Origin of the sequence: Nocardia sp. NPDC004168, from assembly GCF_040610355.1 — a bacterium.
In the GTDB taxonomy this organism is placed as follows: domain Bacteria; phylum Actinomycetota; class Actinomycetes; order Mycobacteriales; family Mycobacteriaceae; genus Nocardia; species Nocardia sichangensis.
This window is the reverse complement of the sequence record NZ_JBEXME010000022.1, coordinates 1-41,605: the sequence shown is the minus strand read 5'-3', so window position 1 is coordinate 41,605 and position 41,605 is coordinate 1. Positions and strand designations below refer to the sequence as shown.

At 68.5% G+C, this 41,605-nt stretch carries 29 protein-coding genes; 18 read left to right on the top strand and 11 right to left on the bottom strand.

Annotated features, from left to right (window positions below):
• Nucleotides 1-103: 103 nt before the first annotated feature.
• The gene (gene serB / locus ABZW96_RS28825) at nt 104-1,321 is read right to left on the bottom strand and encodes a phosphoserine phosphatase SerB (RefSeq protein ID WP_039795339.1); all 1,218 of its coding nucleotides are present in this window, start codon (nt 1,319-1,321) and stop codon (nt 104-106) included.
• 182 nt (nt 1,322-1,503) lie between these two features.
• Complete coding sequence (ctaD, locus tag ABZW96_RS28820; RefSeq protein ID WP_355078763.1) at nt 1,504-3,246, bottom strand: cytochrome c oxidase subunit I; 1,743 nt, start codon at nt 3,244-3,246, stop codon at nt 1,504-1,506.
• A gap of 240 nt (nt 3,247-3,486) precedes the next feature.
• On the opposite strand from ctaD, the gene ABZW96_RS28815 reads away from it, so the two are divergent.
• Entirely contained in the window at nt 3,487-4,293 is an 807-nt protein-coding gene (locus ABZW96_RS28815) for a VOC family protein (protein ID WP_355078762.1), read from the top strand.
• Between the two features lie 81 nt (nt 4,294-4,374).
• On the opposite strand, the gene ABZW96_RS28810 is transcribed toward ABZW96_RS28815, so the two are convergent.
• Together ABZW96_RS28810 and ABZW96_RS28805 are read right to left on the bottom strand one after the other, a co-directional pair.
• Nucleotides 4,375-4,983, bottom strand: a complete 609-nt coding sequence (locus tag ABZW96_RS28810) for a hypothetical protein (protein WP_355078761.1) — start codon at nt 4,981-4,983, stop codon at nt 4,375-4,377.
• Between the two features lie 28 nt (nt 4,984-5,011).
• Entirely contained in the window at nt 5,012-5,335 is a 324-nt protein-coding gene (locus ABZW96_RS28805; protein ID WP_355078760.1) for a hypothetical protein, read from the bottom strand.
• Nucleotides 5,336-5,681: 346 nt separating this feature from the next.
• Between ABZW96_RS28805 and ABZW96_RS28800 the strand changes: the two genes are divergently transcribed.
• The 10 genes from ABZW96_RS28800 (at nt 5,682) to ABZW96_RS28755 (ending at nt 26,809) form a co-directional block, all read left to right on the top strand.
• On the top strand, nt 5,682-6,776 hold the full coding sequence (locus tag ABZW96_RS28800; RefSeq protein WP_355078759.1) for an ABC transporter substrate-binding protein: 1,095 nt from the start codon (nt 5,682-5,684) through the stop codon (nt 6,774-6,776).
• Between the two features lie 136 nt (nt 6,777-6,912).
• A complete protein-coding gene (locus ABZW96_RS28795; protein ID WP_355078758.1) occupies nt 6,913-7,374 on the top strand; it encodes an AMP-binding protein in 462 nt (153 codons plus the stop codon).
• Between the two features lie 198 nt (nt 7,375-7,572).
• A complete protein-coding gene (locus tag ABZW96_RS28790) occupies nt 7,573-20,874 on the top strand; it encodes an amino acid adenylation domain-containing protein (RefSeq protein WP_355078757.1) in 13,302 nt (4,433 codons plus the stop codon).
• Entirely contained in the window at nt 20,871-21,857 is a 987-nt protein-coding gene (locus ABZW96_RS28785) for an ATP-binding cassette domain-containing protein (protein WP_355078756.1), read from the top strand. Before ABZW96_RS28790 ends, ABZW96_RS28785 begins: the two co-directional genes overlap by 4 nt.
• On the top strand, nt 21,854-22,675 hold the full coding sequence (locus ABZW96_RS28780) for an ABC transporter permease (RefSeq protein ID WP_355078755.1): 822 nt from the start codon (nt 21,854-21,856) through the stop codon (nt 22,673-22,675). Before ABZW96_RS28785 ends, ABZW96_RS28780 begins: the two co-directional genes overlap by 4 nt.
• On the top strand, nt 22,675-23,493 hold the full coding sequence (locus tag ABZW96_RS28775) for an ABC transporter permease (RefSeq protein WP_355078754.1): 819 nt from the start codon (nt 22,675-22,677) through the stop codon (nt 23,491-23,493). Before ABZW96_RS28780 ends, ABZW96_RS28775 begins: the two co-directional genes overlap by 1 nt.
• A 157-nt stretch (nt 23,494-23,650) precedes the next feature.
• Complete coding sequence (locus tag ABZW96_RS28770; RefSeq protein ID WP_355078831.1) at nt 23,651-24,526, top strand: dioxygenase; 876 nt, start codon at nt 23,651-23,653, stop codon at nt 24,524-24,526.
• A gap of 231 nt (nt 24,527-24,757) precedes the next feature.
• A complete protein-coding gene (gene nrdF / locus ABZW96_RS28765) occupies nt 24,758-25,720 on the top strand; it encodes a class 1b ribonucleoside-diphosphate reductase subunit beta (protein WP_355078753.1) in 963 nt (320 codons plus the stop codon).
• Nucleotides 25,721-25,850: 130 nt separating this feature from the next.
• Nucleotides 25,851-26,456, top strand: coding sequence for a hypothetical protein (locus tag ABZW96_RS28760; RefSeq protein ID WP_355078752.1), 606 nt, complete (start codon nt 25,851-25,853; stop codon nt 26,454-26,456).
• Entirely contained in the window at nt 26,450-26,809 is a 360-nt protein-coding gene (locus ABZW96_RS28755; RefSeq protein WP_355078751.1) for a hypothetical protein, read from the top strand. Before ABZW96_RS28760 ends, ABZW96_RS28755 begins: the two co-directional genes overlap by 7 nt.
• 25 nt (nt 26,810-26,834) lie before the next feature.
• On the opposite strand, the gene mgtE is transcribed toward ABZW96_RS28755, so the two are convergent.
• Nucleotides 26,835-28,199, bottom strand: coding sequence for a magnesium transporter (gene mgtE, locus ABZW96_RS28750; protein WP_355078750.1), 1,365 nt, complete (start codon nt 28,197-28,199; stop codon nt 26,835-26,837).
• Nucleotides 28,200-28,980: 781 nt separating this feature from the next.
• On the opposite strand from mgtE, the gene ABZW96_RS28745 reads away from it, so the two are divergent.
• The 4 genes from ABZW96_RS28745 to ABZW96_RS28730 all read left to right on the top strand — a co-directional run bounded on the left by ABZW96_RS28745 (nt 28,981) and on the right by ABZW96_RS28730 (nt 32,921).
• Entirely contained in the window at nt 28,981-30,063 is a 1,083-nt protein-coding gene (locus ABZW96_RS28745) for an ABC transporter substrate-binding protein (RefSeq protein ID WP_355078749.1), read from the top strand.
• Complete coding sequence (locus ABZW96_RS28740) at nt 30,060-30,920, top strand: ABC transporter ATP-binding protein (RefSeq protein WP_355078748.1); 861 nt, start codon at nt 30,060-30,062, stop codon at nt 30,918-30,920. The genes ABZW96_RS28745 and ABZW96_RS28740 overlap by 4 nt, the downstream gene beginning before the upstream one ends.
• On the top strand, nt 30,913-31,803 hold the full coding sequence (locus ABZW96_RS28735; RefSeq protein WP_355078747.1) for an ABC transporter permease: 891 nt from the start codon (nt 30,913-30,915) through the stop codon (nt 31,801-31,803). The genes ABZW96_RS28740 and ABZW96_RS28735 overlap by 8 nt, the downstream gene beginning before the upstream one ends.
• Before the next feature lie 170 nt (nt 31,804-31,973).
• Nucleotides 31,974-32,921: a TauD/TfdA family dioxygenase gene (locus ABZW96_RS28730; RefSeq protein ID WP_355078746.1), complete on the top strand. Its 948-nt coding sequence runs from the start codon at nt 31,974-31,976 to the stop codon at nt 32,919-32,921.
• Nucleotides 32,922-33,035: 114 nt separating this feature from the next.
• Here the strand turns inward: ABZW96_RS28730 and ABZW96_RS28725 are convergent, their stop codons facing one another.
• Nucleotides 33,036-33,584, bottom strand: a complete 549-nt coding sequence (locus ABZW96_RS28725; RefSeq protein WP_355078745.1) for a hypothetical protein — start codon at nt 33,582-33,584, stop codon at nt 33,036-33,038.
• Between the two features lie 209 nt (nt 33,585-33,793).
• On the opposite strand from ABZW96_RS28725, the gene ABZW96_RS28720 reads away from it, so the two are divergent.
• Nucleotides 33,794-34,786 carry an LLM class F420-dependent oxidoreductase gene (locus ABZW96_RS28720; RefSeq protein ID WP_355078744.1) on the top strand — a complete coding sequence of 331 codons (993 nt, stop codon included), beginning with the start codon at nt 33,794-33,796 and terminating at the stop codon, nt 34,784-34,786.
• Between the two features lie 61 nt (nt 34,787-34,847).
• On the opposite strand, the gene ABZW96_RS28715 is transcribed toward ABZW96_RS28720, so the two are convergent.
• From ABZW96_RS28715 to ABZW96_RS28695, 5 genes are all read right to left on the bottom strand, one after another.
• Nucleotides 34,848-35,672 carry an SAM-dependent methyltransferase gene (locus ABZW96_RS28715; protein ID WP_355078743.1) on the bottom strand — a complete coding sequence of 275 codons (825 nt, stop codon included), beginning with the start codon at nt 35,670-35,672 and terminating at the stop codon, nt 34,848-34,850.
• Between the two features lie 184 nt (nt 35,673-35,856).
• Complete coding sequence (gene nrdE, locus ABZW96_RS28710) at nt 35,857-37,938, bottom strand: class 1b ribonucleoside-diphosphate reductase subunit alpha (protein WP_355078830.1); 2,082 nt, start codon at nt 37,936-37,938, stop codon at nt 35,857-35,859.
• A gap of 62 nt (nt 37,939-38,000) precedes the next feature.
• The gene (gene nrdI, locus ABZW96_RS28705) at nt 38,001-38,462 is read right to left on the bottom strand and encodes a class Ib ribonucleoside-diphosphate reductase assembly flavoprotein NrdI (RefSeq protein WP_355078742.1); all 462 of its coding nucleotides are present in this window, start codon (nt 38,460-38,462) and stop codon (nt 38,001-38,003) included.
• A gap of 67 nt (nt 38,463-38,529) precedes the next feature.
• Nucleotides 38,530-38,763 carry a redoxin NrdH gene (locus ABZW96_RS28700; protein WP_039799742.1) on the bottom strand — a complete coding sequence of 78 codons (234 nt, stop codon included), beginning with the start codon at nt 38,761-38,763 and terminating at the stop codon, nt 38,530-38,532.
• Nucleotides 38,764-39,155: 392 nt separating this feature from the next.
• Nucleotides 39,156-39,725 (bottom strand): NAD(P)H-dependent oxidoreductase, encoded by a 570-nt coding sequence (locus ABZW96_RS28695; protein WP_355078741.1) that lies wholly within the window; start codon nt 39,723-39,725, stop codon nt 39,156-39,158.
• 143 nt (nt 39,726-39,868) lie between these two features.
• Here ABZW96_RS28695 and ABZW96_RS28690 point away from each other — a divergent pair, with 143 nt between their 5' ends.
• A complete protein-coding gene (locus tag ABZW96_RS28690) occupies nt 39,869-40,474 on the top strand; it encodes a helix-turn-helix domain-containing protein (RefSeq protein ID WP_355078829.1) in 606 nt (201 codons plus the stop codon).
• 22 nt (nt 40,475-40,496) lie between these two features.
• On the top strand, nt 40,497-41,321 hold the full coding sequence (gene nadE / locus ABZW96_RS28685; protein ID WP_355078740.1) for an ammonia-dependent NAD(+) synthetase: 825 nt from the start codon (nt 40,497-40,499) through the stop codon (nt 41,319-41,321).
• Nucleotides 41,322-41,605 lie beyond the last annotated feature (284 nt).

The following is a 41,605-nucleotide window of genomic DNA, read 5'->3' as shown; positions in this document are numbered from 1 at the left end:
AGCACCCATCCAGGCGTACCTGCGCCCTTCACTCCCGCCCTGCGCGAAGCTATCGACCGACTACGTCCGACAGCGTTTATCGAGGCGGAACCGGGCCGGATGTTCAGCCCAGCGGGACGCGGCGCAGCAGGCCGTCCCTGGCGTCGGCGGCCTCCACCTCGTGCCGGGTGACCCCGAGGATGAACAGGACCGCGTCCAGATACGGGTGGGAGAGCGCGGCGTCGGCGACCTCGCGCAGCGCCGGTTTGGCGTTGAAGGCGACGCCGAGCCCGGCGGCGTTGAGCATGTCGATGTCGTTGGCGCCGTCACCCACCGCGACGGTCTGTTCCATCGGCACCCCGGCGTCGGCGGCGAACTTGCGCAAAGCGGTCGCCTTGGCCGCGCGGTCGACGATCTCGCCGACGACGCGGCCGGTCAACTTGCCGTCCACGACTTCCAGGGTGTTCGCCTGCACGAAGTCCAGTTCCAGCTCGTGTGCCAGCGGTTCGATCACCTGCCGGAAACCGCCCGACACCACGCCGCAGCGGAAACCGATCCGGCGCAGCGTGCGGATGGTCGTGCGGGCGCCGGGGGTCAGCTCGATCCGGTCGGCGACCTCCTCGATCACCGACTCGTCCAGCCCGGCCAGCGTCGCTACCCGCTGCCGCAGGGATTCGGCGAAATCGATCTCGCCGCGCATGGCGGCCTCGGTCACCTTGCGGACCTCGTCCTCCACGCCCGCGTGCGCGGCGAGCATCTCGATGACCTCACCCTGGATCAAGGTGGAATCGACGTCGAACACGATCAGCCGCTTGCCCCGGCGCGCCAGCCCGGCACGTTCCACGGCGACGTCCACCTGCTCGGCCACCGCGACCTCGGCCAGCGCCGTGCGCAGCCGCGAATCGGTGTCCGGGCCGGAGTCGGTCGCGGTGACCATCAACTCCATGCCGGTCACCGGGTAGTCGGCGATACCGCGGATGGTGTCGATGTTGGCTCCCAGCGCGGCCAGTTGCCGCGACACCGCGCTGAACGCGCGCGCGGTGACCGGGCTGCCGAGAATGACCACCGCGTGGGTGGACATCGGCTGCCTGCCGATCGCCGCGTCCACCTCCACGTCGACGTTCATGCCGACGGTGTTCATGGCCTCTTCGAGCTCGTCCTGCAACGCCTCGGCGTCGGTCGGGCAGGTCACCAGGACACCGAGGGTCAGCCTGCCCCGGATCACGACCTGCTCCACGTCCAGCAGGCTCACTCGGTGCCGGGACATGGCCGCGAGCAGCACGGACGTCACACCGGGGCGGTCCGGCCCGGTGACGGTGACGAGGACGGTGGTGTCGGCCAACTGATGCGCTCCATGTTCGATGTTCGCCGTCGCTGTGCTGGACGTCGTTGTCGCAACGCACGGTGCGTACTGATCTCCACAAACGAGTGTGCACCCGCTGGTGACCAGCGGGTGCACACTCGTCGCGATGAATCCTACGGCGCGGCCGGACATCGCCCGTCCGGCCCCGCCGGGCAAGCGCCCTACTGCGCGAGGACGTTCGGCTCGTGCAGGTCGGTGGCGTGCTTGCCCGCGCCCCAGCCGACGTGCGCCTCGGCGCGCATGCGCTCGACCATGTGCGGGTAGTGCAGCTCGAACGCGGGACGCTCCGAGCGGATGCGCGGCAGCTCGTAGAAGTTGTGCCGCGGCGGCGGGCAGGTGGTGGCCCACTCCAGCGAGTTGCCGTAGCCCCACGGGTCGTCCACGGTGACCACCTCGCCGTAGCGGTAGCTCTTGAAGACGTTCCACAGGAACGGCAGCATCGACGCGCCGAGCACGAAGGCGCCGATCGTGGAGATCGTGTTCAGCGTGGTGAAGCCGTCGCTGGGCAGGTAGTCGGCGTAGCGGCGCGGCATGCCCTCGGCGCCCAGCCAGTGCTGGACCAGGAAGGTGGTGTGGAAGCCGATGAACGTCGTCCAGAAGTGCCACTTGCCCAGGCGCTCGTCCAGCATCCGGCCGGTCATCTTCGGGAACCAGAAGTAGATGCCCGCGTAGGTGGCGAACACGATGGTGCCGAAGAGCACGTAGTGGAAGTGCGCCACGACGAAGTACGAGTCGGTGACGTGGAAGTCCAGCGGCGGGCTGGCCAGGATGACGCCGGACAGACCACCGAAGAGGAAGGTGACGATGAAGCCGATGGAGAACAGCATCGGCGACTCGAAGGTCAGCTGACCGCGCCACATGGTGCCGATCCAGTTGAAGAACTTCACACCGGTCGGGACCGCGATGAGGAAGGTCATGAACGAGAAGTACGGCAGCAGCACGGCGCCGGTGGCGTACATGTGGTGCGCCCACACCGCGATCGACAGCGCGGCGATGCCCAGGGTGGCGTAGACCAGCGTGGTGTAACCGAAGATCGGCTTACGCGAGAAGACCGGGAAGATCTCCGAGACGATGCCGAAGAACGGCAGCGCGATGATGTACACCTCGGGGTGGCCGAAGAACCAGAACAGGTGCTGGTAGAGCAGGATGCCGCCGGTCGCGGGGTCGTAGATGTGGCCGCCCAGGTGACGGTCGTAGGCCAGGCCGAACAGCGCGGCGGTCAGCAGCGGGAAGGCGAGCAGCACCAGGACGCTGGTCACGGCGATGTTCCAGGTGAAGATCGGCATCCGGAACATGGTCATACCGGGAGCACGCAGGCAGACCACCGTGGTCAGCATGTTCACGCCACCGAGGATGGTGCCCAGACCGGACACCGCCAGGCCCAGGATCCACAGGTCGGTGCCGACGCCCGGGGAGTGCAGGATGTCGGTCAGCGGCACGTACGCCGTCCAGCCGAAGTCCGCGGCGCCGCCCGGGGTGATGAAGCCCGCGGTCGCCATGCTGGCGCCGAACGCGTACAGCCAGTAGCTGAAGGCGTTCAGGCGCGGGAAGGCGACGTCGGGGGCGCCGATCTGCAGCGGGAGGATGATGTTCGCGAAGCCGAACACGATCGCGGTCGCGTAGAACAGCAGCATGATCGTGCCGTGCATGGTGAACAGCTGGTTGAACTGCTCGGTCGAGAGGAACTGCAGGCCCGGCCGGGCCAGCTCACCGCGCATCAGCAGGGCCATCAGGCCACCGATGAGGAAGAAGCCCATCGACGTGGTCAGGTACATGACACCCAGGACCTTCGGGTCCGTGGTGGTGACCATCTTGTAGATGAACGAGCCCTTCGGCCCGGTCCGAGCCGGATAAGGCCGAGTCGCTTCCAACTGAGGGACTGGCTGGGGCTCTACGGCAGTCACTGATCCTCCTGAAAGGTGCCTTTAGGTCGCTCCGCAGGCTCCGCTGATCGCATCCATCCCGATGTCGGAACAGACGACAGTTCGCTTGCGCTCTCCGAATCGTAAACCCGTGAAGATGCGCCCGACCGAACGGGTCCTACTCTCTGTCGTAGCTGTGTTGTTTTCCGGGACCGATGAGTTCTGTCGGTGGCGGGCGTCTGTAGAGGTGACACGAGTTCACCTCAGGCCAGGAGAGCAGCGATGACCGGAACCAACCGCACGAAGATCGGCGATCCCTGTTGGGTCGATTTGTACAGCTCCGACCTCGATCGGAGTATCTCGTTCTACCGCGAACTGTTCGACTGGACCGCCGAGAGCGCGGGCGAGGAGTTCGGCGGGTACGTCACCTTCCGCAAGGACGGGCGCGCGGTGGCGGGCGCGATGGCCAGGATGCCCGGCGACACCGACAGCCCGGAACAGTGGACGGTGTATCTGGCCAGTTCCGGCGCACAGGCCACCGCCGACGCGGCGACGGCGGCGGGGGCGTCGCTGGTCGTGCCGCCCATGGCGGTGGGCGAGCTGGGCACGATGGCCGTGCTCGGCGACGTCGGGGGTGCGGGCGTCGGCATCTGGCAGGCCGGGACGTTCCCCGGCTTCGAGACCATGGGTCTGGTCTCCGGCGGGCAGTGGCGTGAGCACGCGGGCGCGCCGTCCTGGTTCGAGCTGCACACCCGCGCCTACGACGCCTCGTTGACCTTCTACCGGGAGGTCTTCGGCTGGTCGGACGTCTTCACCGTCTCCGACGCCCCGGAGTTCCGCTACTCCACCATCCACGCCGAGAGCCCGATGCTCGGCGGCGTCATGGACGCGTCGGCCTTCCTGCCCGAGGGCGCACCCGCGGGCTGGATCGTCTACTTCGGCGCCGACGACGTGGACAAGACCGTCGAGCGGCTCACCGAACTGGGCGGGACGGTGCTCTTGCCGCCCCAGGACACGCCCTACGGCCGGATGGCCGCGGTTACCGACGCCACCGGCGCCCGCTTCAGCATCGGGGGCAATCGGCTTTGAGCCCGGCGGGCCCGCACGAAGAGTTCCTGGACCGGCGAACATTTTCGGACGGGCCGCTTGTCGCCTCGGCGTACGGCACGCTCACACCGGATTCGCGCGCGTGTACGCCGCCATGACGTCCTCGATCCGCGCGACCACTTCCGGGTTGTCGCCGGCGGATTCTTCGAATCGGGCCGCCAATTCGTCGCACGACGCGACGAACGGCTCGTCTTCGGAATCGGTGAACAACCTCATCTCGGCGATGTTCCTCGCCCCGAGATAGGGATCCCGATATCCTCCGGCGACAGCGTACGCCTCGTTCAGACAGATCAGGAAAATCCCTGTCATCGCGCGTTCCGTCACTTTTTTCTGCCGGAAGAACCGCGTGACCCCGTCTGCCAACCGGTCCGCGTTCGCCAAGTCGACAGTATCGGCGTCCAAACCTTCGATCTCACCGGAAACGCTTTCCAACGCCGCCAGCCGCAGGCGATCGAACTCGGTCAATGCCTCCATCGAATCGACAAACCCTATGGCGTCGCGTGCACGAATGGCATGGACCGCTAGAGCGTGGCTGGAGGATTCGCCGCAGTATACCCGCCCACAGAAACGGACCATCTCCGTGAGGTGTATCCGCAAACGCGCCAGCGGTTCCTCGATCTCGTCCTCAGCACGCCTGGCAGCGGCGACCAGCTCACGTCGGCGTATGCCCATCTGCGTTCAGCACCCCCGTTCGAGTGAATTACATGGTCGCGCAGGCGAGCCACTCGTTGTCCCGCGGCTCAGTATAGACAGTCAGGATGTCGTTGCCGCGGTTCGTGTCGTAGGCGAGCTTCGCTCGACTGCTGGTGCCGTTGTACTGCAAAATATGCTGTTTATGACCCGGCTTGTTCCCATCCCGGGGAAATCCGAAGCTCACCAAACGATCCATGCAGTCCAGAAAGGCCTTCGGGTTGACGAACGGATCGTGCCCACCGTCGACCATGTGGCGCAACGCGTAGCATCGGAACTGCATTTTGGATCCGTTCGGATGAACGGCGCCGTACAGGATCTGGTTCTCGTTCATGTGCTGCCGTCCGCATCACAAGCCGCCATATCGGCCGCGAATTTCTGATAGTCGAAATTCGACCCCGGCGGAGGCGTCGCGGATGCCGTCGCGCCCGCAGCGAATGTACAGACGACCATGAACAAGAACAGCGCGAACCGACCGAAATACAATCTCATGATTCCCCCTTGCGATGTCGCGCAACTCCCCGTTCGCGACCTTGCCGAGACAGTAACATAACGGTCGGCATCCGGAAAGCACGATCGAAGCCGCCGAAACAGCGGATCCCGTTGCACCAGCACGCCTGCCGCCAACCGCCGCGACCTCTGCCAGGGACCCGCCACCGCCGACATGTACCCTCACTCGCATGCCGGTGAGCGACGTGATGCAGGTACGCACCCGAATTCGCGCGATTCGTCATCGGAACGGCGCGGCCGGTCATCGGTTCCGGGCGGTCGTGGCCGGGTGTGCCGCGCTCGTGCTCGCGGGCTGCGGCGGCGCCACCGACGACTCCGCCTCCATCGTGCGCACCACCACCAACATCGCGGGCGCGGGTGTGGTGGGGCTGGAGCGCGACACCACCAAGGCGTGCGCGCTGCCGAGCGCGCCCGACCCGGCGGGCGGGGACACCCGCAGCGTCACCCATGCGGCGGGCGTGTCCGAGGTCCCCGCCGACCCGCAGCGCATCGTCGTGCTCAGCACCTCCGCGTTGGACGCCGTCTGCGCGGTCGGCCTGTGGGAGCGGGTCGTGGGGACGGTGACCCTCGACGGCCCGAGCCCGCAACCGGCCTATCTGGGCACCGGCGTGCTGAAGATCCCCGGCGTAGGCACCGCCGCGCAGCCGGACCCGGCCCGGATCGCAGCCCTGCATCCCGATCTGATTCTGGGCGAGAACCCCACCGGCACAGCGAGTTTCAGCGCGTTGCAAGCCATCGCACCGACCGTGCTGGTCGGTTCGAACAACAGCTGGCAAGCCGAGTTCGCTGCGTTCGCGGCAGGCATGGGACGGCGCGACGCGGCGGAGACCGCACTGCAGAACTACCGCACCGAGGCGCGCGACACCGGCACCACGCTGGCGGCGGGCCAGACCCAGGCATCGATCCTCCGGTTCACCGCCGACGCCCAGCGAGTACAGGGCGGTGACAGCTTCTCCGGCCAGGTGCTCGCCGACGCGGGCGTGCAGCGTCCTGCCGCGCAGCGCGGCGCCTCGTTCGACGTACGCGAGAGCGAGTTCGCCACCAAGGCGGAGGGCGACCTGATCTACGTGATCCTCGCGGGCCAGGAGGGCAAGAAACACGGTGAAGCGGTGCTGCGCACCGACGAGTGGAAGGAACTCGGCGCCGCCACCGATCGCCGGGTGTTCGCCGTGGAGGACAGCGTCTGGCACGGCGACGGCCTCACCGCCGCCCGCGCCCTGCTCACCGATCTGCGCAACACGCTCAACGGTTACGTGACCGACTGACCGCCCACCCCTTGGGTGAGGTTTCCCGCACCCTTGGAGTGCGCGGACCAGCGCTGGGGTTGCTGTCGAAAAGTCCGCTCGAGGACGAGATTCAGAGGTACGCCGAGAACCTCTCAATCGACCCCGAGGACACGACATGCACACGCTGACCGATTCGCTCGCCGACAACCTGTACTCCCTGCCGGTGGCACAGCCCGTCGCCGAGGTCGATCCGCACGCGGTCGTGGCATCCACCGCCGGTTGCGACCTGACCTACGCCGAGCTGGACCGCTGGTCCAATCGCCTGGCCCGGCTGCTGCTGCGCCTCGGCGCCGGACCCGGCACCCGGATCGCCGTCGCGATCGACCAGGCGATCGAGTCCGTCGTGGCCGAGCGGGCCGCCACCAAGATCGGCGCCATCGCCGTGCCGGTGACCGACGACGGCTCCTACGCGCTCGGCACCTCGGTGGGCGTCACCACCAAGGACCAGCAGCCCGAGTCCGCGGAAGCGATCACCTGGCTGGTGCTGGACGAGCGCTCCACTCTGCAGCGCTACCTGACCAGCTCCGCCGCCCCGCTGGGCGCGGCCGACCTGGATCTTCTCCCGAAAGCCGCCTGACCGGACACAACCCCTCCCCCGCGACCCGAACAGCGATGTTCGGGTCGCGCAGTGTGCCCAATACCCCCGCAGCGTCGACCGCGCCGGTTCAGAATTGAGTTGCCGCGTGCTGTGCGGCGGCAGGTACTACCGCTACCGCGGTGGCTACGGGCGGTCACTGCCGATCGGCCGGATCGCGGTCAGAACGTAGGACACGTCATGCAACAGCCTTCCCTTTCGGCGAAAGATTCCGACACAGTTCTTCCCGATGGGGCTTTCGCCCTATCGGCGGCACAGCGCGGCATCTGGTTCGCCCAGCACGTCGCCGGTGATACTCCGATCTCGATCGCCCAGTACGTCGAACTGAACGGTCCGATCGACCTCGACCTGCTCGCGCGGTCGGCGCGGCAGGCCGGGCGCGAGTTCGGCACCGGCTACCTGCGCCTGGTCGAGGTGGAGGGACATCCGTTCCAATTCGTCGACCCCACGCTCGACGACAGTCTGGAAACGCTGGACTTCCGTTCCGAACCCGATCCCGAGGCGGCCGCGCACGCGTGGATGCGCGCGGAGTACGAGGCCCCGCTGGAGCTGACCCGCGACCGGCTGGTGCGCATCGCCATGCTGCGCGTCGGCGCGGACCGCTGGTTCTGGTACTCGCGCATCCACCACATCGTGCTCGACGGCATGGGCGCGCTGACCATGGTGCAGCGCACCGGAGAGCTGTACAACGCCGCCGTCGAGGGCCGCGAAGCGTCGCCCGCGAAGGCCGAGGACCTGCGCAAGATCGTCGAGGCCGATCTGGCCTACCGCAGTTCCGAGCGGTTCGGCGCGGACCGGGAGCACTGGCAGGCGCATCTGGACGGCATGGCCGATCCGGTGAGCCTGGCCGGCCGCACCGCGGGCGTGGACGGGCATCCGCGGCGGGTCACCGGCGCGCTGCCCGCCGACACCGGCACCCTGCTGGACGCCGTCGCCGAGCAGGTGTCCTCCGGTGTCGCGCCGACCGTGGTCGCCGCCTTCGGCGCGTATCTGTCCGCGATGACCGGCGCGCCGGAAGTCGTGCTGAGCCTGCCGGTGTCCGCGCGCACCACCGCGACGCTGCGGCGTTCCGGCGGCATGATCGCCAACGTGGTCCCGCTGCGGCTGCGGCTGACGCCCGCCACGACCGTCGGAGAGGTGATCCGGGCGGCCCAGGGCGAGCTGACCGGGGCGCTGCGGCGCCAGCGCTACCGGCAGGAGGACATCTTCCGCGATCTGGGCTGGCCGATGGACGAGGCCGGGTCGTTCGGCCCGTCGGTGAACCTGATGATGGTCGACACCAGAATCCAGCTCGGCCCGGTGACCGGGCGGCTGCACGTGCTGACCTCCGGGTTGATCGACGACCTGTTCGTCAACCTGTATCCGGGCGTCGGCGGCGAGAGCACGCACATCGACTTCCAGGCCAACGGCAACCTCTACACCGAGGCCGAGCTGACCGGGCAGCACCGCCGCTTCCTGTCATTCCTGCACCGTTTCCTGGCCGCCGGGCCGGACGCGCCGCTGGCGAGTGTGCCGGTGCTGTCGGACGACGAGCGCACCGCCTTCGCACCCGCCCGGGGGCCCGCTGGCGTCGCGGCGCGGACGCTGCCCGCCCTCCTCGCCGAAGGCGCGGCCCGCGATCCGCTGGCGACCGCGCTGGTGGAGGGCGAGACCGCGCTGACCTACCGTCAGGTCGACGACTACACCAACCGGCTGGCCCGGGTGCTGATCGCCGCGGGCGCCGGGCCCGAGCGCACCGTGGCGATCTCCGTCCCGCGGTCCATCGGGTCGGTGCTGGCGACGATCGCGGTGGCCAAGACCGGCGCGGCGTTCGTGCCGATCGATCCGACCTACCCGGCCGACCGGATCGAGCACATGGTCGGCGACAGCGGCGTCGTCGCGGGCATCACGACGGCGGCCGCGCGAAAGTCGTTGCCGCGCCGGGTGTCCTGGCTGTCACTCGACGACGAGGGCACCGAACGGGCGATGGCCGAGCAGGATGCCGCGCCGCTGACCGACGCCGACCGCACCGCGGCGACGCACCCTGACCAGGCCGCGTACATCATCTACACCTCCGGTTCCACCGGGCTCCCGAAAGGCGTGCTCGTCCCGCACCGAGGGCTGGCCAACCTGGTGGCGAGCTCCGGCGCCGGATTCGGCATCGACGCCGAGTCCGTCGTCGCCCACGCCGTGTCGCCGAGTTTCGACATCTCGGTCGAGGAGATCCTGGTCACCCTGGCCACGGGCGCGACGCTGGCCGTGGTGCCGCCGTCGGCGTACGCGGGCGAGGAGCTGGCCCAGGTACTGCGCGCCCACCGCGTCACCCACCTCAACGTGACCCCGGCCGTCGTGGGTTCGCTGGACCCGGCGAGCCTGCCCGAACTGCGCACCGTGATCGTGGGCGGCGACGCCTGCCCGCCCGAGCTGGTGACCAAATGGGCGGGCCGGACCCTGTTGAACGGCTATGGGCCCACCGAGACCACCATCACCGTCACCCTCAGCGCCCCGCTGACGCCGGACGGTCCGGTCACCATCGGCAGTCTGGCCCGCGACGTGTCGGCGGTGGTCCTCGATCCGTGGCTGCGTCCGCTGCCGCCGGGCACCGTCGGCGAGCTCTACCTCGCCGGTCCCGGCGTCGCGCGCGGTTACCACCGGCGCAACGGGCTGACCGCCGACCGTTTCGTCGCCGACCCGTACGGCACGGGCGAGCGGATGTACCGCACCGGCGATCTCGTGCGCTGGGTGCACAACGACGGCCGCGTCGAACTGGAGTACCAGGGACGCAGCGACTTCCAGGTGAAGGTGCGCGGCTTCCGCATCGAGCTCGGCGAGATCGATGCCGCCTTGCAGCGGCAGCCCGACGTCGACTTCGCACTCACCCTCGGTGTCGAAACCGGTTCGGGCGCCACCGCGCTCGTGTCGTACGTGCTGCCGGAGCCGGGTGCGCAGATCCACCCCGAGGCGCTGAAAGCCGCGGTAGGAGAGTCGCTTCCGGCCTACATGGTGCCCGCCGTGCTCATGGTGCTCGACCGTCTTCCACTCACCCCGCTCGGCAAGGTGGACCGCAAGGCGCTGCCCGCACCGGAATTCGGCGCGCGCACCACCGCGAGCAGGCCGCCGTCCACACCGCGCGAGGAGACGCTCGCCGCGCTGTTCGCGGAGGTGCTCGGCCTGGAATCGGTGGGAGTGGACGAGAGTTTCTTCGCGCTCGGCGGCGACAGCATCGTCTCGATCCAGCTGGTGTCGCGGGCGAAGGCGGCCGGGCTCGGGTTCGGCGCACGGGATGTCTTCGAGCGCAAGACCGTCGCCGCGCTGGCCGCGGTGGCCACCGATGTGCCGACCGGAGTGGTGCACGAGTTGCCCGGCGGCGGAGTCGGCGACGTTGAGCTGACGCCGATCGTGCGCGCGATGCTCGAGACCGGTGACACCTGGCGGCGGTTCGCCCAAGCGGTGCTGATCGAGTTGCCGTCGGGCATGGAACGCACGGATCTCGTCGCCGCGCTCGCAGCGCTGTTCGACCGGCACGACCTGCTGCGTTCGACGCTGCGCCGCACCGGCGACGGCTGGAACTGGGTGGTCGCCGAGCCCGGTGCGGTGAACGCGGGCGCCCTGCTGGAAATCGTGCCCGCGGACGCTGATCTCGACGCGACCTGCGAGCGTGCGTTGCAGCGCGCCGCCGACCTGCTCGACCCGGAGGCCGGCGTGGTCGCGCGATTCGTGTGGATCGAGCGTGCCGACGCCGCGCCGCTGCTGTGGCTTGTGCTGCACCACCTCGTCACCGACGGCGTTTCCTGGCGGATCCTGCTGCCGGACCTCGCCACCGCCGCGCTGGGCGCCGAGCTCGCTCCGGTCGGCACCTCGTTCCGGCGCTGGGCGCACGGCCAGCGCGAGCACGCGGCCTCGCGCAGCGGCGAACTGCCGTTGTGGCAACGCGTCCTGGCGACACCCGACCCCGCGCTCGGCTCGGCGCCGATGGACCCGGCCGTCGATGTGGTGGGCTCCATGGCGCACCTGGCGACCGTCGTACCGCCGGACATCGCGCAGTCCGTGCTCACCACCGCGCCGGATCGTTTCCACTGCGGGGCCGACGACGTGCTGCTGGCAGCCCTCGCGCTGGCGGTGGCACGGTGGCGCGAGCGCAGCTCCACGCTGTTCACGCTGGAGGGCCACGGCCGCGCGGAAACCGTCCTGCCGGGCGCCGACGTGGCGCGCACGGTGGGCTGGTTCACCAGCGTCTACCCCGTCGCGGTCGATCTGACCGGCATCGACGTGGCGGACGCGTTCGCGGGCGGGGCCGCGGCAGGCTCCGCGATCAAGGCGACCAAGGAACAGCTGCGCGCGCTGCCGGACAAAGGCATCGGATTCGGGATGCTCCGCTACCTGGTCCCGAGCACCGCGGCGGCGCTCGCGGACGCGCCCACCCCGCAGATCAGCTTCAACTACCTCGGGCGCGCGTCCACCGGCGGCGACGCGGAACCGTGGCTGCCGCGCCGGTTCGCCGCGACCCAGGACGACCGCGCGCCGCTGGCCGCCGGGGTCGACATCAACGCCGTGCTCACCGATGCCGGACTCGAGGTGACCTGGGCCTACGCCGGACGGCTTTTCGAGGAGGCGGATCTCGGCGAACTCGCCGCGCTGTGGGAGCAGGCGCTCGGCGCGCTGGCTCGGCACGTCGCGTCCGCGAGCGCGGGCGGACGCACACCATCAGACTTCGATCTGGTCACCGTCACACAGGCGCAGATCGACGACTGGGAGCGCGCCTACCCGAACCTCGCCGACGTGTGGCCGCTCTCGCCACTGCAGTACGGCCTGCTCTTCCACGCGCTCTACGATTCCGACACCGCCGACGGCTACACGGTGCAGTCGCTGCTCACCTTGGCAGGCACCGTCGACGCGGCCCGGTTGCGCCGCGCCGCACAGGCTTTGGTGACCCGGCACGAGAACCTGCGCGTCGCCTTCGTCGAGACCGAGGACGGCCCGCGCCAGCTCGTCCTGGCCGACGCCGAGATCGACTGGCGGGAAGCGGATCTCACCGGCATCGCCGACGAGACCGAGCGCGCCGGGGAAGTCGACCGGTTGATCGCGGTGGACGCCCGCACCCGGTTCGAGCTCACCCGGCCCCCGCTGCTGCGCTGCACGCTCATCCGGATCGCCCCCGACACCTACCGTTTCGTGCTGACCAACCACCATCTGGTGCTGGACGGCTGGTCGACCCCGCTGCTGGTACGCGAACTGCTCACTCTCTACGTCACCGACGGTGACGCCGCGGCCCTGCCGCCCGCGCATTCCTATCGCGAGTTCCTGACCTGGTTGGAGACCAAGGACGACGCGGAATCCCTCGCCGCATGGACCGAGTCGCTGGCCGGTGTCGACACGCCGACCCGCGCGGTGCCCACCCTCGCCGGGATCGAATCGACCGAAACCGGCATGACCTCCGTCGACCTGTCCCGCGACACCGTCGCCGGGCTGGAGGCCGCGGGCCGGGAAGCGGGCGCGACGGTGAACACCCTGGTGCAGGCCGCGTGGGCGATGCTGCTGGCCATGCTCACCGGACGCACCGACGTGGTGTTCGGCGGCACGGTCTCGGGACGGCCGCCGGAGCTGGCCGGGGTCGAGGAGATGGTCGGCCTGTTCATCAACACGCTGCCGGTGCGGGTGCGGCTGGATCCGGCGGAAAAGGTCGCCGACCTGCTCGCACGCGTGCAGTCCGAGCAGGCGCGGCTGATGGACCATCAGCACGTCGGATTGGCCGCCATCCACCAGGCGGTCGGCCTCGCCGAATTGTTCGACACGCTGACCGTGTTCGAGTCCTATCCCATCGACCGCGAAGCGCTGTCGCAGGCGCTGGACATCGCGGGCATGCGGGTGCTCGACGTGGAGGGCACCGACGCGACGCCGTACCCGCTCAACATCATGGTGATCCCGCTGCGCGGCGACGACGGCCGGGACACGCTGCGGATCACGCTGAAGTACATGGCCGACCAGCTTCCGGCGGAGGAGGCCCGGCCACTGCTGGATCGCTTCGTCCGGCTGCTGACCCAACTCGCGGACAACCCGCACGCGCTGGTCTCCCAGTTGCAATACTGCGACGACGCCGAGCGCGCCGCGCTGGCGCCGGTACGCGGCCCGGAGTCCGTGCCGCCCGCCACGCTGCCCGAGCTGCTCACCGCGGGCGCGCGCATCGATCCGGACGCGATCGCGATCACCGCGGGCGAACTCACCATGTCCTACGCCGAACTCGACGCCTGGTCCAACCGCTTCGCCCGGGTACTGCTGCGCCGCGGCGTCGGGCGGGAGGTGTTCGTCGTGCTGGCGCTCACCCGTTCGCTGGAATCGGTGGTCGCCGTGTGGGCGCTGGCCAAGACCGGCGCGGCGTTCGCTCCGCTGGACCCGAACTACCCGGTGGAACGCATCGAGCACATGCTCACCGACTCCAAGGCCCCGATCGGCGTGACGGTCACCGCGACCGGCGAGACGCTTCCCGGCACGATCGACTGGCTGCTGCTCGACGACCTGAACACCATTCGCCGGGTGATGACGGTGTCCGAAGCGCCGATCACCGACGAGGAGCGCGGCGGGCCGATCGACCTCGATCAGACGGCGTACCTGATCTACACCTCCGGCTCCACCGGCAAGCCCAAGGCCGTGCTGCTCAGCCACCGCGGCATCGCGAATCTGGTGACCGCGCAACGGGAGACGCTCGCGCTCGACCACACCACCAGCGCGCTGCAAGTGGCCTCGCCGAGTTTCGACGCCTCGGTGTTCGAACTGCTCATCGCGCACGGCGCGGGTGGCAGGCTGGTGGTGTCGCCGCCGGATGTCTACGGCGGGACGGAACTGGAGACGCTGCTGCGCACCCAGCGCGTCACCCACGCCGTGATCACGCCGTCGGCGCTGGCCACCATGGAACCCGCCGGGCTGGAACACTTGCGCGTCCTCGCGGTCGCGGGCGAAGCGGCGACGCCGGAGCTGATCGAGCGGTGGGCGCCGGGCAGGCGGATGGTGAACCTGTACGGCCCCACCGAGTTCAGCATCTGGGCGACCGGGCCGGGCGAACTCGTCAGCGGCGAGCCGATCACGATCGGCGGCCCCATCCGCGGCGCGGACACCGTGGTGCTGGACGCCTGGCTGCGTCCCGTGCCCATGGGAGTGCCCGGTGAGCTGTACCTCGCGGGTCCCGCGCTCGCGCGCGGCTATTTCAACCGGTTCGAGATGACCGCGAGCAGGTTCGTCGCCGACCCCTTCGGCGAACCCGGCGAGCGGATGTACCGCACCGGCGACATGGTGCGCTGGTTCGACAACGGCGCCGGTCCCGAGCTGGAGTACCTGGGCCGCAGCGATTTCCAGGTCAAGATCCGCGGCCTGCGCATCGAGCTGGGCGAGATCGACGCGGTGCTCTCCCGCGACGACGAGGTCGAATACGCGGTGACCATCGGGCGCACCGGCCCCGCCGGGACGACCGTGCTGGTCTCCTACGTGCTGCCCATTGAAGGCGCGCGGCTTGACGTCGAGCGGCTGCGCGCGCAGGTGGCCGCCGAACTGCCCGGCTACATGGTGCCCGGTTACCTCGTCGTGCTGGAGACTATCCCGCTCACCCCGGTCGGCAAGCTGGATCGCAAAGCCCTTCCGGTGCCGGACTTCTCCGACAGCCACCGGCCCTACCTCGCACCCCGCGGGCCCGTCGAGGAGGCGGTGGCCGCCGTGTTCGGTGAGGTGCTCGAACGGGAGCGCGTCGGCGTCGACCAGTCGTTCTTCGAACTCGGCGGCAACTCGCTGAGCGCGACCAAGGTGGTGGCGCGAGTGAACGCGGCGCTCGGCTCGCGGATCGCGCTGCGTGATCTGTTCGACGCGCCGACCGTGGCCCAGCTGTCGGCCCGGGTGGTGCCCGCCACCCGCGCCGCGCCGGGCGGGTTCGGCCTCGCGCCCCGCATCCGGCCGGACCGGGTTCCGCTGTCTCCCGCGCAACAGCGCATGTGGGTGCTCAACCGGATGGATCCGGCTTCCGCCGCCTACAACATCGCGGTGGCACTGCGGCTCACCGGAGAGCTGGACGTCCAGGCGCTGCGCGCGGCGCTCGTCGACGTGGTGGACCGGCACGAGAGCCTGCGCACGCTCTACCCCGCCGACGCGGAAGGGCCGCGTCAAGTCGTGGTCGACGCCGACGTGGCCGTGCCAGCGATGCCGGTGACCGACACCGAGGACGGCGCGGAACTGCGGGAACGGATCACCGAGTTGGCGGGAACCGGCTTCGATCTCGCCACCCAGCCGCCGCTGCGGGTCGGCCTGTTCCGGATCCACGGCGACGTCGAGCCCTCCGCGAGTGCGGGACCGGTGTCGTCGGCCCCTTCCACCGGCGAAGCGCCGATCTCGTCCGGGCCCGTCAGCGCGACCGCACCGGTCTCATCGAGTTACACCGCGAGTTCCGCCGAGGTCGCCGCCGCCACGCCGCCGGTGCACGTCGTCGTGCTGGTGGTGCACCACATCAGCGCCGACGGCGCGTCGATGGCGCCGCTGGCCGCCGACCTGGTCGCCGCCTACTCCGAACGGTCCGCGGGCGGGCACGCCGTCCGTGTCCCGCTGCCGGTGCAGTACGCCGATTTCGCACTGTGGCATCGCGAGGTGCTCGGCGACGAAACGAATCCGGAATCGTTGGCGGCGCAGCAGATCGAGTTCTGGCGCGCGACCCTGGCCGGCGCGCCCGACGTGCTGGAACTGCCCTCCGATCGGCCACGCCCCGCGGTGCAGACCATGCACAGCGCCGACTTCGGCTTCACCGTCGACGCCGAGACGCACCGAGCGCTGGTGGATTTCGCCACCGCGCACCACGTCAGCCCGTTCATGGTCGTGCACGCGGCGCTCGCGGTGCTGCTCGCGCGCCTCGCCACCACCGACGACGTGCTGATCGGCACCCCGGTCGCCGGACGCGGCGAGGAAGCGCTTGACCAGCTCGTCGGCATGTTCGTCAACACCCTGGCACTGCGCACCCCGGTCGATCCGGGCGCGGGCTTCGCCGCGTTCCTGGACACCGTCCGGTCCACGGACCTGGACGCCTTCGCCAACGCGGACGTGCCGTTCGAGCGGCTGGTCCAGGTGCTGGATCCGGCTCGCTCGACCGCGCACCACCCGCTGTTCCAGGTCTCGCTGTCGCTGCAGAACTTCGTCGAACCCGTGCTGGAACTGCCCGGCCTGCGGTTCGAGGTGGAGGACTTCGAGCGCGACGCCTCCCAGTTCGACCTGACCTTGGATCTGCGCGAGCGCTTCTCCGCAGGCGGTCCGGCGGGCATCGAGGCCGTGCTGACCTACGCCACGGATCTGTTCGACGAGGCGACGGTGTCCGCGTTCGCCACCCGGTGGCGGCGCGTGCTCGCTGCGGTGCTGGCGCGGCCCGAGGTACGCATCGCCGATATCGACATTCTCGACGACACCGAACGGGCGACGTTGGTACCCGTGCGTGGCCCCGCCGCGGCGGCGACCACGATCCTGCCGGACCTGCTGGCCGAGACCGTGCGGCGGTACCCGGACCGCATCGCCTTGGTGTCGGACGGGCAGACCACCACCTATGCCGAGATCGACGCGCACGCCAATCGCCTGGCCCGAGTGTTGCTCGAGTCGGGCGGCGGTCCGGAAACCGTGGTCGCGCTGGGGCTGCCGCGTTCGCCGGAACTGCTCATCGGCATGTGGGCCGCGGCGAAAGCGGGGGCGGCGTTCCTTCCGGTCGATCCGAAGCACCCGGTCGAGCGCATCGATCACATGCTCACCGACTCCGGCGCGACGCTCGGGCTGACCCTCGCCGTGTTCCGGCCCATGCTGCCCGACAGCACGAACTGGCTGGTGCTCGACGACCTCGCGCTCGTCGAGCGGTGGAGCGCCGCGAGCAGCCGGCCGCTGGGCGAGCGTGAGCTGCCGGGCCCCATCCGGCCGGACAACGCGGCGTGGATGATCTACACCTCCGGCTCGACCGGCACACCGAAGGGCGTCTCGGTGTCCCATCGCGGTATCGCCGATCTGGTTGCGGCGCAACGGTATTCGCTCGGCCTGGACGAGCGATCCCGGGTGCTGCAGGTGGCGTCACCGAGTTTCGACGCGTCGGTGTTCGAGGCGATCATGGCGTTCGGTTCCGGCGGCGCGTCGGTCGTGGCACCGCCGGAGGTGTTCGGCGGCGGCGCGCTGGCGGAGCTGATCGACACCGAACAGGTCAGCCACATGGTGATCACGCCATCCGCGCTGGCGACCCTCGACCCCGCCGAGGTGACCAGCGTCCGGGTGCTCGCGGTGGCAGGCGAGGCGGTCGGCGCGGAACTGGTCGAGCGCTGGGCCACCGGACGCACCATGGTCAACCTGTACGGACCCACCGAATCGACCATCTGGGCAACAGGTTCCGCGCCGCTGGCGGTGGGCGCCCCGGTAACCATCGGCACGCCGGTGCAGGGCGCGCAGGTGCTGGTCCTCGACGACCGGTTGCGCCCGGTCCCGTTCGGCGTGGCGGGCGAGCTGTATCTCGCCGGGCCGTCGCTGGCGCGCGGGTACCACGCGCGGCCGAGTCTGACCGCTGCCCGCTTCGTCGCCGGTCCCTTCGGCACGGCGGGTGAACGGATGTATCGCACCGGCGATCTGGTGCGCTGGATCCGCGGCGACTCCGGACCCGAACTGGAGTACCTGGGCCGCACCGACTTCCAGGTCAAAGTGCGCGGACAGCGGATCGAGCTGGGCGAGATCGACGCGGTGCTCGGCCGCGCCGACGGCGTGGACTTCGCGGTGACGCTCGGCGTACCCGGCCCCACCGGGGCCACCGCGCTGGCCGCCTACCTGGTCCGCACGCCCGGCTCCGAGCTGGACGTGGCGAAGGTGCGCGCCTTCGCCGCCGACATCCTGCCCGGCTATATGGTGCCCTCGGCGTTCGTCGTGCTGGACGAGATCCCGCTCAACGCGGTCGGCAAGCTGGACCGCAAGGCGCTGCCCGCGCCGGAGTTCCGCGCCGACCGCACCGAGTACCGCGCGCCCGAAACGCCGACCGAACAGCAGCTGGCCGCGATCTTCGGCGAGTTGCTGGGGGTGGCGCGGGTGGGCGCCGACGACTCTTTCTTCGCGCTGGGCGGCGACAGCATCCTGGCGATCCAGCTGGTGTCGCGCGCCAAGCAGCAGGGCATCACCTGCACCCCGCTGCAGGTGTTCGAGCACCGCACGGTGGCGGCGCTGGCCGCGGCCGTCGACGCGGCGGGCGCCGCGGTGACGTTGGATGAGCTGCCCGGCGGCGGCGTCGGCGAACTGCCGCTCACGCCGATCGCGCACTACATGCTGGAGCGCGGCGGAAACCACGACCGCTTCGCCCAGACGGCGGTCCTGGAGCTACCGGTCGGCATCGAGCGGTCCCAGATCGTCACCGTGCTCGCCGCCGCGGTGGACCGGCACGACATGCTGCGCGCCCGGCTGGTGACCGACGGCGCGGACGGCCCGCGCATACTGGTCGGCTCCCCCGGATCGGTCGACGTGGACGCGCTGGTGCACCGCGTCGAGTTCACCTCCGTCGACCCGATCGAACTGCACGAGTTCGCCATGACGGAGCTGGACGCCGCCGCCGACCGGCTCGACCCGGCCAACGGCACGGTGCTGCAATTCATCTGGCTCGACCCGGTCGGCGACGCGGGCTCGCGCACCCGATCGGGCCGGTTGATCGTGCTGGCGCACCACTTGGTGATCGACGGGGTGTCCTGGCGCATCCTGATCCCGGACCTGGTGGCCGCGTGGGCCCAGGTGTCGGCGGGCGCCACCCCGGTGCTGGCGGAGACCGGAACCTCGATGCGCCGGTGGGCCCACGCGCTGACCGAGGAGGCGCACTCCGAACAGCGGGTCGCCGAATTGGCGTACTGGCACGACGTGCTCGCCGGACCCGATCCGCTGATCGGCGGCCGGGAACTCGATCCCGCCGTCGACCGGACCGGCACGCTGCGCATGGTCGAGCGAGAGGTGTCCGCCGAGGTCACCACCGCGCTGCTCACCACCCTGCCCGGCTTGTTCCAGGGCAGCGTCAACGACACGCTGCTGGCCACCTTGGCGCTGGCCCTGGTGCGCTGGCGCGCCGGTGACCCGTCGGCGCTGCTGCGCCTGGAAGGTCACGGCCGTCAGGAAGAAGTGGTGCCCGGCGCCGATCTGTCCCGCACCGTCGGCTGGTTCACCAGCATCTACCCGGTGCGCCTCGATCTGGCACAGATCGACATCGACGACGCGCTGGCCGGTGGACCCGCGTTGGGCGCCGCGATCCGCGCCGTGAAGCACCAGTTGCTCGCGGTGCCCGACAAAGGCATCGGCTTCGGCCTGCTGCGCTATCTCAACGCCGAGACCGCGCGCCAGTTGCCGCGGCGGCTGCCGGGCCGGGTCGGCTTCAACTACCTGGGCCGGTACTCCACCGGGGACATCCCGGCCGGACTCGAGGGCCTGGGCTGGCTGCCGACCGACGAACTCGGCGACGTGCACGTCGCCGAAGACCCCGGCGTGCCGCTGCAATCGGCGATCGACGTGAACGCGGTCGTGATCGGCGACCGGTTGCGGGCGAGCTTCGGCTTCCCGTCCACGCTGCTCGACCAGGACGAGGTCGCCGAACTGGCCGATCTGTGGATCGACGCCCTGAGCGCCGCGGCCCGGTTCGCCCATACTCCGGCGGCGCGGACCGCCGCCGAGGAAGAAGCGGCGGCCACGGCGTCTCCGGCCGTGCCCGCGGCGGGCGGCCTCGGGCTGGACGTGGTGCTGCCGATCCGGCTCGGGGGCGAGCAACCCGCGCTGTTCTGCATCCACCCGTCGTCCGGGATGTCCTGGACGTACCTGGGATTCGCCGACGCGCTCGCACCCGGCCGCCCGATCTACGGACTGCAAGCGCCCGACCTCGGCGGCCACGAACCGCCCGCGCGCTCGATCGACGAGTTCGCCGAGCGGTATGTGCGGGAGATCCGGGCCCTGCAACCCGAGGGGCCGTACCACCTGCTCGGCTGGTCGTTCGGCGGCCTCATCGCCCACGCGGCGGCGGCGAAGCTGAAGGCCGAAGGCGCCGAGGTGGGCGTGGTCGCGCTGCTGGACGCCGACACCGCCGACATCGACGGCGACAGTATCGAACGGCTCACCGCGGGCTCGTTCGTGAACACCTTCGGCGCGGTGTTCGGCATCCACGACGTCCCCGCGGACGCGACCGCGCAGCAGGCGGCCGATCTGATCCGCGAACGGCTCGGCGTGTCGCTGATCGACGCCGCGACGCTCGAGCGCATGGCCGCGTCCTACAACGCCGCCGCGCGGACCAGAACCGGTTACCGCCGTCCGGTGTTCGACGGCGACATCGTGTACTTCAGCGCGATCGTCGACACCTCCGACATCTTCGGTCCGGACGGCTGGGGGCCGTACGTGACCGGCGAGATCATCAACCACGACATCGAGGCGACCCACGACGAACTGACCGCGCCGCATGTGCTGCCGGTCGTCGCGCGCGTGCTCGATGCACATCTGGGAGGCCGAGGATGAATTCCGACCAAGGAGTCGTAGTCGAAGGGATCGAGAAATCCTTCGGCGCGGTCAAGGCATTGCGCGGAGTCGACTTCGCGGCCGAGCCGGGCGAGGTGCTCGGCATTCTGGGACCGAACGGCGCGGGCAAGACCACCATGGTGAACGTGCTGTCCACGCTGGTCCGGCCGGATCGCGGCCGGGCGACGGTCGCCGGGTACGACGTGCTGGCCGACCCCGCGGCTGTCCGCCGCAGCATCATGCTGACCGGCCAGTACGCCGCGCTGGACGACATGCTCAGCGGCTACGAGAACCTGGTGATGTTCGGCAGGCTGATGGGCCTGCGCAAGCGGACCGCCCGCGCCCGCGCGGACGAACTGCTCGCCGAGTTCGACCTCGAACGCGCGGCGGGCCGCCGGGTCGGCACCTACTCCGGCGGCATGCGCAGGCGCATCGACATCGCCTGCGGTCTGGTCGTGCGGCCCGACGTGGTGTTCCTGGACGAGCCGACCACCGGCCTGGATCCGCGCAGCAGGCAGGGGGTGTGGGATCTGGTCGCCGGCTTCAAGAAGGCTGGCATCACCACCCTGCTCACCACCCAGTACCTGGAGGAGGCCGACGCGCTCAGCGACCGGATCATCGTCATCGATCACGGCGTGGTGATCGCCCAGGGCACCGCCGACGAGTTGAAGGCGCGCACCGGCGGCAGCTACTGCGAGGTGGTGCCGCTGAATCTGCGGGACCTGCCCGCTATCGCCGCCGCGCTGGGCCACCTGTTGCCGCAGGAGAATCGGGACGCGCTCGGTCCCGATTCCGATCGGATCGCCATACCGGCCCCGGACGGTGCGAAGACACTGCTGGAGGCGCTGCGCAGGCTGGACAGCGCGGGCTTCGATCTCGTGGACGTCGCACTGCGTCGGCCCTCGCTCGACGATGTATTCCTCCAGCTGACCGGGCATCTGGCGACGACGGAAGAGATCGCACGGCGGGAGGCCGCGTCGTGACGGCGGCGGCGACCTGGCTCAGCCAGACCCGTGCGACGCCGCTGCGGCCGCAGCAGTGGTGGGTGCTGACCACCCGGTTGATCGCACCGTCGATGCGAACCGGCGAGGTGCTCACCTCGGTGCTCGCGCCCGTGACGTTCACCGCCAGCTTCTTCATCCCGCTGAAGACCATCATGACCGTCATCGGCACGGGATTCAGCAGCTACGCGCAGTACATGATGCCGCTGGTCATCCTGCAGGCCGCCGCGTTCACCGCGGTCTCGGCGGCCTTCCGCGCCGCCACCGATTCGGTGGCCGGGCTGAACCGGCGTTTCGGCTCGATGCCGATCGGCCCGCTGGTCCCGGTCACCGCGCGCCTGGCCGGCAGCGTCTTCCGCCTGATCATCGCCTTGATCAGCGGATTGATCTGCGGATACGTCATCGGGTTCCGCTTCTACCTCAGCCCCGCCCACACAGTCGGCTTCGTGTTGTTCTCGGTGCTCGTCGGGATCGCGCTGATCTGGGGCGGGGATGTGATCGGTACCTTGTCGCACAACCCGGAGGCGACGGCACAGGCGCTGGTGTTGCCGCCGCTGATCCTGGGCATGCTGTCCACCGGCATCGCGCCTGCCGATCAGTTCCCGGAATGGGTGCAGCCGTTCGTGCGCAATCAGCCGGTGTCGCAGTGGGCCATCGCCTTGCGGGCGTTGGCCGGGGACAAGGGACCGAACGCGGGTGAGGTGACCTGGTCGCTGATGGGTCCGCCGTTGGTCTGGGCGCTGGGCTATCTGGCCACCTCCGTCCTGCTGTCGATGCGACTGAGCTCGAGGAGGGCGTGATGGCACTGTTGACCGAACACTCGGACGAGTTGCTCACCGGCTCGGAGATATCGGGGTCGGCACTGGTGCGGCACACGCTGATCCAGACCCATCGACTGCTGCTGCGCTGGGCGCGCAACCCGGTCACGCTGTTGGAGACGCTGATCATCCCGTGCCTGCTGCTGATCATGCTGAACACCGTCATCGGCGGGCAGATCCGGAAGTTCACCGGCGAGAGCGCGCTGTACGGCTCGGTGCCCTTGGTCGCTCTGGTCGGCGCGCTCTCCGGTGCGGTCGCTGGAGGTGTCCTGCTCGGCCGCGAACGTGATGCGGGCCTGCTGGCCCGCTTCTGGGTGCTGCCCGTGCACCGTGCCTCCGGACTCGCCTCGCGGGTGCTCGCCGAGGGCTGCCGCATCTTCGCGTGCACCGTCTCCGTCGTGCTGGTGGGCTTCGTGCTCGGGTTCCGCTTCCACGAAGGTGTCGCGGCGACGATCGTCTTCCTGGTCCTCCCGACGTTCTTCGGCGTGGCATTCGCCACCATCGTCACCTCGGTCGCCGTGTTCACCGCGAAATCGACTCTGGTGGAGAGCATCACGATCCTCACCTCACTGATGATGTTCTTCAGCACTGGCTTCGTGCCGCTGGTCGCGTTCCCGAAATGGATCCAGCCGGTGGTGCACAACCAGCCCATGTCGGTGGGAGTCGACGCCATGCGCGCGCTCGCCTACGGGGGACCGCTCGCCCGCCCGCTCACCCTGACCGCCGTGTGGTCGCTCGGCGCGATCGTCGTGTTCGCGGTGCCCGCGAGCATCGGCTATCGCAGGGCCAGCAGGCGCTGAGCCGCACAGCGAACTCCCAGCGTGAACCCAGCCGGACAGCAGCGCCCGTTCCTAACGTCGCGAAGGACGATGTCGACGAACGAAAGGGCACACAGTGGGCGAACGACGCGGCGAGGCGCACGAGCACGATCTCGGCCTCGCACATGACGTGAAGGTGATGGTGTCGCGCCGCCGCGCCCTCTTCCTCGGGGCGACCGCGGGCGCGGCGGCGGTCGCGGCCGGTTGCGCGTCGGGCTCGAACGACACCGCGGCCACGGCCACTGCGACGGCGTCCGCCACCGCCACGCAATTCGGCGGCGCCACCGCCGCCCCGCAGGAGACCGCGGGTCCGTACCCGGGCGACGGATCGAACGGACCCAACATCCTCATCGAATCCGGCGTGGTGCGCAGTGACATCACGACCTCGTTCGGCTCTTATTCCGATGTCGCGCAGGGCGTCCCGATGACACTCGAGCTGACGCTGCGCGACTTGGCGAAGAACGGCGCCGCCGGGGCGGGCATGGCAGTGTACGTGTGGCACTGCGACCGGGATGGCAGCTACTCGCTCTACAGCAGCGGCATCACCGAGCAGAACTATCTGCGCGGCGTGCAGGTGGCGGGCGACGACGGCAGGGTGACCTTCACCTCGATCTTCCCCGCCTGCTACTCGGGCCGGTGGCCGCACATCCATTTCGAGGTCTACGACTCGCTGCAGACCGCGGTCGCGGGCAAGAACGCCCGTTTGACCTCGCAGATCGCCCTGCCCCAGGACATCTGCGAGGCGGTGTTCGCCCACGACTCCGGCTACGCGCGCAGCGTCCCCAACCTTTCGCAGGTCACGCTGGCCTCCGACAACGTCTTCGGCGACGGCTGGGACGCGGAACTGGCCACCGTGACGGGCACGCCGTCCTCCGGGCTGCGGGTGGCGCTCACCGTGGGCGTCGCCGAGAAATCACAGAACACGCAGTCGGACAACGGTGCCGGGCCGCAGTCCGGTGGGCGCCCGCCCGGCGGACCCGGCGGCGGCGCACCCGGCGGTCGCCCGCCGCGGTGACCGGCGGCCCCCGTGCCCGACCGCCACGGGCCAGGGGCCGAGCCACGGCGGCTCACCGCTTGCCGCACAATAGGGGGCCGCGCGCGGCGCGTCACAGCGTTCTTCCCGACGTGGACGCCTGCCGCGGCGACACAAGGTGTTGTGCTGAGCGGACATGTCGGCCACAAGGAGTAGTGTCTCGAGGGTAGACATTCCGTGACGACAGGTGCTCGGGAAAGGCGTGGAGGCAGGATGAAACTGATCGATCGGGTGTCGGCCATCAACTGGAATCGGGTGCCCGACGAAAAGGACGCCGAGGTCTGGGACCGGCTGACCGGCAACTTCTGGCTGCCGGAGAAGGTCCCGGTCTCCAACGACATTCCGTCGTGGAACACCCTGACCGCCGACGAGAAGCAACTGACCATGCGGGTCTTCACCGGCCTGACCTTGCTGGACACCATCCAGGGCACGGTCGGCGCGGTGAGCCTGATCCCGGACGCGCTCACCCCGCACGAAGAGGCGGTGCTCACCAACATCGCGTTCATGGAGTCGGTGCACGCCAAGAGCTACAGCTCGATCTTCTCCACGCTGTGCTCCACGCGCGAGATCGACGAGGCGTTCCGCTGGTCGGAGGAGAACCGCAACCTCCAGCGCAAGGCCGAGATCGTGCTGGAGTACTACCGGGGCGACGATCCGCTCAAGCGCAAGGTCGCCTCCACGCTGCTGGAGAGCTTCCTGTTCTACTCCGGCTTCTACCTGCCCATGCACTGGTCGTCGCGGGCCAAGCTCACCAACACCGCCGACATGATCCGGCTGATCATTCGGGACGAAGCGGTCCACGGTTACTACATCGGCTACAAGTACCAGAAGGGCCTGGAGCAGGTCACCCAGGCCGAGCGCGACGAGCTCAAGAACTACACCTTCGAGCTGCTGTTCGAGCTCTACGACAACGAGGTCGACTACACCCAGGACCTCTACGACGAGGTCGGCCTCACCGAGGACGTGAAGAAGTTCCTGCGCTACAACGCCAACAAGGCGCTGATGAACCTCGGCTACGAGGGCCTGTTCCCCAAGGACGAAACCGAGGTGAACCCGGCCATCCTCTCGGCGCTGTCGCCCAACGCCGACGAGAACCACGACTTCTTCTCCGGCTCCGGCTCGAGTTACGTCATCGGCAAGGCCGTCAACACCGAGGACGAAGACTGGGAGTTCTGAACCATCAGTTATGGTGTGGGACAACGGGGCCCGGCAGCGATGCCGGGCCCTCGCCTTGTCTCCGATCGCCGACCCGGCGGCGAAGACTCCGCGCCACAACTGTATTTCGATCCGAAGAGGGGGGTTCTCGATGTACCGACGACTGGCTGTGATCGCGGCGGTGCTGTTGACCGCTGCCGCGTGTCAGGACGACGGTCCGGCGGCGACTCCGCAGACCGGTGACGAATCCTTCTGGTCGACCGTGCCGCAGACCGACGACCAGCGTCTGGAAGTGCTGCGCCGCATGCGCGCGATGGACACCTGCGCGTTGCTGCCTCGAGCCGAACTGGCCGAAGTCGGGCAATTGCGCACCGTCCGCACCGACGGGCTGAACTCGTGCAGGGCCGAACTCGACAGCTCGGAACGCTACAAGGGAAAATCCGTCCGCTGGGCCATGGGGGGACCGGCGCCGGAAGTGAAGAACGATCGGGGTACCACCGAGCGACTCGGCGACGTGACCATCACCTTGCTGGCGGACAAGGACACACTGAGCGCCGAACAGGCCGGGCAACTCGTCCAGCGCTCCTGTTCGGCCACCGCACGCTTCCCCTCCTTCGCCGCGATCGGCCTGTGGGTGGACACGCCCTTGGGGGTCGAGCCGTGCCCGATCGCCAAGTCACTGATCACCACGGCGGTATCCGAATGGAAGCGGGAGCCACGTCAGGTAGCGCGGCGGAGACGATCACCACCGTGCTGACCGGCGCCGACCCCTGCGCGGTGCTGCCGCGGCTCGGCGTCACGGCGGAACCCGCGCAACAGCGGGTCTCCAGCTGTACGTTCTCGTATCACGGCGACGAGATTCGTCTCGCGTACGAATACAGCGCGGAGTCGCTGGCCACCGCGGGCAGTCCGGCTTTCACCGTCGGCGACCGCACCGTCTACCGAGATGCCGCCGACGAACTGCGGTTCTACAACGTCGCGGTCGGACCGCCGCTCGCATCGGAGAACCGCGGTTCGCTCGGGCCGCGCCTACCCGCCATCTCGCTCACCGGCAAGGCTGACGCGGCCCTCGAAGATGTTGTGCGCCAACTACTCACGCTCTTTCCGTAGGGCGAGCGTCGAGCACACCGCGCCCTCAGATACCGAGGACCAGTTTGGCTGTCGTGAAGTAGATGATCAGACCGGTGGCGTCGACCAGGGTGGTGACCATCGGGGCGGAGACGACCGCGGGGTCGATGCGCAGTTTCTTGGCCAGCAGGGGCATGGTGCCGCCGATGGTGGCGGCCCAGCCGCAGATCAGGACCAGTGTGATCCCGACGACCAGTGCGATGCGCGGACCGACGAACAAGGCCCCGATGGCCAGGCCGACGGACGCCAGCAGTGATCCCAGCACCAGGCCTACCCGGCATTCCCGCCAGATCACCCGGAACAGGTCCGACACCCGGACCTCGCCGACCGCCACCGCGCGCACGCAGGCGGTGGCGGCCTGCGCGCCCGCGTTGCCGCCCGCGCCGATCAGCAGCGGGATGAACAGCGCCAGATGCGCCGCCTGCTGCAAAGTGCCCTCGAAGAAGTCCGTCACGCTCACCGTGAGGGTCGCCGCGAACAGCAACAGCAGCAGCCACAGCGCGCGGTAGCGGGCCAGCTGGAACACCCCGGCGGCCATGTAGTGGCCTTCCCACGGCGCGGACCCCGCCTGCAACGCGACGTCCTCGCTGTCGGCGGCCTCGATCACCTCGACCGCGTCATCGATGGTCAGCAGGCCGACCAGCCGGTCCTCGCTGTCCACCACCGGCAGGTTGATGTCGTTGGTCTCGCGCATCAAGCGGGCCGCCTTCTCCGCGGCGTCGGTGGCGCGCGCGAAGGCGGGCTCGGTGACGACCAGCTCCGACACCATCGTCTCCGGCTTGCTGAGCACCAGTTCGCGCAGCTCGACGATGCCGGTCAGCCGCCTGCCCGCGTCGACGACCGGCAGCGTGTACACCGTCTCGGCGTTGCCGCCCTTGGCCCGCACCATGCCGAGCGCCTCGGCCACCGTGAGGTCGCGCGGCAGCGCCACCACCTCAGGCGTCATGTACTGCCCCGCCGAGCCCTCCGGGTAGCCGAGCAGGCTCGCAGTCATCCGCCGCTCGCGCGGGCTCAGCCCGGCCAGCGCCTTCTTGGCGACCTTGGCGGGCGCCTCGCGCAGCATGCGGGCGCGATCGTCGGGCGCCATGCCCTCGACCAGGTCGCGGAAGCTCTGATCGCGCAGCCCCTGCAGGATCTGCTGCTGGTCCACCGGCTCGAGTTCCTCGAAGACGGCCAGCGCCAAGTCTTTGTCGAGCAGGCGGAACGCCATCCCGGCCCGCACGGCATCCATCCGGGCGAGTTGATCGGCGATGACGTGCGGCGGGTGGTTGCCGAGCCAGTCCAGCGCGGCGTCCACGCGGCGGGTTTCGACGATGTCCTGGAGGGATTCGGACAGCGTCGGACGTACTTCGATGATGTCGGTCTGCGACATGAGAGGACCTCAGCACATGCGTGAGTGAACGGAGAGCTCGAAATTCACACCGCGGGCGCCGGCCCCTGCCGTCGCGACCTGACTAGGAATGCGAAGGGGCGGCGCCGCGCGGCCTTCGACTGGGAGGTTCGCTGCGCATCGCTACCCCACCTCCCTCTCGTCGCCGCCGCGGAACTCGGATATCCGCACCGTTCGGATCAACATCTCACGGACACGAAAATGTCCTCGTGCAGCTTACATCGCTTCGGCGACGATGATCACCTTACGACAGGGTGTTGTGACCGAAGCCGCTTCACACCGGGGTCCGCGCGTCATACGAGACCTCCGCACCGGGAAACCGCGACGCGACTCGTCCGCAGCGCAAGCGACGACCGCCGGGACGACCGGAACCGGGCGATGCGTTACCGCGCGTCAGCCTGACCCCTTCGTAGTCCATCGGCCGCCGTAAAACAGGGTTATACGCAGTCGGCGTCGAACTGTTGCTCCCATGCTTGGGAACCGGGACAGTGTTTGCCAGGCAAGTGCCGAATCACATCGGCGCACGCAGGCACCAGTACAGCTCACGAAAGTTTCGAAGTGTCGACAGCCACCGCCCTGATCCGCCGTCGCGCGGTCGACTTCATGCGCGTTCCGCACGGAATCTGTTGCCGCTGAGGCAACGCGGCCCTCGTTTCCGACCGGATCCCGCACGGTCGTCCACCGCCGCATCGCTCCCGCTGTGGTGTCTCCGGACGCCGAGCGTCGAATCGCACGGCGTCTTCTCGTCTTCGAAAGAACAACAATGCCTTTCCCCACCTCGTCCCGGCGCGTCGCCCGCGCTCTCTCCGCCGCCGTAGCGGTGCTCACCGGGCTGTCCGTGCTCACCGGCTGCGGCGAGTCCGCACCCGCCAAGACCGCGGACGGCAAGACCGTGCTGCGCTACCAAGGCTCCACCGGGCAGGTGAGCGCCTTCGAATTGGCCGACGACCTAGGCTATTTCAGCAAGGTCAGCCTGCATTGGGAAGGCGACACCACCAGTGGCCCCGCCAACATCCAGGCCGCGGCGACGAACCAAGTCGAGTTCGGCAGCGCGTTCAACGGCGCGGTGGTCAAGCTGATCGCGGGCGGCGCGAAGGTCACCTCCGTGCTCAGTTCCTATGGCGCGGACGAGCAATCGTTCACCGGTTACTACGTGCGTGACGATTCCGGCATCAACTCGCCGCGCGATCTGATCGGTAAGAAGGTCGCGGTCAACACCCTCGGCGCGCACCACGAATTCATCACCAGGGAGTGGCTGCATCAGCAAGGCCTGACCGAGGACGAGATCAAGCAGGTGCAACTGATCGTCGTGCCGCCGGCCAACACCGAGGAGGCGCTGCGCAAGGGACAGGTCGACGTCGCGGCCTTGGGTAGCGTCTTCCGGGACACCGCCCTCCAGCGCGGCGGCATCCACCCGCTCTACACCGACAAAGCCATCTTCGGCACGTTCGACTACGGCACCTATGTCTTCCGCAACGACTACATCGCCAAGAATCCCGAAGCGGTGGAGGACTTCGTGCAGGGCACCGCACGCGCTATCCGCTGGCTCCAGGTGACGCCCCGCGAGCAGGTGCGCGAGCGGTTCACCCAGATCATCAACAAGCGCGGCCGCAACGAGAACACCAACTTGGTGCCGTACTGGCTCAGCTCCGGAATCCCGGTGCCGGGTGCGGTGGTCGCGGACAAGGAACTGCAGATCTGGATCGACTGGCTGGTGCGCAACGGCGAACTGCCGAACGGCAAGTTGAAGGCAGCGGATCTGTTCACCAACAAGTTCAACCCCTACGCCAACGGCAAGTACAAGCCGGAGGCCGGGCCGACCGGAGAGGTGGTGGCCGCGAAATGACCACGACGGCGACGAAACTGTCGCTCACCGGAGTGAGCAAGCAGTTCGCGGTGCGCGGCTCGCACGAGCGATTCACCGCGCTCGACGACATCTCGCTGGAGCTGCGCGAGGGCGAATTCCTGGTGCTGGTCGGCCCGAGTGGTTCGGGCAAGTCCACGCTGCTGGACCTGCTGGGCGGGCTGAGCAAGCCCAGCTCCGGTGAGATCCTGCTGGACGGCAAGCCGATCACCGGCCCCGGCCTGGATCGCGGCGTCGTCTTCCAGCAGTACGCGCTGCTGCCATGGCGGACGGCCCGATCCAACATCGAATTCGGGCTGGAGGCCAAGGGTTTACGACGCAAGGCGCGCCGCGAACTCGCCGAGCACTATCTGGAGCTGGTCGGGCTAGCCGGTTTCGGCGACCGCTACCCGCACGAGCTGTCCGGCGGCATGAAACAGCGCGTCGCGATCGCGCGCAGTCTCGCGTTCGATCCCGAGGTGCTGCTGATGGACGAGCCGTTCGCCGCGCTCGACGCGCAGACCCGGGAGTCGTTGCAGGACGAACTGTTGCGCATCTGGCGGGCCACCGGCAAGACCGTCCTGTTCATCACCCACGGCATCGATGAGGCGGTGTACCTGGGCCAGCGGGTGGCCGTGCTGACCTCACGACCCGGGCGGATCAAGGCCATCGTCGACGTCGAGATCGACCGGGAAACCGACGACGACATCCGCTCCTCCGAACGCTTCCGGGATTACCGCCACGAGATCTGGACGCTGCTGCACAGCGAGGTCCAGCGGGCCGCGAGCCTGGAACTGAAGTCCTTGTCCGACCACACGGCCGACGTCGAATCCACCACCGAGAGGACGGCCAATGTCTAGTGCCATTCAGCTGAGCGAGCGGCCGGTACGGGAGAGCGCGGCCGCGCAGGCCCGGCCTGCCCAGGTGCGCAGGGCCGAGACCGCGCCCTCCGCCGGAACACAAGCCATCCGCGCGGTGAGCCGGTTGGCCTGGCGGGTGTTCAAACCGACCGTCGTCATCGCCCTGTTCCTGCTGCTGTGGCAGCTCGCCCCGACCCTCGGACTGGTGGACGAGGTATTCCTGCCGCCGTTCTCGGTGGTCGCCCAGGCGTTCGCCGACCTGGTGGCCAGCGGGGAGATGTGGACCCACATCTCCGCGAGCCTGAACCGTTCGCTGGCCGGGTACTCGCTCGCGTTGGTAGCCGGCATTCCGGTGGGCATCGCGATCGCCTGGTACAAGCCGGTCGCGGACTTCCTGAACCCGATTCTCGAACTGTTCCGCAACACCGCGGCGCTGGCGTTGCTGCCGGTGTTCCTGCTGATCCTGGGCATCGGCGAGACCTCGAAGGTCGCCATCGTCGTCTACGCGAGCTTCTTCCCGATTCTGCTGAACACCATCACCGGCGTGCGCACCGTCGATCCGCTGCTCGTCAAATCGGCCGCCTCCCTCGGTTTCTCGCCGCTGCGGCTGTTCCAGAAGGTGATCCTGCCCGCGGCGCTGCCGTCCATCTTCACCGGCCTGCGGATGGCCGCCGCCAGCTCGATCCTCGTGCTGCTGGCCGCCGAGATGTTCGGAGCCAGGGCCGGTCTCGGCTATCTGATCACCGCCGCGCAGCAGAACTTCGCGATCCCGAACATGTACGCGGGCATCCTCGCCATCTCGCTGCTCGGCCTCGCCTTCAACGGCCTGCTGGTCGCCCTGGAACGCCGCCTGTCGCGGTGGCGCGCCCCGGCGAACGCCTGATAACCATGCCCGCCCACCCCGCGCTCGGAAGGCAGTCGTCGTGCAGGCGCTGACCAAACGTCGCGTCGTCGACTTCATGCGCGTCTGCGGCAGCGCTTGTCGCCTTGCCGCAGACCCCGCATCTCCGGTTGCCGCCGGCCCGATCCTCTGATCCGAAATGAGTTCTTCCGATGACCGCTGTACACGAATCCCCCGTCTCGACCGCTACCGATGGCGCGGTGCACGTCGCTCCCGTCGCCGGGCACATCGGCGCCGAGATCTCCGGCGTCGATCTCCGTGAGTCGCTGACCGACCAGCAGGTCGAGGCCATCACCGACGCGCTGCACACCTACAAGGTGCTGTTCTTCCGCGATCAGCACATCGATCACGCACAGCAGATCGCCTTCTCCCGCCGCTTCGGCGCGGTCACGCCGTCGCACCCGTACGACGACGACGCGCCGACGGAGTACCCGGAGATCCTCGCGGTCGACAGCCGGCTGTACGAGAAGCGGTTCGGTGTGCGCAAGCACAGCTACACCAACCACTGGCACACCGATGTCTCCGCGCTGATCAACCCGCCCGCGGCCTCCATCCTGCGCGCCGAGATCGCCCCGGAGCGCGGCGGCGACACCGGCTGGACGAACCTCGTCGCCGCCTACGAGAACCTGCCCGAGTCGCTCAAGCGCTTCGCCGAAGGGCTGCGCGCCGAGCACCGCTTCGGCGGCAACAGGCCGGCCTGGAACTCCGACAGCGACTACGCGAAGAAGGTCGCGGCCGCGCCGCTGGTCACCGAGCACCCGGTCGTCCGGGTGCACCCGGTGACCGGTGAGCGGGCGCTGTTCGTCAACCCAGGCTTCACCACCCGGATCGTCGGGCTCACCCCGAACCAGAGCGACGCGGTGTTGAAGCTGCTGTTCGACGAGGTCACCCACCCCGCCTACACGGTCCGCTTCCGCTGGCAGAAGGGCAGCATCGCGTTCTGGGACAACCGGGTCACCGCGCATCTCGCCCCGAGCGATCTGGACCACCTCGATGTCACCCGGGTGCTGTACCGCACCACCCTCGAGGGCGATATCCCGGTCGGCGTCGACGGTGAGCCGTCGAAGTCCGTCGCCGGAGAGAAGTTCACCGGCGCGTAGGGATCGAACAGACGCGATCGGCCGGGCGCGCGAGCTCCCGGCCGATTGCGTGCGGTCACAGCACGCGAGCCGAAGCGCTCGAACCGGAAACCGGCTCCCGGCCCGCGCACCGGACTACAGGTGCGCCCGCGGAAACCGATCCGTCGTCTCCAGCACGGCCCGCTCCGCGTCCTCCCAGGTCGGGACGTGTCGCACCCACTCGGGGACCGGCTCCGACTGCGCGCCGAACAGCAATCGATGCGGCACTACCTCACGCAGCGCACGGTGAACGTCGACGCGATCGTCGATCATGTGCGTGATGCCGAGTTCGGCGCAGTGCACCGCCTTGTCCGCCCGGGCACGGCAGAAGCGCACGTTCTCCCGGGCGATCCCGGTGCGGTCGTAGAAGTCGTGGTGATCGAGCCACTGGCGGGTGCGCTGCTCGATCCGCGGGCCACATTTGGATATCACCCAGGCGCGCCCCTCGAACCGCCGGACCAGGCGCGGCAGTACCTCGAAAGCGCCCACGCTGGGCGGCGTGCGCAGCGCCTCCTCGAGCCCGCCGGAGAGGAACACCGTGTCCTCGTCCCCGGGCGCTAGAGCGGCCCCCTGGATGACCCGGCCGAAATCGACGCCGAGCCGAGGCTGCGTTTCTTTGTCCCGATGTCTTCTTTCCTCGTTCATACGTTTCCAGCGTGCGATATTCGCCCGCCTACCGCCAGCGAATTCTGTTGGTGAGCAGCCTTCCGGAATGGCCCATTCGGTTAGGGCGATCGCATCAATTCGATGCGTCGAGCGCCGAACGGTTGCCAGCGCGCGGCGCAATGGTAACAGTGAGGTAGAGGCCGCGGCGCTCGCCGCGGCCGTTTCGGGTACACACGAAGGAGATATTCGTGCGCTTCGGCATCTTCGTCCCGCAGGGTTGGCGGCTCGATCTGGTGGGCATCGATCCGGCGGACCAATGGGGGGTGATGCGAGACCTCGCCCAGCGCGCCGATGCGAACCCGGTGTGGGAATCGCTGTGGGTGTACGACCACTTCCACACCGTTCCGGTGCCCACCGAGGAGGCGACGCACGAAGCGTGGTCGCTGATGTCGGCGTTCGCCGCGACCACCTCGCGTATCCGCTTGGGCCAGATGTGTACCGCGATCAGCTACCGCAACCCGGCCTATCTGGCCAAGGTGGCCGCGACGGTCGACCTGATCTCCGGCGGACGCGTCGAGATGGGCATCGGCGGTGGCTGGTACGAACACGAGTGGCGCGCCTACGGCTACGGATTCCCGTCCGCGGGCGAACGGCTGGGCCGCCTCGACGAAGGCGTGCAGATCTTCCGGCAGGCGTGGACCACCGGTTCGGCCACCCTCGACGGCAAGTACTACCAGGTGGACGGCGCGATCGTGCGCCCGCTTCCCCTCCAGCAGGGCGGGATTCCGCTGTGGATCGCTGGTGGAGGCGAGAAGAAGACGCTGCGCATCGCGGCGAAATACGCCCAGTACACCAACTTCAGCGGCAATCCCGATGAGTTCACCCACAAGTCCGAGGTGCTGCGCGCGCACTGCGCCGACGTCGGCACCGACTTCGACGCGATCGTCCGCAGTTCCAACTTCAATGTCGTCATCGGCTCCACGCAGGCCGAAGTAGAGGATCGCCTGGAGGCGCTGAAAGCCCGCCTGACGCCCGTCATCGGCGCCGACGCGGCCAAGTCCTACTTCGAGCAGCTGTACAACAGCGGCGCCGCCACCGGCACCCCCGAGCAGATCGCCGAGAACCTGCGCCGGGTCCGCGACCTCGGCCTCGGCTACGCCATCTTCAACTTCCCCGAAGCCGCCTACGACACCTCCGGCATCGAACTCTTCGAACGCGAAGTGCTCCCGGCCCTGAGCTGATCACGCGGGGCAGGACTCACGAGCACCGAGCCTCCGTGATTCCTGCCCCGGGAAGGTCCGCCTACCACACCTTACGGCCGACCGCGCTCCAGCAGTTCACTTGCGAGTCGAGCCAAGACGGCGACTCGCCCTGCGGACGCCATTGATTGGTGACGACGATTCCCGGGTCCAATAGTTCCAACCCGGTGAAGAACCGGGCGAATTCGTCCCGCGTGCGCGTCTGGGCATAGACCCCGCTCTGCCGGTACACGTCGAGTGCGTCGGTCATCATCTCCGGTTCGAGGTCGGCGGTGATGTGCGAGACCACGAGGAACGATCCCGGCGCGAGAGCATCCATCAATGTCTCGACGATCCCGTAGGGGTCCTGCTCGTCGGCCAGGAAATGCAGCACGGCGACCAGGCTCAGCGCCACCGGGCGCTCCAGGTCCAGGGTCTCGCGGAGTTCGGGCGCGGACAAGATCGCCGCGGGGTCCTTCAGGTCGGCGTCGACGTACGCGGTGCGGCCCTCCGGCGTGCCGGTGAGCAGGGCGCGGGCATGGGTCAGCACGATCGGGTCGTTGTCCACGTAGACCACCCGCGCTTCGGGCGTCGGCGCCTGCGCCACCTGGTGCAGGTTCGGCTCGGTGGGGATGCCGGTGCCGACATCGAGGAACTGCGTCACGCCCAACTCGGTCAGCGCGTTCACCGCACGGTGCATGAACGACCGGTTCTGCCGAGCCGCGACCCTGGTGGTGGGAAACGCCGCGATCACTTTCTCGGCCGCGTCCCGATCCACTTGATAGTGGTCTTTCCCACCCAGCACATAGTCGTATATTCGAGCGCTGCTCGGCACACTCGCGTCATGAATCGGCCTGAGCGGCTTCCCATTGCCGCCGAGATCGGTCATCGTCGTTCCCATCACTACCGGATCGCTTCTGCCCCAGCTTATTCCAGGCGCTGACGGCCTACCGCACGCGATGCGAGGAAGAGCGCAGGATGGGGTTGCGCTTCGAGCGTAGGCGAGTGCGCGATCTCAGCGGCCGCGGAATGCGAAAAGGGCCCCCTTCCGGAGGCCCTGTTCGCAACCCGAACTACAGCATGCAGGAGACACAACCTTCGACTTCTGTTCCCTCCAAGGCCATCTGGCGCAGCCGGATGTAGTAGAGGGTCTTGATGCCCTTGCGCCAGGCGTAGATCTGGGCGCGGTTGAGATCGCGGGTGGTGGCGGAGTCCTTGAAGAACAACGTCAGCGACAGGCCCTGGTCCACGTGCTGGGTGGCCGCGGCGTAGGTGTCGATGATCTTCTCGTAGCCGATCTCGTAGGCATCCTCGTAGTACTCGAGGTTGTCGTTGGTCATGTAGGGCGCCGGATAGTAGACGCGCCCGATCTTGCCTTCCTTGCGGATCTCGATCTTCGACGCCACCGGGTGGATGGAGCTGGTGGAGTGGTTGATGTAGGAGATCGATCCGGTCGGCGGCACCGCCTGCAGGTTCTGGTTGTAGATGCCGTGCTCCATGACCGAGGCCTTCAGCTCGCGCCAGTCGTCCTGGGTCGGGATGTGCACGCCCGCGTCGGCGAACAGTCGCCGGACGCGCTCGGTCTTCGGCTCCCACACCTGATCGGTGTACTTGTCGAAGTACTCACCGCTGGCGTACTTCGATTCGGGGAAGCCGCCGAAGTACGTACCGCGCTCGATCGCGATCCGATTCGACGCCCGGATCGCGTGATAGACCACGGTGTAGAAGTAGATGTCGGTGAAGTCGATGCCCTCTTCGGACCCGTAGTGGACCCGTTCGCGCGCCAGGTAGCCGTGCAGATTCATCTGCCCGAGGCCGATGGCGTGGGAGAGGTTGTTGCCCTGCTCGATGGAGGGCACCGAGTAGATGTGGGTCTGGTCCGACACCGCCGTCAGCGCCCGGATGGCCACCTCGATGGTCTGCGCGAAATCGGGTGAGTCCATCGTCTTGGCGATGTTCAGCGACCCGAGGTTGCAGGAGATGTCCTTGCCCACCTTGGCATAGGACAGATCGTCGTTGAACTCCGACGGCGTGGAGACCTGCAGGATCTCCGAGCACAGGTTGGAGTGGGTGATCTTGCCCGCGATCGGGTTTGCCCGGTTCACCGTGTCCTCGAACATGATGTACGGATAACCCGACTCGAACTGCAACTCGGCGATGGTCTGGAAGAACTCGCGCGCCTTGATCTTCGACTTGCGGATGCGCTTGTCGTCGACCATCTCGTAGTACTTCTCGGTGACGTCGATGTCGGCGAACGGCTTGCCGTAGATGCGTTCCACGTCGTACGGCGAGAACAGGTACATGTCCTCGTTCTTCTTGGCCAGCTCGAAGGTGATGTCCGGGATGACCACGCCCAGCGAGAGCGTCTTGATGCGGATCTTCTCGTCCGCGTTCTCCCGCTTGGTGTCCAGGAACCGGTAGATGTCCGGGTGGTGCGCGTGCAGGTAGACCGCGCCCGCGCCCTGCCGCGCGCCGAGCTGGTTGGCGTAGGAGAACGAGTCCTCGAGCAGCTTCATGATCGGGATGACGCCCGAGCTCTGGTTCTCGATCTTCTTGATCGGCGCACCGTGCTCGCGAATGTTGCTCAGTAGCAGCGCCACTCCGCCGCCGCGCTTGGACAGCTGCAACGCGGAGTTGATCGAGCGCCCGATCGACTCCATGTTGTCCTCGATGCGCAGCAGGAAGCACGACACCGGCTCGCCACGCTGCTTCTTGCCCGAGTTCAGGAAGGTCGGGGTGGCCGGCTGGAAACGGCCTTCGATGATCTCGTCGACCAGTTGGCCCGCCAGCGCCTCGTCACCGGCGGCGAGCGTGAGCGCGACCATGCACACCCGGTCCTCGAACCGCTCCAGGTAGCGCTTGCCGTCGAAGGTCTTCAGCGTGTACGAGGTGTAGTACTTGAACGCGCCGAGGAAGGTGGGGAACCGGAACTTCTTGGCGTAGGCCTGCTTGAACAGCTTCTTGATGAACGCGCGGCTGTACTGCTCGAGAACCTCGGCCTCGTAGTAGTTCTCCTCGATCAGGTAGTCCAGCTTCTCGTCCAGGTTGTGGAAGAAGACGGTGTTCTGATTGACGTGCTGCAAGAAGTACTGGTGGGCGGCCTCACGGTCCTTGTCGAACTGGATCTCCCCGTCCGGGCCGTACAGGTTCAGCATCGCGTTGAGGGCGTGGTAGTCGAGGACCTCGCCCGCCTCGCCGCCGCGGACCGGGGGCTGCTCTAAGCGAGCTGTCTTTCCGGCCGGTGCTGTCGTTGCTGTTGCCAAAACAATCCCAATCCCTCTCGGACGCGCTCGACGTCCTCAGCGGTTCCCATGAGTTCGAAGCGATACAGGTACGGCACCCCGCACTTGCGTGCGATGAGCTCGCCCGCGTAGCAGAAGGTGTCGCCGAAGTTCGTGTTGCCCGCCGCGATCACCCCGCGCAGCAACGCGCGGTTGTGCGGGTCGTTGAGGAACTTGGCGACCTGCCTCGGCACGAAGTCCTTGTCGGAACGATCGCCCCCCAGTACGTGCCGACCGCCCCCGTAGGTGGGGACGATCAGCACGTACGGATGGTCTACGCGCAGCGAGTCGGCGGTGTGCAGTGGTATGCGAGTCGCCGGGAGACCCAGCTTCTCGACGAAGCGATGCGTGTTCTCCGAAGCGCTGGAGAAGTAGACCAGCGCCGTCGTCTCCGACATGGTCGCCTTCCTCTTCTCGGGAGCGCCGTAGCGCTCGCCCTCGGATGAACCGGAAGCGGTGGAAGCGTCAGGCCGCCACGGTCGCGAGCGACTTGATGCGGTCGGGACGGAAGCCCGACCAGTGATCGTCCCCCGCCACCACGACCGGCGCCTGCAGGTACCCGAGTGCCATGACGTAGTCACGCGCCTCGTCGTTCTCCGAGATGTCGATGACCTCGTAGTCCACCCCGGCCTTGTCGAGGGCCTTGTAGGTGGCGTTGCACTGGACGCAAGCGGGCTTGGTGTACACGGTGACGGTCATTGATGTCCCTCTCTCCTTGTGCCTGATCCACAGCCTGTGATCCGTTGCAATTCACGATCCGACGTATGCTGCGCAAACTCCTGGATCCGAGCTCGAATCCCCTGATCAGCCACCTGTGGCCGACTCGTGCCGAGTGAGGTCTCTCGCCGTCTTCCAGTACCGAAGACACTACACCTAGTGGCCGACAGATTCCTACAACACGACATGTAGCGAGTCACATTGATGAAATTCCATCGAGAGAAGTACCAGTACGCTCGATTCACCCCGACACAAAACAGTGGCGCAGATCACTCCACGGCGCGTCAGCTTACTTTCAGCAAACTTTCCGGCAAACGAAGAGGGCCACCGCTGCGCCCCGCAGCGATGGCCCTCGTTCAGACCGGAGAAGGAGCTTACACCGACGCCAATTCGCCGCGCGTGGCCTCCACCAAGTCGCGCACCGTACCGGCCAGCTGGGTCAGCGCCTCGGCATCGTCACGCGGATGCGTGGCGCCGAACCGCTCGCCGATGACCCCGAAGTGCAGGTGCGCGGACTCGACCACCCGCGCGCCCGCCACGCCCAGCGCCTTGACCGCGTCGCCGTGCGCCCACTGGGCGGCGTTCGGGCTGATCGATGCGCTCACCACGGCGGTGGGCTTGCTCTTGATCGCTCCCGCGCCGTAGGGACGGGAAGCCCAGTCGATCGCGTTCTTCAGCACCGCCGACAGCGTGCCGTTGTATTCCGGGGTCACCACCAGCAGGCCGTCCGCCTCGGCGACCGCGTCGCGCAGCGCCTGAGCGGCCGCGGGGACGGAGCCGGGGACATCGATGTCCTCGTTGTAGAACGGGATGTCGGCGAGCCCTTCGTAGAGAGTGACCTCGACACCCTCCGGCGCGCTGTGCGCCGCGGCCTCGGCGAGCCGCCGGTTGACCGACGCGGCGCGCAGGCTGCCGACGAGTGCGAGAATGCGGGTCTGGCTCATGACGACTCCTGGTGTACTGATGAGGTGGTGTCCGTACGTTCACCACACACTAACCGGACCATGGTCCGATTACTTCCCGCGGAGCCTGCGTGAGCGCTGTGAACTACCCCACACCGGACGCGTCGACCGATGGCGCACCTCGGCTGCTCGACGTCGGCACGCCATTGCCGGGCACCTCGGAGCCCGCCGAGCGCGCCGACGCGGCGCGCAACCGTCAACTGCTCCTGGACGCGGCGCAGCAACTGGTGCGAGAGCAAGGCGTCGACAGCCTCACCATGGACGCGCTGGCCAAACGCGCCGGGGTCGGCAAGGGCACGGTGTTCCGGCGGTTCGGAAGCAGATCCGGCCTGCTGCTCGCGCTGCTGGACCACTCGGAGCGGAAGTACCAGGAGTCGTTCATCTTCGGGCCGCCGCCGCTCGGACCGGGCGCGCCCCCGGTGGAACGACTGGTCGCCTTCGGGCGGGCCAGGCTCCTGGACATCGAGGTGGCAGGCGAGCTACACCGCGCCGCCGAGCTCGGCGAGGCGAGCGAACGCTATTCCGGTGGACCGTATGGACTACAGCGCGCGCACGTCGTGATGCTGTTGCGGCAGGCCGACGTGCCCGGGGAGGTCGCGCTGGTCGCCGACTGGCTGCTGGCGATGCTCGGCGCGGCGCTGGTCATGCACCAGATGCAAGTGCTCGGCTTCACCCGCGAGCAGATCGGCGACAACTGGGAGCTCGTCGTTCGGCGCGTCGTCGCCCGCTGAGCCGCCAGTAGACTCGGGCGCCATGGGGAACCTGCGTGCACAGATCATCAGTGAATTGGGCGTCCGGCCCACGATCGAACCGAAGGAAGAGATCCGCCGCCGGGTCGATTTCCTCAAGGACTATCTGAACGCGACTCCCGCACGAGGTTTCGTCCTCGGCATCAGCGGCGGACAGGACAGCGCTCTCGCGGGCCGGTTGTGCCAGCTCGCGGCCGAAGAACTGCGCGCGGACAGCGTGGACGCGACCTTCCTCGCCGTGCGGTTGCCCTACGGCGTCCAGGCCGACGAGGCCGACGCGCGCACCGCCCTGACGTTCATCCGGCCCGACCGGCAGGTCGTGGTCAACGTCCGGCCCAGCGCGAACGCCGCGGCCGCCGAGGCGGCGTCCGCCTTGCAGGTCCACCAGCTGCGTGACTTCGTGCGCGGCAATATCAAAGCGCGCGAACGCATGGTGATCCAGTACGCGCTGGCCGGGCAGGAGAATCTGCTCGTGGTCGGCACCGACCACGCGGCCGAGGCGGTCACCGGATTCTTCACCAAGTACGGCGACGGCGGCGTCGACCTGACCCCGCTCACCGGTCTGACCAAGCGCCAGGGCGCCGCCCTGCTCCAGGAACTCGGCGCGCCCCCGAGCATCTGGTCCAAGGTGCCCACCGCCGATCTGGAGGACGACCGGCCCGCCCTGCCCGACGAGGAAGCGCTCGGTCTGCGCTACAGCGAGATCGACGACTACCTGGAGGGCAAGGAGGTGACCCCCGAGGTCGCCGAACGGCTGGAGAGCATCTTCCACAACACCCGTCACAAGCGCACCGTCCCGGTGACGCCGCTGGACACCTGGTGGCGCTAGCCCTTCGGGGGGACCTCGGCGTCCGGCGAGGAGCGCCGCCGTGCAGCGTCGTCGCTCACGAAAACCGCGCACCTCATCGACACCTGGCACAGCTGGTCGTGGCGGCGCTGGATGTGAACGCGCCGCCTAGCCGCCCGCGAAGGGTGGCAGGACGTCGACGCGCGGGCTCAGCGCGACCGCGGGATCTCGGGTGAGTTCGTCACCGACCAGGTAGGCGCACACCGACAACATCTTGTCCAGGTCCGGGCCGTAGGCCGCCGCCAGGGTCGCGCGCAGGTCGGCCA

Coding starts and splice junctions, on each gene's coding strand:
- ABZW96_RS28815 (WP_355078762.1), top strand. CDS start 3,487: ATGACCGGAACCAACCGCACGAAGATCGGCGATCCCTGTTGGGTCGAT.
- ABZW96_RS28810 (WP_355078761.1), bottom strand. CDS start 4,983: ATGGGCATACGCCGACGTGAGCTGGTCGCCGCTGCCAGGCGTGCTGAG.
- ABZW96_RS28805 (WP_355078760.1), bottom strand. CDS start 5,335: ATGAACGAGAACCAGATCCTGTACGGCGCCGTTCATCCGAACGGATCC.
- ABZW96_RS28800 (WP_355078759.1), top strand. CDS start 5,682: ATGCCGGTGAGCGACGTGATGCAGGTACGCACCCGAATTCGCGCGATT.
- ABZW96_RS28795 (WP_355078758.1), top strand. CDS start 6,913: ATGCACACGCTGACCGATTCGCTCGCCGACAACCTGTACTCCCTGCCG.
- ABZW96_RS28790 (WP_355078757.1), top strand. CDS start 7,573: ATGCAACAGCCTTCCCTTTCGGCGAAAGATTCCGACACAGTTCTTCCC.
- ABZW96_RS28785 (WP_355078756.1), top strand. CDS start 20,871: ATGAATTCCGACCAAGGAGTCGTAGTCGAAGGGATCGAGAAATCCTTC.
- ABZW96_RS28775 (WP_355078754.1), top strand. CDS start 22,675: ATGGCACTGTTGACCGAACACTCGGACGAGTTGCTCACCGGCTCGGAG.
- ABZW96_RS28770 (WP_355078831.1), top strand. CDS start 23,651: ATGGTGTCGCGCCGCCGCGCCCTCTTCCTCGGGGCGACCGCGGGCGCG.
- nrdF (WP_355078753.1), top strand. CDS start 24,758: ATGAAACTGATCGATCGGGTGTCGGCCATCAACTGGAATCGGGTGCCC.
- ABZW96_RS28760 (WP_355078752.1), top strand. CDS start 25,851: ATGTACCGACGACTGGCTGTGATCGCGGCGGTGCTGTTGACCGCTGCC.
- mgtE (WP_355078750.1), bottom strand. CDS start 28,199: ATGTCGCAGACCGACATCATCGAAGTACGTCCGACGCTGTCCGAATCC.
- ABZW96_RS28745 (WP_355078749.1), top strand. CDS start 28,981: ATGCCTTTCCCCACCTCGTCCCGGCGCGTCGCCCGCGCTCTCTCCGCC.
- ABZW96_RS28740 (WP_355078748.1), top strand. CDS start 30,060: ATGACCACGACGGCGACGAAACTGTCGCTCACCGGAGTGAGCAAGCAG.
- ABZW96_RS28735 (WP_355078747.1), top strand. CDS start 30,913: ATGTCTAGTGCCATTCAGCTGAGCGAGCGGCCGGTACGGGAGAGCGCG.
- ABZW96_RS28730 (WP_355078746.1), top strand. CDS start 31,974: ATGACCGCTGTACACGAATCCCCCGTCTCGACCGCTACCGATGGCGCG.
- ABZW96_RS28725 (WP_355078745.1), bottom strand. CDS start 33,584: ATGAACGAGGAAAGAAGACATCGGGACAAAGAAACGCAGCCTCGGCTC.
- ABZW96_RS28715 (WP_355078743.1), bottom strand. CDS start 35,672: ATGACCGATCTCGGCGGCAATGGGAAGCCGCTCAGGCCGATTCATGAC.
- nrdE (WP_355078830.1), bottom strand. CDS start 37,938: ATGCTGAACCTGTACGGCCCGGACGGGGAGATCCAGTTCGACAAGGAC.
- nrdI (WP_355078742.1), bottom strand. CDS start 38,462: ATGTCGGAGACGACGGCGCTGGTCTACTTCTCCAGCGCTTCGGAGAAC.
- ABZW96_RS28700 (WP_039799742.1), bottom strand. CDS start 38,763: ATGACCGTCACCGTGTACACCAAGCCCGCTTGCGTCCAGTGCAACGCC.
- ABZW96_RS28695 (WP_355078741.1), bottom strand. CDS start 39,725: ATGAGCCAGACCCGCATTCTCGCACTCGTCGGCAGCCTGCGCGCCGCG.
- nadE (WP_355078740.1), top strand. CDS start 40,497: ATGGGGAACCTGCGTGCACAGATCATCAGTGAATTGGGCGTCCGGCCC.